At 40.9% G+C, this 57,477-nt stretch carries 53 protein-coding genes and 1 pseudogene (1 of these 54 only partly in view); 36 read left to right on the top strand and 18 right to left on the bottom strand.

Translation table 11 applies throughout. From position 1 onward, the window contains the following. Positions 1-404 precede the first annotated feature (404 nt). Positions 405-566 (top strand): annotated as a pseudogene (locus B9N65_RS06705) (cell surface protein); the annotation flags it as partial. Positions 567-601: 35 nt separating this feature from the next. Here the strand turns inward: B9N65_RS06705 and B9N65_RS06700 are convergent. The 13 genes from B9N65_RS06700 to murJ all read right to left on the bottom strand — a co-directional run bounded on the left by B9N65_RS06700 (position 602) and on the right by murJ (position 14,328). Next, positions 602-1,645, bottom strand: coding sequence for a Cj0814 family flagellar-dependent secreted protein (locus B9N65_RS06700; protein ID WP_087583298.1), 1,044 nt, complete (start codon positions 1,643-1,645; stop codon positions 602-604). A 106-nt stretch (positions 1,646-1,751) separates the two neighbouring features. Then, positions 1,752-2,294, bottom strand: coding sequence for a tetratricopeptide repeat protein (locus tag B9N65_RS06695; protein ID WP_087583297.1), 543 nt, complete (start codon positions 2,292-2,294; stop codon positions 1,752-1,754). 110 nt (positions 2,295-2,404) lie between these two features. Beyond that, positions 2,405-3,043: a YggS family pyridoxal phosphate-dependent enzyme gene (locus tag B9N65_RS06690; protein ID WP_180385132.1), complete on the bottom strand. Its 639-nt coding sequence runs from the start codon at positions 3,041-3,043 to the stop codon at positions 2,405-2,407. Further along, positions 3,040-4,149, bottom strand: coding sequence for an RIP metalloprotease RseP (rseP, locus tag B9N65_RS06685; protein WP_087583296.1), 1,110 nt, complete (start codon positions 4,147-4,149; stop codon positions 3,040-3,042). Before rseP ends, B9N65_RS06690 begins: the two co-directional genes overlap by 4 nt. A gap of 21 nt (positions 4,150-4,170) precedes the next feature. Then, positions 4,171-5,166 (bottom strand): AI-2E family transporter, encoded by a 996-nt coding sequence (locus B9N65_RS06680; protein ID WP_374220072.1) that lies wholly within the window; start codon positions 5,164-5,166, stop codon positions 4,171-4,173. Positions 5,167-5,189: 23 nt separating this feature from the next. After that, complete coding sequence (pgsA, locus tag B9N65_RS06675) at positions 5,190-5,735, bottom strand: CDP-diacylglycerol--glycerol-3-phosphate 3-phosphatidyltransferase (protein WP_087583294.1); 546 nt, start codon at positions 5,733-5,735, stop codon at positions 5,190-5,192. A 31-nt stretch (positions 5,736-5,766) separates the two neighbouring features. Then, on the bottom strand, positions 5,767-6,555 hold the full coding sequence (locus B9N65_RS06670; RefSeq protein ID WP_002942175.1) for an enoyl-ACP reductase: 789 nt from the start codon (positions 6,553-6,555) through the stop codon (positions 5,767-5,769). Further along, the gene (gene dapA, locus B9N65_RS06665; RefSeq protein WP_051267829.1) at positions 6,555-7,424 is read right to left on the bottom strand and encodes a 4-hydroxy-tetrahydrodipicolinate synthase; all 870 of its coding nucleotides are present in this window, start codon (positions 7,422-7,424) and stop codon (positions 6,555-6,557) included. Before dapA ends, B9N65_RS06670 begins: the two co-directional genes overlap by 1 nt. Before the next feature lie 26 nt (positions 7,425-7,450). Then, on the bottom strand, positions 7,451-8,692 hold the full coding sequence (locus B9N65_RS06660) for a M16 family metallopeptidase (protein ID WP_087583293.1): 1,242 nt from the start codon (positions 8,690-8,692) through the stop codon (positions 7,451-7,453). 11 nt (positions 8,693-8,703) lie between these two features. Continuing rightward, positions 8,704-9,777: a quinone-dependent dihydroorotate dehydrogenase gene (locus B9N65_RS06655; RefSeq protein ID WP_087583292.1), complete on the bottom strand. Its 1,074-nt coding sequence runs from the start codon at positions 9,775-9,777 to the stop codon at positions 8,704-8,706. Positions 9,778-9,829: 52 nt separating this feature from the next. Further along, a complete protein-coding gene (locus B9N65_RS06650) occupies positions 9,830-11,554 on the bottom strand; it encodes an ABC transporter ATP-binding protein (RefSeq protein ID WP_087583291.1) in 1,725 nt (574 codons plus the stop codon). Next, the gene (cysS, locus tag B9N65_RS06645; protein WP_087583290.1) at positions 11,547-12,941 is read right to left on the bottom strand and encodes a cysteine--tRNA ligase; all 1,395 of its coding nucleotides are present in this window, start codon (positions 12,939-12,941) and stop codon (positions 11,547-11,549) included. The genes B9N65_RS06650 and cysS overlap by 8 nt, the downstream gene beginning before the upstream one ends. Next, entirely contained in the window at positions 12,928-14,328 is a 1,401-nt protein-coding gene (murJ, locus tag B9N65_RS06640; RefSeq protein WP_087583289.1) for a murein biosynthesis integral membrane protein MurJ, read from the bottom strand. Before murJ ends, cysS begins: the two co-directional genes overlap by 14 nt. Positions 14,329-14,449: 121 nt before the next feature. Between murJ and B9N65_RS06635 the strand changes: the two genes are divergently transcribed. The 7 genes from B9N65_RS06635 to B9N65_RS06605 all read left to right on the top strand — a co-directional run bounded on the left by B9N65_RS06635 (position 14,450) and on the right by B9N65_RS06605 (position 20,924). Next, the gene (locus B9N65_RS06635) at positions 14,450-16,381 is read left to right on the top strand and encodes a flagellar assembly protein A (protein ID WP_087583288.1); all 1,932 of its coding nucleotides are present in this window, start codon (positions 14,450-14,452) and stop codon (positions 16,379-16,381) included. Beyond that, complete coding sequence (ruvA, locus tag B9N65_RS06630; RefSeq protein ID WP_087583287.1) at positions 16,381-16,935, top strand: Holliday junction branch migration protein RuvA; 555 nt, start codon at positions 16,381-16,383, stop codon at positions 16,933-16,935. The genes B9N65_RS06635 and ruvA overlap by 1 nt, the downstream gene beginning before the upstream one ends. An 11-nt stretch (positions 16,936-16,946) precedes the next feature. Further along, positions 16,947-17,987: a D-alanine--D-alanine ligase gene (locus tag B9N65_RS06625; RefSeq protein WP_087583286.1), complete on the top strand. Its 1,041-nt coding sequence runs from the start codon at positions 16,947-16,949 to the stop codon at positions 17,985-17,987. 64 nt (positions 17,988-18,051) lie between these two features. Next, a complete protein-coding gene (locus tag B9N65_RS06620; RefSeq protein ID WP_002942153.1) occupies positions 18,052-18,282 on the top strand; it encodes a type II toxin-antitoxin system Phd/YefM family antitoxin in 231 nt (76 codons plus the stop codon). After that, positions 18,272-19,057 (top strand): alpha/beta fold hydrolase, encoded by a 786-nt coding sequence (locus B9N65_RS06615; RefSeq protein WP_087583285.1) that lies wholly within the window; start codon positions 18,272-18,274, stop codon positions 19,055-19,057. Before B9N65_RS06620 ends, B9N65_RS06615 begins: the two co-directional genes overlap by 11 nt. Beyond that, entirely contained in the window at positions 19,054-20,478 is a 1,425-nt protein-coding gene (locus B9N65_RS06610; RefSeq protein WP_087583284.1) for a UDP-N-acetylmuramoyl-tripeptide--D-alanyl-D-alanine ligase, read from the top strand. Before B9N65_RS06615 ends, B9N65_RS06610 begins: the two co-directional genes overlap by 4 nt. After that, on the top strand, positions 20,475-20,924 hold the full coding sequence (locus tag B9N65_RS06605) for a hypothetical protein (protein ID WP_087583283.1): 450 nt from the start codon (positions 20,475-20,477) through the stop codon (positions 20,922-20,924). Before B9N65_RS06610 ends, B9N65_RS06605 begins: the two co-directional genes overlap by 4 nt. 207 nt (positions 20,925-21,131) lie before the next feature. On the opposite strand, the gene B9N65_RS06600 is transcribed toward B9N65_RS06605, so the two are convergent. Then, on the bottom strand, positions 21,132-21,362 hold the full coding sequence (locus B9N65_RS06600) for a hypothetical protein (RefSeq protein WP_087583282.1): 231 nt from the start codon (positions 21,360-21,362) through the stop codon (positions 21,132-21,134). Between the two features lie 91 nt (positions 21,363-21,453). Here B9N65_RS06600 and B9N65_RS06595 point away from each other — a divergent pair, with 91 nt between their 5' ends. Then, entirely contained in the window at positions 21,454-21,648 is a 195-nt protein-coding gene (locus B9N65_RS06595) for a hypothetical protein (protein WP_087583281.1), read from the top strand. 7 nt (positions 21,649-21,655) lie between these two features. Here B9N65_RS06595 and B9N65_RS06590 read toward each other — a convergent pair whose 3' ends face one another. Genes B9N65_RS06590 through pta form a run of 3 tightly spaced genes read right to left on the bottom strand, consistent with a single transcriptional unit; the run spans position 21,656 to position 25,285 of the window. Further along, positions 21,656-22,720, bottom strand: coding sequence for a tyrosine-type recombinase/integrase (locus tag B9N65_RS06590; RefSeq protein ID WP_087583280.1), 1,065 nt, complete (start codon positions 22,718-22,720; stop codon positions 21,656-21,658). 2 nt (positions 22,721-22,722) lie between these two features. Further along, positions 22,723-23,916 (bottom strand): acetate kinase, encoded by a 1,194-nt coding sequence (locus B9N65_RS06585; RefSeq protein WP_087583279.1) that lies wholly within the window; start codon positions 23,914-23,916, stop codon positions 22,723-22,725. A gap of 1 nt (position 23,917) precedes the next feature. Next, on the bottom strand, positions 23,918-25,285 hold the full coding sequence (gene pta, locus B9N65_RS06580; protein ID WP_087583278.1) for a phosphate acetyltransferase: 1,368 nt from the start codon (positions 25,283-25,285) through the stop codon (positions 23,918-23,920). Positions 25,286-25,352: 67 nt separating this feature from the next. Between pta and flgH the strand changes: the two genes are divergently transcribed. The 15 genes from flgH (at position 25,353) to hypA (ending at position 40,514) form a co-directional block, all read left to right on the top strand. Then, a complete protein-coding gene (gene flgH / locus B9N65_RS06575) occupies positions 25,353-26,060 on the top strand; it encodes a flagellar basal body L-ring protein FlgH (protein WP_002940928.1) in 708 nt (235 codons plus the stop codon). 345 nt (positions 26,061-26,405) lie between these two features. Next, on the top strand, positions 26,406-27,551 hold the full coding sequence (locus B9N65_RS06570) for a hydrogenase small subunit (RefSeq protein ID WP_087583277.1): 1,146 nt from the start codon (positions 26,406-26,408) through the stop codon (positions 27,549-27,551). Between the two features lie 9 nt (positions 27,552-27,560). Next, positions 27,561-29,279, top strand: a complete 1,719-nt coding sequence (locus B9N65_RS06565; RefSeq protein WP_087583276.1) for a nickel-dependent hydrogenase large subunit — start codon at positions 27,561-27,563, stop codon at positions 29,277-29,279. 9 nt (positions 29,280-29,288) lie between these two features. Then, positions 29,289-29,969: a Ni/Fe-hydrogenase, b-type cytochrome subunit gene (gene cybH, locus B9N65_RS06560; RefSeq protein WP_021085073.1), complete on the top strand. Its 681-nt coding sequence runs from the start codon at positions 29,289-29,291 to the stop codon at positions 29,967-29,969. After that, on the top strand, positions 29,969-30,511 hold the full coding sequence (locus tag B9N65_RS06555; protein WP_087583275.1) for a HyaD/HybD family hydrogenase maturation endopeptidase: 543 nt from the start codon (positions 29,969-29,971) through the stop codon (positions 30,509-30,511). Before cybH ends, B9N65_RS06555 begins: the two co-directional genes overlap by 1 nt. Beyond that, positions 30,508-31,980, top strand: a complete 1,473-nt coding sequence (locus B9N65_RS06550) for a hypothetical protein (RefSeq protein ID WP_087583274.1) — start codon at positions 30,508-30,510, stop codon at positions 31,978-31,980. Before B9N65_RS06555 ends, B9N65_RS06550 begins: the two co-directional genes overlap by 4 nt. Next, a complete protein-coding gene (gene hypF, locus B9N65_RS06545) occupies positions 31,964-34,189 on the top strand; it encodes a carbamoyltransferase HypF (RefSeq protein WP_087583273.1) in 2,226 nt (741 codons plus the stop codon). Before B9N65_RS06550 ends, hypF begins: the two co-directional genes overlap by 17 nt. A 45-nt stretch (positions 34,190-34,234) precedes the next feature. Then, positions 34,235-34,648 (top strand): nickel-responsive transcriptional regulator NikR, encoded by a 414-nt coding sequence (gene nikR, locus B9N65_RS06540; RefSeq protein ID WP_087583272.1) that lies wholly within the window; start codon positions 34,235-34,237, stop codon positions 34,646-34,648. A 369-nt stretch (positions 34,649-35,017) separates the two neighbouring features. Beyond that, positions 35,018-36,280, top strand: coding sequence for a DUF2157 domain-containing protein (locus tag B9N65_RS06530; protein ID WP_087583270.1), 1,263 nt, complete (start codon positions 35,018-35,020; stop codon positions 36,278-36,280). Further along, positions 36,277-36,909, top strand: coding sequence for a GDYXXLXY domain-containing protein (locus B9N65_RS06525; RefSeq protein WP_087583269.1), 633 nt, complete (start codon positions 36,277-36,279; stop codon positions 36,907-36,909). The genes B9N65_RS06530 and B9N65_RS06525 overlap by 4 nt, the downstream gene beginning before the upstream one ends. Positions 36,910-37,032: 123 nt before the next feature. Next, entirely contained in the window at positions 37,033-37,845 is an 813-nt protein-coding gene (gene hypB / locus B9N65_RS06520) for a hydrogenase nickel incorporation protein HypB (RefSeq protein ID WP_087583268.1), read from the top strand. Continuing rightward, complete coding sequence (locus B9N65_RS06515) at positions 37,845-38,084, top strand: HypC/HybG/HupF family hydrogenase formation chaperone (protein ID WP_087583267.1); 240 nt, start codon at positions 37,845-37,847, stop codon at positions 38,082-38,084. The genes hypB and B9N65_RS06515 overlap by 1 nt, the downstream gene beginning before the upstream one ends. Beyond that, the gene (gene hypD / locus B9N65_RS06510) at positions 38,084-39,172 is read left to right on the top strand and encodes a hydrogenase formation protein HypD (RefSeq protein ID WP_087583266.1); all 1,089 of its coding nucleotides are present in this window, start codon (positions 38,084-38,086) and stop codon (positions 39,170-39,172) included. The genes B9N65_RS06515 and hypD overlap by 1 nt, the downstream gene beginning before the upstream one ends. Positions 39,173-39,180: 8 nt before the next feature. Beyond that, a complete protein-coding gene (hypE, locus tag B9N65_RS06505; RefSeq protein ID WP_087583265.1) occupies positions 39,181-40,173 on the top strand; it encodes a hydrogenase expression/formation protein HypE in 993 nt (330 codons plus the stop codon). After that, the gene (gene hypA / locus B9N65_RS06500) at positions 40,173-40,514 is read left to right on the top strand and encodes a hydrogenase maturation nickel metallochaperone HypA (protein ID WP_021085088.1); all 342 of its coding nucleotides are present in this window, start codon (positions 40,173-40,175) and stop codon (positions 40,512-40,514) included. Before hypE ends, hypA begins: the two co-directional genes overlap by 1 nt. A 677-nt stretch (positions 40,515-41,191) precedes the next feature. On the opposite strand, the gene B9N65_RS06490 is transcribed toward hypA, so the two are convergent. Further along, a complete protein-coding gene (locus tag B9N65_RS06490; protein ID WP_087583305.1) occupies positions 41,192-43,657 on the bottom strand; it encodes a YhdP family protein in 2,466 nt (821 codons plus the stop codon). A gap of 73 nt (positions 43,658-43,730) precedes the next feature. Here B9N65_RS06490 and mltG point away from each other — a divergent pair, with 73 nt between their 5' ends. From mltG to B9N65_RS06430, 12 genes are all read left to right on the top strand, one after another. After that, the gene (gene mltG, locus B9N65_RS06485) at positions 43,731-44,675 is read left to right on the top strand and encodes an endolytic transglycosylase MltG (protein WP_087583264.1); all 945 of its coding nucleotides are present in this window, start codon (positions 43,731-43,733) and stop codon (positions 44,673-44,675) included. 63 nt (positions 44,676-44,738) lie between these two features. Beyond that, entirely contained in the window at positions 44,739-46,913 is a 2,175-nt protein-coding gene (locus B9N65_RS06480) for an NADP-dependent isocitrate dehydrogenase (RefSeq protein WP_087583263.1), read from the top strand. Positions 46,914-46,916: 3 nt separating this feature from the next. After that, the gene (locus B9N65_RS06475; RefSeq protein WP_087583262.1) at positions 46,917-47,810 is read left to right on the top strand and encodes a lactate/malate family dehydrogenase; all 894 of its coding nucleotides are present in this window, start codon (positions 46,917-46,919) and stop codon (positions 47,808-47,810) included. 8 nt (positions 47,811-47,818) lie between these two features. After that, positions 47,819-48,130 carry a 4Fe-4S dicluster domain-containing protein gene (locus B9N65_RS06470; protein ID WP_009293870.1) on the top strand — a complete coding sequence of 104 codons (312 nt, stop codon included), beginning with the start codon at positions 47,819-47,821 and terminating at the stop codon, positions 48,128-48,130. Continuing rightward, a complete protein-coding gene (locus B9N65_RS06465; protein ID WP_087583261.1) occupies positions 48,127-49,257 on the top strand; it encodes a 2-oxoglutarate synthase subunit alpha in 1,131 nt (376 codons plus the stop codon). The genes B9N65_RS06470 and B9N65_RS06465 overlap by 4 nt, the downstream gene beginning before the upstream one ends. Next, positions 49,247-50,092: a 2-oxoglutarate ferredoxin oxidoreductase subunit beta gene (locus B9N65_RS06460; protein WP_087580112.1), complete on the top strand. Its 846-nt coding sequence runs from the start codon at positions 49,247-49,249 to the stop codon at positions 50,090-50,092. Before B9N65_RS06465 ends, B9N65_RS06460 begins: the two co-directional genes overlap by 11 nt. Then, positions 50,089-50,640, top strand: a complete 552-nt coding sequence (locus tag B9N65_RS06455) for a 2-oxoacid:acceptor oxidoreductase family protein (RefSeq protein ID WP_087583260.1) — start codon at positions 50,089-50,091, stop codon at positions 50,638-50,640. The genes B9N65_RS06460 and B9N65_RS06455 overlap by 4 nt, the downstream gene beginning before the upstream one ends. A gap of 40 nt (positions 50,641-50,680) precedes the next feature. Continuing rightward, complete coding sequence (locus tag B9N65_RS06450) at positions 50,681-51,103, top strand: heat-shock protein (RefSeq protein ID WP_087583304.1); 423 nt, start codon at positions 50,681-50,683, stop codon at positions 51,101-51,103. A gap of 433 nt (positions 51,104-51,536) precedes the next feature. Next, complete coding sequence (sdhA, locus tag B9N65_RS06445; protein WP_087583259.1) at positions 51,537-53,375, top strand: 8-methylmenaquinol:fumarate reductase flavoprotein subunit; 1,839 nt, start codon at positions 51,537-51,539, stop codon at positions 53,373-53,375. Positions 53,376-53,384: 9 nt separating this feature from the next. Further along, the gene (gene sdhB / locus B9N65_RS06440; RefSeq protein ID WP_087583258.1) at positions 53,385-54,350 is read left to right on the top strand and encodes an 8-methylmenaquinol:fumarate reductase iron-sulfur subunit; all 966 of its coding nucleotides are present in this window, start codon (positions 53,385-53,387) and stop codon (positions 54,348-54,350) included. 2 nt (positions 54,351-54,352) lie between these two features. After that, positions 54,353-55,210: an 8-methylmenaquinol:fumarate reductase membrane anchor subunit gene (sdhE, locus tag B9N65_RS06435; protein WP_021087619.1), complete on the top strand. Its 858-nt coding sequence runs from the start codon at positions 54,353-54,355 to the stop codon at positions 55,208-55,210. A gap of 350 nt (positions 55,211-55,560) precedes the next feature. Then, positions 55,561-57,477: the 5' portion of a hypothetical protein gene (locus tag B9N65_RS06430; RefSeq protein WP_087583257.1), read on the top strand. It continues 2,784 nt past the right edge of the window; only the first 1,917 of its 4,701 coding nucleotides appear in the window; the start codon lies at positions 55,561-55,563; the stop codon falls past the right edge of the window.

The raw sequence follows: 57,477 nt of genomic DNA, 5'->3' as shown, positions 1-57,477 counted from the left end.
ACTCTCCCTTACTGGGATGTTGGAAAAGTAGGTCGTTGCGGGCTTTGTTGTTTATCTGCTTTAATTCTTATATTATTTGATTCTAGTTTTTATTAGTGTTTATTTCTATTTAAGTATAAAATAGTAGTTTTTATTTTTTTAATTCTTTTTAATTGGATTTTATTGATTAATTGTAGTAGGGCTTTTAAGTTTGTTTTTATATTATTGGGTTTATTTGTCTTTTTAATTTATTATCTTGCTGTTTTTAAGAGTTTTATTTAAAAATGATGTAAGTCAATGTATTAGCAAATTATGAATTTGTTGTATTTATATCTTTTGTTAGTTGATAGTTTTTTCAAAAATAATTAATGTTTTAAAAGTGCTTTGCTAAAGTGTAAGTTAAAAACAAACAGAGAAAAAAATAACCTATGCAGGTTAAGAAGAAGTATGAGACCTATGATATAAATAAGGATCAGAAATTTCTCTATGCAAGAGAGCTTTTAAATTTCAAAGAAAAAAGAGGCATAGATGTCTTAGAGCTTATGCAAAAGATAGATAAGAAGCAAATTTTAAATAAGATGGCTTAACTGGTTAAAGATAGCCACCTTTTAAATTTATCTATTTAAACTTTTGTCTCATTTTGAAGCTTTGTGGCATGAGCTAGCACACTATCTACTATCTCGCTCGCATTTTTGCCATCTTTTGAAGTGAGTAAATTTCTCTTTAGCAGCTCTTCTAAGATAAATTTGATCATCTTCTCATTTTTCAAAAGCCTTGAGAGAGGCACTATATCATCAGCTAAGCTTTGCTTGTTCATTAGCTTTGAGTAAGAGCTTGCCTCCGCACTAAGCTTCGTCTCGCCACTATCACTAGCGATAGGACTAAAACTCTTTAAAAATCCCACAAATACACCAGCATTGCTATAAGTATCATCTACTTGATATACCGACATATCAGGGTTAAATGTATATTCATCACTGGCTCTTGTGTCAAGATGCTCTTTGCTAAAATTTAGCTCATAGACCTCGTGGCTTACTCCAAAGCCTCTAAGCTCATCTCTAACGCTCTTTGCATCGTTAAATTGATCAAATGTTTTATATACATTTGTAACAGATATTAGGCTCACATCTTTTAAGAAATTTGCATTTTTACCAAAGGTTTTTTGGTTAGTATCCAAGCTAAAGCCTTTTGGTAAATTTACTAGATCAGCCTCGCTATATCTATCTTTTTCATCGCCCACAATGCTTTTAAAAAGGTTATAGTAGTGCTTTGTGGTATCAGCTACATCTATCTTTTCAAATGCAGCCTTGCTTCTATCTTGTGTGAAGAGATATGTTTTATTGTTGTATCTAACTATCTCATCAAGTGTGCTTTTGTGAATTTTAAAGTCATGTGGCAAGCCTGCTGCTTTGTTAAAATCAGCTCCCATAAAGCCAGCTTTATCCACTGTGTAGCCATAAGCTTGAAGATCATTAAAATTTAAAGAGACGAGGCTGTTTTGCGAAGAAGTAGTATAAGTAAATTTAGCAGGCTCTTGGCTTGGCTCACTACTCTTTTCTTTGACATTTTGTTTTATGAGATCACTAAAATTTAAAGATCTATTTTGTTTGTGTTGTTGCTTAGTGTATAAATTTACATTTGTGCTTAAGATGCTAATATCATTCATGGTTTGCCTCCTAGCTTCTTTTATAGTTTAAAGCAAAAGGTGTTCCAGCAAAATTTGATATTAAAAGAGTGCGGGGGAGATATGTCCTCCCCATAAAAAATGTTATTTATTTTTTATCTTCGGCTATTTCTTCGCAAGCTACTTTATAGCGGTATTTGCACGCTAGCTCTAGGTAGCTTTTTTGAGATGCCGCATCGTTTTTCTCGCCGTAAAAGTCGGCTAGTTTATAGCAAGCAAGACCAAATCTTTGCTCGCATGATTTTGCAAACAGCTCATTTGCTTTGCCTTGCATTTTTGGGTCATCTTCATAGTATTCGCCAAGCTCAAAGCAAGCTTTTGGCGTGCCAAGATCGCATGATTTAGTTAGTGATTTTACGATCGTTTCATTGTCTTTTTTTGAGTTGATTGATTTTGAGTTTAGTAAAACCGCAAGTCTATAGCAACCCCTTTTATCGCCTAGATCGCAAGCTTTTTGATAGTACATTGTACCCTTATTTACATCTCGTCTGCTGTAAATTTTGCCTAATTTCAAACAATATGCAACTTCATTATTTGCGCATTTTTGCTCGATCCTAGCTATCTTTTCAGCTCTACCGCAACCCGAGATAAATAAGATCGCAACAGCAGTTAGAATAAAATTTTTAAACACATTTACTCCTTTATCGTTAAAAATTTATTTAATCGCATTATAAAATCATATAACTTAGATTAAAATTTAAAAAGGAGTAGAAATGTAAATTTGCCCCAAGAGGGACAAATTTATAGATATAGCATCGTCCCAAGGCGGATCATATTTGAGCCACATTTTATCGCTAGCTCGAAGTCGCTACTCATGCCCATCGAGCAGATAGTTGCGCCTTTTGGCTTTAGGCTCTCATAAATTTTATATGTTAGCTCAAAGCTCTTTTGCACCTCTTTTGGCTCGTCCACATGCGCTCCGATGCTCATCACGCCTCTTAAATTTATATTTTTGCACTCGCTTTGGATGCGCTCATAAATTTCAGCCGCATTTGCGACGCTGACACCTTGTTTTGTATCTTCATCGGCCGAGTTTATCTGAAGTAGGGTGTCTAGCTTGTAGCTGAGCCTTTTATCGACCTCTAGGGCTCTTTCGAAGCTATCGCAGCTTTGCCAAAGCACTGGTTTTAGGCTTATCATTTGATTGATTTTATTGTTTTGCAGGCGGCCGATCATGTGCCATTTGATGTCAGTGAAATTTTGTAGTTCAAGCTCTTTTTTAGCTAGCTCCTGGACTCTATTTTCACCAAAATTTCTTTGCCCCTGTGCGTAAAGCTCCCTCACTTCAGTGCATGTCACATTTTTGCTAACGGCTATTAGCGTCACATCTTTGCTTAAAATTTCTATCTTTTCAAGTAGATCTTTTAAAACTATCATCATAAACCTCCGCTTAATCTCATAATGTCATTAAAGGTCGCGAGCACCATGATGCCAAGCAGTAGCGCCCAGCCGCAGTAGGTAAGCGTAACAAGCACTCGCTCATTTATCTCGCGTCTAAAAATTAGTTCATAAATGTTAAATAAAATGTGCCCGCCATCAAGCGCTGGGATCGGAAAGAGGTTTAGCACGCCTAAATTTACAGAGATGAGCGCCACGATGGTTAGAAGCACGCTAAGGCTGACCTTAGCGGCCTTTGAAGTGACATCGGCTATCTGCACGATGCCGCCGACCTCTTTTAGTGGCACAGCTCCAACGACTAGCTTTTCAAAGCTTTTAAAGATGAGCTTTGAAGCCTCGACTGTCTCACCAAAGGCAAATTTTAAGCTCTCTAAACCTGTGTGATAAATTTTCACCACTTCGCCATTTGACTGGATGCCGATCAATGGGCGCTGCACTTTTTCATTAAACAAATTTATCGTTTCACCTATCTTTGGTGTTAAATTTATAGTCATTTGCGAGCCGTTGCGATCTATTAAAATGGCGCTAGGTTCAAGCTTTACGTTCTTGCTGATCTCGTCCCACTCGTTTATTTTTACGCCATTTATCGCTAAAATTTTATCGTTTATTGCTATGCCAGCGCTTGCAGCTGCCGAGCCTTCAGCTATGTGACCGACACTTGGCGCAAGCCTCTCAACACCGATAAATCCAAGCAAAATGTATATGAAAAATGCCAAGATAAAGTTAAAAAATGGCCCTGCAAAGAGGATGTAAATGCGCTTTATCGGACTTAGCACGTTGTAGCTGTCAGCGTCGTAGTTTTTGGCCTTTGGGTCGGTGTCGTCTTGTCCTTTTAGCTGCACGTATCCGCCAAGTGGGATAGCGCTTAGGCAGTAGTCGGTGCCGCCAACATTTTTGGTGTAAATTTTCTCGCCAAAGCCGATGCTAAAGGTATTTACTTTGACACCGAGCATTCTTGCTACTAAAAAGTGGCCAAGCTCGTGAAAAAATATGAGAAAACTAATGGCTAAAACGGTCACTAAAAAATAAAACGAATATGCATAAAGACCAAGGCAAAGCAGGGCTAGCGTGAAGAGAATGCCTTTCAAAACTTACCTTTAAATTTGATTTTACCGCTCGAGTTTATTGCTGAGCAAAACGGCGATAAATTTCGTGCTCGGGTTTGCGTCAAGCGCGATCTTTAGGCTCATGGTAAGCGGTACTGCTAAAAACATACCGCCGATGCCGAACAAAAATCCCCAAAAAAGTAGGCTCAAAAGCACCACAAGCGTGCTTATACCAAGGCCTTTGCCTAGAAATTTCGGCTCGATAAAGTTGCCGATGACGATATTTACGGCTAGATATAGTGCCGCAGTCCAAGCACAAGAGGCTGCGTCGTTTAGCAAAAGCGCCATCAAAAGCGCCGGGACGGCCGCGATAATAGAGCCGATCGTCGGGATAAAATTTAGCACGAAAGCTAAAATACCCCAAAGCGGCGCGTAGGGCACGCCGATAAAATTTAGCCCGATAAATATAAAAACGCCCGTCGCAAACGACGCTGCGGACTTGATCGCGAGATAGCGCTTGAGATTTGATATAAACGTATCTACGATCTGGTTCGTTTGCGGATTTTTGCTCGCAAAATACTCGACTTTTTGAGAAAATACCTGCACTTCAAAAAGCATAAAAGTAACGAGCAAAAAGACGAAAAAGCTCTTTGAAACGAGCTCGGTGCCGCTCCTTAAAAATCCGCCCAGTACGGCAAAAATTTTATTTATATCAAAGTCTGCGGGCGCGGCGATGCTCTCGAGATCGATTAGGCCGTGGCTCGCTAGCATCTGGTGGTAATGATCGGCGAGGGCTTTAAATTTGCTCTGAAGCTCGGGCATGTAGCTAACTAGCCCGTTTATCGTCTTTATCACGGTGTTTGCGATAAATCCCAGCGACAAAAACACCACCGCCGTAACTAGCGCGAAGGCTAAAACGCGCGGAAATTTGAGCTTTTCGAGCGCATTTATCACAGGCGTCGCCACGATAGCGATAAAAACCGCCATCAAAAACGGTAGCACGACGACGCTAGCAGTCTTTAGTCCCGCCGCGACCACGACGAAGCTAGCTAGATAGATTATAGCGTTTCCGGTTCTCAAATTTAACTCTTTTTCATTGCTTTTACGTAGGCAAAGATATACTCAAACCCAGAATAAAGTGTAAGCGCAACGGCTATCCATAGCAAAAGCTCGCCACCAGGCCAGCTCATCAGTAAAAATCCAACCGCAAACATCTGCGAAACGGTTTTAACCTTACCAGCCATCGAAGCTGCGACCTCGACGCCGTCACTTGCCATCACGACACGAAAGCCAGTTATAAAAAACTCTCTTATCAAGATGAGATAAACAGCCCAAGCGCTCGCTCTACCAAGCATCATAAGACCCAAAAATGCAGCAAGAATTAGCATCTTATCAGCTAGTGGGTCGAGGATAGCGCCAAGCTTGGTCTTTTGATCCCAGCACCTAGCGATGTAGCCGTCAAAAAAGTCAGTCACTGAGGCGATCACAAAGATAAGAGCTGCGAAATAGTTTATCCAGCTTATATGAATTTGCGTAAAAATTCCTTGCGCATTTACGAGCATAAAAAACATAAGCGGAGCTAGCAATATCCTAAAAAATGCCAACGCATTTGGTAAATTTAAGCTCACGAATATGCCTTTATGCCTAGAAATTTCACTCTCATTTAAAAGTCGTACCACCATCTATTATAAATGTATGTCCAGTCACCCAGCTAGCCTTAGACGAGCACAAAAATAGACATGCTCCAGCTAGATCAGCAGGCTGTCCCATGCGGTTTAGCGGGCTAAGCTTTGCCGTCATATCGCGCACCTCTTCGTAGTTGGTAAAGGCTCTTAGAGCGTCTGTCTCGATAGGACCGCCGCTTACGACATTTACGCGGATGTTTTTCTCGCCAAGCTCGGTCGCAGCGTATCTTGCCATCGCTTCGACGGCTGCTTTTGCTGTGCCATGGCCTGCGTAGTTTTCGATATAGACTAAATTTCCAGTTGAGCTTAGGCTAATAATACTGCCGCCACCCACTTTTTCCATGCGTTTTGCAGCCTCTTGTGCGCCCACGACAAAGGCATTTACAGTTGCTGTGAAGATATTATTTATACCTCTTGGTTTTAGCTTCATAAATTTAGTGTATCCACCTGCCACTGCGCGACCTGAGATGATAGCGTTTGAGATGAAAAAATCAACCCTGTCAAAGTCCTCATCTATCTTTAAAAATAGCTCCTTATAAGTCTCTGGCTCAAGGATATTTAGCGCGTAGGCTCTGGCTTTTATCTTGTAAGTAGCCTCAAGCTCTTTTGCCTGCTCTTTGGCAAGCTCCTCATTCGAGTTATAAGTAAATGCGATATTTACACCAGCTTTTGCAAATTCTTCGACTATGGCTCTGCCGATGCCTCTAGTGCCGCCGCTGATGACTAGCGTTTTACCTTTAAATTCGTTTAGTGTGTCCTTCATTAAAATCCCTTTATTTCGTAATTTTTAATAACTTCTTCGATCTTTTTAAAATTTTCTTTGCTCGGTTTGCAAAGTGGCAAGCGGTACTCCAAAGTGTCGATCAGCCCAGCTAGATACATCGCCGCTTTGATCGGTATCGGGTTGCTTTCGCAAAAGAGCGTTTTGTTTATCGTATAGAGGTTGTCATTTATCAGTTTTGCTTTTTTATACTCTTCGCTCATCGCAAGGTGGGTAAGCTGTGAAATTTGATCTGGTAAGAGGTTTGCAGTGACCGAGATGACGCCCTTTCCGCCGTATGATAGGATAGGGTAGTTTATCGCATCTTCGCCGCTAATGACTACTAGATCAGGCTCGTGAGCTAGCAGATCGACGCATCTATCGATGCTGCCTGTTGCCTCTTTGATGCCAAAAATATTTTTACAATCTTTAAAAAGTCTAAAAACGGTTGCTGGCAAGATATCTACGCCAACTCTGCCTGGGACGTTGTAAAGAAGCACTGGAATTTCTATGCTGTTTGCGATAGCCTTGTAGTGCTCGTAAAGCCCTTCTTGCGTTGGTTTGTTGTAGTAAGGAGCGACTGATAGGATACCGTGAGCGCCGTGAGCTTGGGCAAATTTAGCGATATCGATGGCCTCGTGAGTGGCGTTGCTGCCAGCACCAGCGAGCACCTTGACATTTGTGCCTTTACATGCATCTACTGCGATCTCGATGCAAATTCTATGCTCATCATGCGTTAAAGTCGCACTCTCACCAGTTGTTCCCACTGGCACAACGACGTCTATGCCGTTTTTTATCTGTCTTTTTATCAGTTTTTCAAAACTGACTTCGTCTATTTTTTGGTTTTTAAATGGCGTAACTAGTGCTGTCATCGCACCTTGAAGCGAATTTTTCACGTCTATTCCTTTTTTAAGATTATTGTCGTGCTAGTTTTTTCGTTGAAATATCTATTTGCTATCTCTTTTAAAAGCTTGGCATCTATCTTATCTATATTTTTCTCAAGCTCGTAAAGTGGCTTTATATCGCCTCTAGCAAGGTATGAGCCATATAAATTTGCCACCTTGCTCGCGCTTTCAAATGAGTAGATAAAATCAGTTTTTATCAAATTTTTAACTCTTAAAACATCCTCTTTGTCGATCGGCTTTCTTTTTAGATTATCTATGATCTTTAAAATTTCAGTCTCAACCGCGCTAGCCTCGACATCTGGGTTGCAAACTGCTAAAAATATAAATAAATTTTCATCAACGCAGCTCATATTGTAAGCGTAAATTTGATTTACAAGCATTAGCTCATCGACAAGGCGCTGTTGTAAAATGGAGCTTTTGCCAGTGGCTAGGTATTCGCTTATTGCGTTTAGCCCCACTTGATCAGCATGCCTAAAGTCTGGAATTTTATAAGCGATAGCTAGCATTTGCGTTTGGCTATCTTTGTAGATGATAGCCCTTCTTGCGCCGTCTTGCTCAGGCTCTTTGCAGTGTAGTTTTGGTATGGCTCTTTTGTTTTTTACGCCGCTAAAGTTTTTCTTAGCTAGCTTAAATGCCTCGTCTTTGCCGATGTCGCCACTTATAATCAAAATGGCGTTTTTTGGCTGATAATATGTAGCGTGAAATTCTTTTATATCAGCGATCTTCCAGTTTTCGATATCTTTTATAAATCCTATCGGCGTCCAGTGGTATGGGTGGTAGATAAATGCGTGGTTGTAGAGCCTAAAGTAGAGGTATCCCATAGGATTGTTGTCTGTTCGCCACCTGCGCTCCTCGTGCACCACCTCACGCTCAGGCTGAAATTCTTTATCTTTTAGGCTTAAATTTTTCATAAGCTCGGCAAAAAGGCCAAGCGTTTTGTCTAAATTTTCATTTGAAGCTTTTATGAAGTAGTGTGTGTAGTCAAAGCCCGTGCTTGCGTTATTTACACCGCCAAAGCCCTTTACGATCTCATCAAACTCGCCTGCGCGTAAGTTTTTGGTTGATTTGAAATTTAGATGCTCTAGCATGTGAGCGATGCCGCTTTTGCCCATCACTTCGTTTCTAGAGCCCACTTTGTAAAAAACATCGACACTTATCACTTTTGATCCAGGATTTACTGGCACGTGATAAATTTCAAGTCCGTTGTCTAGTTTAAATTTATTAAATTTTATCAATCTCTTGCCCTCTATTTTTTAACATTTGCGCCGACTGCTTCGCTGATAGAGGCAAAGCCATCTCTTTTTAAAAGCTCTAAAATTTCTAAATTTATATCTCTTGCGATCATCGGCCCTTTAAAGATAAAGCTTGTAAAAATTTGAACTAAATTTGCTCCCATTTTTATGCGCTCATAAGCCTCTGCACCGCTATCTATGCCGCCACACGCGATAAGCGTCGTCTTGCCATAAAGCTCATCAGCCACGGCTTTAAAGATATCTTTTGACTTTTTGGCGATCACCTTGCCGCTTAGTCCGCCAAAATCCTTTAAATTTGACGAGTGAGAGAGTGAATAACCAACGCTTGTATTTGAAATGAGTACGCCACTAGCGCCGTTTTCTACCGCGCAGCTACAAAGCTTGATCGCATCTTCGTGGCTCATATCAGGAGCTATCTTAAAGATGATCGGCTTTTTAGTAAGTGGCAAAATGACGCTAAAAAGCTCTTTTATGAAGCTCTCATCTTGCAATGCTCTTAAATTTGGCGTGTTTGGCGATGAGACGTTTATGACAAACGTATCGCAAATTTCACTAAATTCTCTTACTAAAATTTCATAGTCTTTTATCGCGTCTTCATTTGGCGTAACCTTGTTTTTGCCGATGTTTGCCCAGATCGGTATGGTAAAAGGATATATCTTTTTTACTCTATTTTTGATAGCCTCACAGCCTTCGTTGTTAAAGCCCATCGCATTTTGGATGCTCTCTTCGTCTATGAGTCTAAAAAGCCTTGGTTTTGCGTTGCCAGGTTGTGGTTTTGGTGTAAATGTGCCAAATTCTAAATGTCCAAATCCAAGAGCCGTTAGCGCCTCAAACATCGTGGCGTTTTTATCAAAGCCACCAGCTATGCCAACTGGGTTGTGGTAGGTACTTGAGAATAAATTTTGTTTTAGCGCGTTGTCATCGACCACGCATTTGTGCGCTAAAAAGCTTAGCGAGCCAGGGAAGATTTTATTTGCCCCGACCATCGCTACTTCAGCGATCTTGTGGGCAGTTTCAGGATCAAATTTGAAAAATATAGATTTTAAAGTATTGTAGTTTAAGCTCATTTTAACCTCTTTAAAATGCCTAAAATTTCTGCAAATCTTAGCAAAAATCGCCTTAAACTAAGGCTTTGCCCTTAAGCCTTGCATAAATTTCATTTCTCTTGCTAAGCTCCTCGTCGCTTCCACTATCAATGATCTTGCCATCACTCAAAACTGCGATCTTATCGGCATTTTCAACCGTGCTTAAGCGGTGAGCGATGACAAAGAGGATCTTTTTGCTTCTTAGATTATTTATCGCCTTTGTGATCTCTTTTTCGCTCTCGTTATCAAGCGCAGAGGTAGCCTCGTCAAAGATGAGGATTTGTGGGTTTTGATAAAGCGCTCTAGCTATGGCGATGCGCTGTCTTTGACCGCCTGAGAGGTTGGTGCCAAATTCATTTAAGATAGTGTTTATGCCATCATCAAGCTTGCTTACAAACTCATAGGCATTGGCTAGTTTTAGTGCGTTTACAACGGCATCTTCGTTAAATTCTCTGCCGTAAGCCACGTTTTTAGCAACTGTGTCGTTAAAGATATAGACGCGCTGTGTTACAAGCCCGATATTTTGGCGAAGTGAGTGAATTTTGATATCTTTTAAATTTATACCATTTATCAAAATTTCTCCGCCATTTACATCGTAAAATCTCATAAGCAAATTCATAAGCGAGCTTTTTCCGCCGCCGCTTGAGCCAACAAGGGCTATAAATTCTGACTTATTTGCCTCTAAATTTATCCCTTTTAGGACCTCTTTGTCGCCGTAGCTTAGGCGGACATCATTAAATTTGATCAAATTTATCTCTTCGTTTAGCTCTTTTTTGCCATCTTTTATCTGGCTTACTTTATCCATCAAGAAAAAGGTCCTCTCGCTCGCTGCGATGGCGTCTTGCATCTTGTTGTAGATATTTACGATGCGTTTTAGCGGGGTGTAGAGCATGAAAAGCGCTGTTAAAAACGAGAAAAATGCGCCCATATTTATATGCCCGTCGATGACGTCTTTACCGCCTATTATTATGACCGCTGCCACGCCTATTGAGCCTATGGTCTCCATTAGTGGGCTTACTAGTTGCTCGATCTTGACGCTTTTTAAATTTAGCCTAAAAAATTTATTATTTTCATCAACAAAGCGTGAATGCTCGTATTCTTGGGCGTTATTTGCTTTGATTATCTCGATATTTGTAAAAATTTCACTAAGTGCAGAGGTTATGTCAGATGTTTTTTCTTGCGACTGCTTTGAAATTTTCTTCATCCTTTTAGCAAGGCGCGAGATCGGATAGATCGCCACTGGCATGACTACAAGGGCGAAAAATGCCAGCTTTGGACTTTGATAGATGACGACGCAAAGAAGCCCTATAATGGTGACTGACTCTCTTGTTAGCTCAGGTATGATGCTTGAGACTATCGATCTTATGCGGTCGATGTCGTTTGTTGTTCTGCTGATTAGCTCGCCAGTTCTAAATTCATTGAAAAAATCCATATCTAAATTTAAAAGGTTTGCAACCATCTTTTCGCGAAATCTCCTAATGGTATCTTGCCCGATATATGCCGTAAAATAGGCCTGCATGAAGGTTCCGATGTTTTTTATAACGTAGATCGCGATGATGGCGCAAGGCAAGATGTAGAGCAGCTTTTCGTTTTTCTCAACAAAAATTTTATTTAGCACAGGCTCTACGAGATAGGCACTTACTGCCGTTCCACCACTGGCAAGCCCCATGCCGATGATGGCAAAGATGAAGTGTGGGATATAGTCTTTAAAATATGGACCAAAGCGCTTTAGCACATCTTTTAAGCCAAAATTATTCATTATTTCTCTCCCAAACTGCGCCATTTGGTGTGTCCATGATAGAGATATTCATCTTTGCTAGCTCATCTCTTATCTCATCGGCCCTTGCGAAATCTCTCTCTTTTTTAGCTACCGCGCGCTCATCAAGAAGTTTTTGGATATGCTCTTTTTGCTCGTCACTTACACCAAACTGAAAATACTCCACATAGTTTGTTATAGCAATGCCTAAAATTTCGCCTATGAGCTCTAAATTTGCCACCACTTCGGCCTTGTAAGCTTTATCTTTTGGGTTATTATCAAGTCTTTCATTTGCCGTTTTTACAAATTCATCGACACTTGCAAGCGCCTTTGAAGCGTTTAGATCATCACTTAGCGCTTCAAGTAGCTCGCTTTTAAAACTCTCATTTGCCATGCCAGCTTGCACGCCATCAACCCTTTTTTTGAGGCGGTAAATTTTATCAAGTCTCTTTTTTGAAGCTACTAGGTCTTCATCTGAATAGTTAAAATGAGCCCTATAATGGCTCGTAAGTAAGTAATATCTAAGCACTTCGCCATGAACGTTTTTTAGGGCGTCCTTTACGAAAAAACTGTTATTTAGGCTCTTACTCATCTTTTCGTTATTTACCTTTATAAAGCCGTTGTGCATCCAGTATTTGCTTAAATTTTTATGATAGGCACATCTGCACTGGCTAGCCTCGTTTTCGTGGTGCGGAAAGAGTAGGTCGATGCCACCAGCGTGGATGTCGATCTCAAATTTATCATTTTCTTTATCGCTTAAAAACTCCCTTATCATCGCCACGCACTCGGTGTGCCAGCCAGGGCGACCCTTGCCAAATGGGCTTTCATACCATTTCTCGTCAAATTTCCAAAGCACAAAGTCTTTTTCATCTCTTTTCTCGCCAAAACTAGCCACGCGCGCGATAAGATCGGTGTTATTATCCTTGCCGCTGATGCTAAAATATCCACTATCCTTGCTCGTATCAAAGTAAATTCCATCGCTGGTTTTATACGCCACACCTCTATCCATAAGCACCTTGATGTAGCTAATGATCGCCTCCAAGCACTGCGTAGCCTTTGGTTTAAAGTCTGGATCAAGCACGTTTAAAGCGCCCATATCGCTCTCGTAGTGCGCTATATATTTGTTTGTGATCTCCTCTAGGCTTTGGTCAGTTTGCGCCATTTTATTTAAAATTTTATCGTCGATGTCGGTGTAGTTTCTTGCAAATTTGACCTTGTAGCCAAGCGCTTTTAAGACCCTTCTTAAAAGATCAAAGCTAACGGCTGACTTTGCATGTCCCAAATGCGCGTCATCATAGACCGTTGGACCGCACAGATAGATGCTTACTTCACCATCTTTAATAGGGCTAAACTCAACCTTTTCTCTTTTAGAAGTATCAAAAATTCGCATTAAATATATCCTTTAAAAATGTTAAACCAAAATAGAGCAAAACCGCCAAAATAGCGATAGCGGCTATAAATTTAGGCTCGATTATAGCTAAAAATCGCTTAGCCCCAAAGGCTCTTATATATAAAATAAGCTGTAAAAATCCCCCAAGCGAGCTTGCAAATGCAAGGCCAGCAGCTCCAAATTTCTGCATCAAAATGACAGCTAGGATCAAATTTATCACAAGGCAGATGATAGAAATTTTGGCTGCCTCTTTTTGCTTCATATTTGCATAGAGCCAAAGTGAGAAAATTTTAGCCAGTCCAAATGGCGTAAGCCCCACCAAATAGGCACTTAGCACCTTGGCACATTCAATGGTGTTTGCCCTTACAAAATTCCCTCTCTCAAACAAGAGCCAGATGATAAACTCGCTTAGCACAACGCCTGCGATCGTGGCTGCTAGCAGGGCGCAAAGTAGCAGGTAAAAGCTCTTTTTTGTCCAAACTAGGGCATTTGCTTCGTCTTTTTGCTTTAAAAGTCTGGTGATCTTTGGAAAAAGCGCCTGAGAGAGCGCGATCGCAAAGATGGCAAGTGGGAGCTGGAAAATTCTATTTGCATAAAAGAGATAGCTTATCGAGCCACTAACCAAAAAGCTAGCTAGCCAAGTGTCCATAAATGCGCTTATCTGCATAGCACTTGAGCCAAGTAAGCCGTGATAAAAATTTATAAAAAAGCCTTTACTCTGCGCTCTTTTACCCTTAAAATATCCGCTTAGACCGCCCCAAAAAATTTTATTTAAGGCGTTAAATTTCATAGCGATTAGATGCACCAAAACCTGCAAAATACCGCCTGCAACTACGCCAAAGCTAAGATAAAGTGCGACCACGCTCTCGCTCTTGCCACGAGCCAAAAGTAGTGAAGCGATCATGGCTAAATTTAGCAGTGCAGTAGAAAACGCAGTCGTTGCAAAGTGCCCTTTATACTGAAGCAGCGCACCCATAAAAGTGACGATATAAACAAGGGCTAGATAATAGAAATTTATACGCACGAGCGGCACTGCGTCTGTGATATTTTGCTCGCTCAAGCCGCTTGCGATGATCTTTATAAAGTAAGGCGTAAATAAATTTACAAGAAGCGTTAATGCGCCTATAAAAAGTAGAAATTTGATGAAAATTTCAGCTTGAAAGGTCGCTTTTTTCTTGTTATTTGTAAAATTTGGCAAAAATGCCTGCGTAAAAGCCCCTTCGCCAAAGATGCGGCGAAATAAATTTGGTATCTTAAATGCTATAAAAAAGAGGTCGCTAAATATGCCAGCACCAAGGATAGAAGCCGTAAGAAGGTCTCTTATAAGCCCTAAAATCCTTGAAGTCATGATGCCAACTGAGTTTGAAAAAAAGCCTTTTATAAACATCGCCCACCTAGTAAATTTAAAACGCAATAGTAACAAAAGATGCTTTAAAGCTTACATAACCCAAATTTAATAAAGTTTTAGAGATAATAAGAGCCAAAATTTTATGTGAAATGGATCAAATTTGAGCGAAAACGTGCAAGAAAACGAGAGATTTTTACCGCCAACGCAAATTCAAACTTCAACGCCTTATATATCGCTTAAAGAGCTAAGCAAACAATACAGCGTGCCAGTGGAATTTGTGGATTTTAGGCTTTCAAACATCCTCACATACTATAAAAATGAAGATAACGTCGAGCCAGTTTATGTTCCTGAAGAAAATTTAAGCTTTTTTGATGACAACACATTTTATCTTGACGAGACGCTAGAGATCGAGCAGGTTTATGACGTTGAGTTTTTTGACGTTAGGCTAAATGCCACGCCAAAGCTGCCAAAGATCGACATCGGCGTAAACTCAACCATCACAAAGGTCATCGCAAAGGTTAGAGCGAGCAAAGAGTGCGAATACGAGCAGCACTACGAAGATAAGCTTTATGAGTACATCGCAAAGCAGCTTATGAAGGCTCAAATTTTAATAGGCATAAGGATCGGCAAGCTAAAAGAGGAGCTAAAACAAATCGCCTCAATAATTCACGTAAAAGGCGAGCTTGACAAGGACTATACGCTAAATTTAACCCAGGGCATAAACCCTAAAAAGGCGATCGACGCAAAGATCATATACTATTATAAAGATAAGCTTGATGGGTTAAAAGACGAAGATAAGGTTGATTACGCCGATAGGGGCTTTGTCTTTGGCGTGGCAAAAGACGAGCTTATCATGGAGGAGAAAAAGTCTCACGAAGGGGCAAATGGACGCGACGTAAGAGGCAAACTTATAGAGGTGCCAAAGCCAAAAGAGGATACTGAAAAAGAGATAAGCATAAGCGAAAATATCGAGCGCGTAGAAAATGACGAGAGTGTAAAATATTTCGCTAAAAAATCAGGCTACGTAGTCGAGAAAAACGGCTCTTTTGACATAGAAGAGCGCATTGAGATAAATGAAGCAAATTTTAAAACCACTGGCTCTATCCAAGCAGGCACCGACACAAACGTCACATTAGTAGTTCGTGAGACTGACACGATAAAAGACGCTATCGGCACTGGCATCATCGTAGAGGCTGATGAGATCGAAGTAAAGGGAAACGTTGGCGCAAATGCGATGGTCAAGGCAAACGAGGTAAACATAGGCGGTCAAACGCACCAAAAGGCCAAAATTTACGCCAAACACGCCAAAATTTCTATCCATATCGGCAAGGTTGAGGCTGAAAGTGTCGAGATAGATAGACTAGAAGGTGGCACTGTTATAGCAAAAAGAGTAAAAATTAATAGCGTAGTTGGTGGCTCTATAACGGCTCAAAATATCCAGATAGACACGCTTGGCTCAAACTGCACCATCACAGCCTCACACCTAATCGACGTTAGATATCTAAGAGGCACTGATAATAAATTTATCATCGACGCTAGCAAGATGCCTGAGAGTGCGGACGCTACGCAAGATCAGCTAAGCAAGATAGAGAGCACCAAGTCTGAGCTAGCTACGCTTCTAAAAAACATAGAGAGCAAGAAAAATGTCATCAACGAGAACAAAGACTCGATCTACACGATAAAAGCTAAGATCGAAGAGCTCTCAAAAGCCAAAGTGATACCGCCAGTTACATTTATGAAAAAGCTAAAAGAGTATCAAGGGCTAGTTAATGAGTATAATACCTTGCTTAGGATATTTAAAGAGAAAAAAGAGCTTTTGGCTGATCTAAAAGATGAGCTTGAGATCATGCAAAATGGCATATTTTCAGCCAAAGTGATAAACAGAGGCACGTGGATCGAGCTAAATGAGATAAGATTTGTCATCGTCGATCCTCCGCAAAATGTCACCTACGTCTCAAAACAAAACGAGACCGCCCACGTCATCACGCTAGATAAATTTGATAACGGCGGCGAGGTCGAGTACAAGATCAAAAAGTCAAACAAACTCGAAGACTACGCGGATATAAATTTCATGGAACAAAAGGTTAAATGATGATAAAAGCAATCGAAGGCGTCGTTACAAAAAAAGACCCTGCATTTGTGATACTTAAGACAAATAGCGGCGTTAGTTATGGGGTTTTCATCTCGCTTGTTTGCTCAGCAAAACTTAGTAAAGGCGAAAAAGTCGAGCTTGCTATAACGCAGATCATAAGAGAGGATGCAAATTTACTCTACGGCTTTTTAGACGCAAATGAGCAAAAGATGTTTGAGATGCTTATCAAGCTAAATGGCATCGGAGCTAGCACAGCGATGGCGGTTTGCTCTAGCCTTAGCTCACAGGCATTTACAAACGCCATAATAAGCGGCGACGCAGACACTTTTAAAAGTGTGCCAGGCATCGGACCAAAGACAGCTAGGCGAATAATAGCTGAGCTAAGCGATGCTAAACTTATAAGTGACGAGAGCGTGCCAAGCTACCAAAATGAGGCGCTTTTGGCACTTGAGGCACTTGGCTTTAAGCGTGAAAAGATAGTGAAAATTTTGCCTGATTGTAAGAGTGAAAACACGAGTGATCTTATAAAAGAGGCACTTAAAAAACTAGGATAAGGATAAAAAAGATGAATTTAGGCGTGATATTTGGAGCAAAGAGTTTTGAGCATGAGATAAGCATAGTAAGCGCGATAGTTTTAAAAAATGTCCTAAAACAGGAGCTAAAATTTATATTTTGCGATGCAAATAGGGACTTTTACCTGATTGAGCAAAAAGATATGAGAGCAAATTTCTTTAGCTCTGGCAAATACAAAAACTCAAAGAAGCTATCTTTGGCAAAGGGCGGCTTTTACGCGCACTCGCTTTTTGGCGCAAACAAAGTTGAATGTGACGTCATTATAAATTTGATCCACGGTATGGACGGCGAAGATGGCAAGATAGCGGCACTTTTTGACTTTTACGGGGTCAAATACATAGGTCCAAGGCTTGAAGCAAGCGCACTTAGCTACAACAAAGAGCTTACTAAATTTCTAGCACAAAAGGCTGGTGTAAAGGCGCTTGATTACGAGATGCTAACTTGTCAAAGTGAGCCAAAATTTCACTATCCTATTATATTAAAGCCAGCAAGGCTAGGCAGCAGCATCGGCGTGAGCGTCGTGCATGATGATAGTGAGCTTGCCTACGCAAAAGACGTGGCGTTTGAATTTGACAAAGATGTTTTGGTAGAGCCCTTTATAAAAGGCGTCAAAGAGTACAACCTTGCAGGTTGCAAGATCGATGGAAAGATCAAATTTTCTATCGTCGAAGAGCCAAAAAAGAAAGAATTTCTTGACTACGAGCAAAAATATCTAAGTTTTTCAAATGAAAATAAGGTAAAAGAGGCGGAAATTTCTGAAGAGCTAAAACAAAAGCTTAAATTTAACTTTTCTAAAATTTATGATTGCGGATTTGACGGAGCGATCATTAGATGCGACTTTTTCGTGATAGATGGCGAAGTCTATCTAAACGAGGTCAATCCAAACCCAGGCAGCCTTGCAAACTATCTATTTGAAGACTTTGAGAGCACGCTAAACGCCCTTGCAAACTCACTTCCAAAAGAGCGTGAGATAAAGATTGATTATAAATTTATAAACTCGATCACTTCGGTAAAAGGTAGCGGCAAGCTCTAGGCTATTTAGCGATATATAAAGTAGTTTGTGATATTTTACGTAAAATTTTACATAAAGAGCGACAATGGTAACTTTTACAAAAGATGAAATTTATACGGCAACCGAGGTGGTTAGAAATTTTAGCTCTGTCCTTTCTCGCGTAGGAGCTAGCGAGCTAAAGCGCGCTGTCATCGTTAAAAACAATAAATTTGAAGCAGTCCTTTTAAATATGGAGGAGTATGAGCGCCTTTGCGAGGCAGTAAGCGTGCTTGAGAGCATTTACGCTGCTAAAAAGAGAGAAAACGATGGCGAGTAGGGCAGTCAAATACGGCTCAGACGAGTACGAGATCAGCTACGAAGTAGTAAATCCAAAATGCAAAAAGGTAGTGCTCTTCTTGCATGGCTGGGGCGCAAACAAAGAGATAATGAAAAAGGCTTTTGGCTCATATCTAAGCGAGTTTTGTCACGTCTATATCGACATGCCAGGCTTTGGTAAAAGCTCCATTTTTAAGCCCTTAAAAACAAGCGACTACGCAAAAATCGTTGCAAATTTTTGCGCTGAGCTTGGTATAAAACCAGACATCATCGCAGGACATAGCTTTGGTGGCAAGGTCGCAACGCTTCTAAAACCACCATATCTAGTGCTTTTAAGCTCAGCTGGCATAGTCGTCAAAAAGCCATTTATCGTGCGAGCAAAGATAGCGATATTTAAAATTTTAAAGATATTTGGCTTTGGTAAATTTTACAAACTCTTTGCCACAAAAGATGTGAGTGGCATGAGCAGAGTGATGTATGAAACCCTAAAAAACGTAGTTGATGAGGATTTTACAAAGCATTTTGCCGATTTTGGGGGCAGGGCTTTTATATTTTGGGGAGAAAATGACAAGGCAACGCCTGTAACAAGCGGCGAGAGCATAGATAGACTTATCAAAAATAGCTCATTTTTCCCGCTTAGCGGTGATCACTTTTTCTTTTTGCTTCACGCTAAATTTATAAGTGACGAGATAGAAAAAGGGATAAATTTTGAGCCAAATGAAGCAAAAAATGTCGTGCTAGATGACGATGAGAGCGGGATCGAGGAGATAAGATGAGTATATTTTTAAGCATAAGCACAGTTTTATTTATCTTTGCGCTTGCTTTTTATGTGATCACTTGCTTTCAGTGGTTTTCATATAGGCCTGAGCGCGTGCTCTTTCACTTTACAAAGCCCGCTTGGCACGTCTTTTTCTTTATCGTGCCTTTGGTGTTATTTTATACGACTGGCAAGTGGTTTTTTATCTATTTTTACTTTGCGCTTTTGCCAGCTCTTTATCTTTGGCATAAAAAACTTGATAAAAAGCTAGTCTTTACCGCTAGGATCAAGCACTTTTTTGCCATCCTTGCTTGCGCCATCATCTTAAACTACGCTTTAAATTTCATCATCCACAAGGCATTTTTGGCTCCTATGCCACTTTTTGTCTTGGTCGTGAGCCTATTTTTTAGTGAAATTTTAGAAAAGATCAAATTTCAAGGCTTTAAAAACAAGGCGCTTAAAAAACTTGGCGCAAACAAAGAGCTAAAGATCATCCTAATCACCGCAAGCTACGGCAAAACGAGCATTAAAAATTTCTTATTTGAAATTTTAAAAGATAGCTTTGTCTGCTATAAAACGCCACGCAGCGTAAATACAATGGCTGGCATCATCAAAGATATCAACGAAAATTTAAGTGAGCAAACGCAAATTTACATCGCAGAAGCAGGCGCTAGGCTAAAGGGCGACATCCTAGAGATCACTAAATTTCTAAATCCGCAAATCGTCATCGTTGGCGAGATCGGCGCGCAACACATCGAGTATTTTAAAACGCTTGATAACATCCGCGCGACAAAGCTTGAAGCACTGCAAAGTGCTCGCTTGCAAAGGGCTTTTTTACATAGCTCGACAAAGAAAGAGGCAAGCCAAAATTTAGAAATTTACGATGAGAGCCTAAAAGATATAAACGCAAATTTAGATGGAATTTCATTTACGCTTGATGGCAAAAACTATGCTTCGCCGCTTCTTGGTAAATTTAACGCTACAAATTTAGCCGTCTGCGTCAAGGTGGCAAGATACCTAAAAATGAGCGATGAAGCGATAGATAGTGCGCTATCTAAGATGAAAAACGTCGAGCACCGCCTAAGCAAGATCGAGGCTGGCGGCAAGCTGATAATTGACGATAGCTTTAATGGAAATTTCTCAGGCATGAGCGCAAGCTACGAGCTTGTAAGTACTTACGCTGGTAGAAAAGTGCTGCTAACGCCTGGTATCGTCGAGAGCGATGCAGAGCAAAATGCAAATTTAGCCAAGGTGATAAATGAAATTTTTGACCTTGTCATCATCACAAGCTCGCTAAACGCCGAAGTCTTGCTAAAACACATCGTAAAACCAAAGATCATCATCCTAAAGGACAAGAATAAAATGCAAGAAATTTTAGCCCAAAACACGCACGCTGGCGATCTTATACTATTTTCAAACGACGCACCGAGTTTTATATGAAAAAGATAGTTTTTTTAGCTCTAATCTTAAGCCTAGCATCTGGCTTTGACATCGATGACTACGACAGGGGCAACGAGGCTAGAAATGCCGGAGACTACGCAACTGCGTATGAAATTTTTTACGATGGCTGCGAGCAAAAAGATGTGCTTTCGTGCGAGGCTTTGGGTGATATGTTTGTAAATGAAGAGATAAACGAGCAGATGGATGGAGATCTTAAAAAGCACTCAAACATCGAGCTTGGCGTGAGTTATTTTATGAAAAGCTGCGACCTTGGCTATCAAAACGCCTGCGATGACGTTATGAGCCTAAAAGACGATCTAAACATCACCTTGCCATCTGGCGTATACGAAAATGCTAAGGCTAGGTATGATGAGCTTTTTGAAGAGTTTAAAGAGCAAGAGGCAAATAAAACGGTAGAAGATGAAGAGTCAAAGGCTAAAAAATAGTCAAATTTGACTTTGCAAGCAAGCTAAATTTCACATCAAATTTAAAATTTCAAATTTAAATTAAACTGCCGCCTTTTATGAAAGCGGCTAATACAAAAGAGACATAAAGACAAGCCGTATCTTGCTTTTTATAAAACTATGCACTTTTATACAAGTAAGGTTTTAAAAATTATACCGCGAGGTTTTTGGCTTGCTCATCTGCAATTTTTATGTTTTCTCTAAATTTTGCTTTCTGGTGGCATTACAAGCTCTGAAAAAAATAGTTATGATAAAGCCTAAGGTGCCAACTATAAAATTTGCTCGGACTAGTCTAATGGCATTTTGCAGATATTCGTTTGTAGTGGCATTTGTAACTGTGTTAAATGTCGTACTGGCTATGACTATAAAAAGGACGGCGTGAGCTAGAAAAATGGCTAGTTTTAGCGTCCTACAAGCCAAATTTGCCTCGTTATAAAGTTGGGAGTGTATAGGCGGTTGCCTTTGGATTGCTTGGGCTTTAAGCTAAATTTGTCCCGTCATAAAGCGGTTTATGTCAAGCGCACCAAAGATGAAGCTTCTCACCCAAAAGACAAAGATAGGCGACTTTAAATTTAAGATAGCTATCCACCAGCTTATCAAGCCTTTTATCTTCAAATTTCTAGCATTTTTAACAGAGCAAAGCTTGTCTTGCAAAGACGAAACGATAGAATTTATGTTTTTCTCGCTATTAATGCATAAAATTTGATTTAAATTTACTCATTTGCCAGATCCTCAGCCACTTTGGCGGCTAGTTTTAGTTTATCACTATCAAAGTGCGTGTAAATTCGCGAGGTATTTAGGCTTGCATGTCCAAGAGCTTCTTGCACTAGCACAAGGTCTTTTTGCTTTTTATAAAGCATCGTTGCAAAGGTGTGGCGTAGCATGTGAGCGCCATTTTTCTCTTTTCTGATGCCTGCTTTAAACAAAATTTGCTCCACGATACGGCTAACATAAGCCTGCGTGAGCCTTGTGCCTTTTTTATTTATAAAAAGATAGCCCTCTTTGTTGATGTAGTTTATGGCGATTGCGTTTAGATGAGCTTCGATTAGGTGACGCTTTATCATTACGATGCGGTATTTGTTGCCTTTACCATGAATTCTAATGATAAAAAGATCGCCATCTTCAGTGATATCTTTTCTCTTTAAATTTAGCGCCTCGCTCACACGGATGCCAGTAAAGATAATGACCTTGATGATGAGCTTGTTGCGGTTTGAGTTTTGCTTAAAGTCGCTCTCCTCGATCGCTTCAAGAAATTTCTTGACCTCCTCTTCACCCATAAACTCAGGCAGCTTTTGCCCTTTGTTGCCGCTAACGCCACCCCAGTTTTTTAAATTTATATCAAAAACGTGAGCTTTGCCGTCCTCTTCGTTTTGTTTATCAAGAAATGCAAAGAAATTTATCACTGAAATTCTGTAGTTTTTCTTGCTCGCATCACTTAGTCCGCCAGTTGTGCTAGCTAGTATTTCACTTAACAGCTCTTCATCGATCTGCTTTAGGCTGCTAAGCTCATAAAATTTCATCGTCTCATATATCTTTTTAAGCGGGTTAAAGTAGGTATTTATGCCAGTTAGACCTGCATTTCTAGCACTTTTTACCAGCCCATCAAGCTGCTCTATGTTTTTTATCTCGCGGCTTAGGGCGAAATTTACATTTGCAAGTGCTTTTGGGTCTCTTAGCTCCTTGTTTGAAAGCGAGCTAAGTTTAAATTTGACATATCTTGTGAGCCAAAATATAAATGAGCTCTCAAAACTATCTTTGCAGTCAAGTGGAAATTTCATGCTTAAAGCGTTCTCTCTTTTATCACTCTGGCTGTCTCTATGGCGATCTCAAGCTCTTCGTTGGTTGGGATAATGAGCGTTTTTATCTTAGCGCCGTCTTCATCTATGCACCTCTCACCTCGCTCGTTTGAGAAATTTAGCTCGTGGTTGATGTGGATGCCAAGATGTTTTAGGTCATCACAAATTTTTTGCCTTGTATTTGGTGCATTTTCGCCGATGCCGCCGGTAAATATGAGCGCATCAACACGCCCTAAAATGGCATAGTATGAGCCGATATACTTTTTCACTCGGTAGCAAAACATCTCAAATGCAAGCTTAGCTCGCTCGTCGTTTTGCATCTTGGCTACGACCTCTCTCATGTCGCTTGAGCCACAAATTCCAAAAAGTCCGCTCTTTTTGTTTAAAAAGTTATCGATCTCGTTCCACTTTAAAACGCCGATATTTAGCAGATAGATGACCACGGCTGGGTCCATATCGCCGCTTCTTGTGCCCATTATGAGCCCTTCAAGCGGGCTAAGACCCATTGAAGTGTCGATACTTTTGCCATTTTGCACAGCACAAGCTGAGGCGCCGTTGCCTAGATGAAGTGAGATAGCGTTAAATTTATCAAACTCTATGCCAAGCATTTTTGCTGCTTGCTTGCAAACATATCTGTGCGATGTGCCGTGAAAGCCGTATTTTCTGATGTGATGAGCCTTGCAAACATCGTAGGGTAGGGCGTAGCGGTAGGCGTACTCTGGCATGCTTTGATGAAAAACCGTATCAAAAACGACCACGTGAGGCACGTTTTTACTCTCTTTCATCGCATTTTTGATGCCAGCAAGGTGCCCTGGGTTGTGAAGTGGGGCAAGAGGGCTTATCTCCTCGATCTTTTTGATGACGCTCTCATCAACGATCATTGAGCTAAAAAAGCTCTCGCCACCATGCACTATCCTGTGTCCGATGCCGTCAAGCTCGCTTAGATCGTGCAGTGTATGTGAGGTGGTAAAGAGCTCATTCATCGCCTCAAGTCCGTCGTGGTGGTCTTTTATGAAGCGTTTTATCTCATAAACTTCGCCATTTGCCTTTAGCACCGCCCTTGAGCTAGAGCTGCCGATTTGCTCGACTAGACCGCTTGCTAGACTTGTTTTTGTCTGCATATCAAAAAGTTGAAATTTTATCGAGCTGCTACCTGAGTTTAAAACTAAAATTCTCATATCACTCTCCTGCTTGTATCGCGCTTATTAAGATGGTATTTACGACGTCTTCAACGAGGCAGCCGCGGCTTAGGTCATTTACTGGTTTTTTTAGCCCTTGAAGTATTGGGCCCACTGCTAGGGCGTTTGCGCTTCGCTGAACTGCTTTGTAGCAGATGTTTCCGCAGTTTAAATTTGGAAATATAAATACATTTGCCTGCCCAGCGACATCGGAATTTGGCATCTTTTTGCTAGCCACGCTTAGATCAACCGCCGCGTCAAACTGAATTGGCGCAGCTATTTTTAAATTTGCATCAAGCTCATGCGCCTTTTTGGCAGCCTCTTTTACAAACTCCACATCAGCCCCGCTGCCACTATCAGCAGTTGAGTAGCTTAGCATGGCGATCTTTGGGCTAAGTCCAAAGGCACTTGCTGTTTGAGCACTACTTAGCGTGATGCTGGCTAGCTCGTCCGCGCTTGGATTTGGCGTGACGGCGCAGTCTGCAAAGAGTAAAATTTCTTCTTCAAGTGCCATGAAAAATGCCCCGCTTACCACGCTTACATTTGGCTTTGTTTTTATGATCTGAAGGGCTGGGCGGATCGTATCAGCCGTGCTCATCGTAGCGCCACTCACCAAAGCATTAGCTATGCCTTCATGGATAAGCATCGTGGCAAAGTAAATTTTATCTTTTGCAAGCGCGTTTGCCTTGGCTTCGTCCACGCCTTTATGCTTTCTTAGCTCATAAATTTTCTTTGCAAACTCATCCGTTAGCTCGTTTTGCGCTGGATTTAGCACCTTTGCTTTGCTTAAATTTAGCCCCAAAGTGGCTGCCTTTTTTAAAATTTCGCTCTCAAGCCCTAGCAAGATGATATTTGCTGCACCTTTTTCTAGCACGATTTGAGCTGCTTTTAAAATTCTCTCATCATCACTTTCAGGCAAAACGACTGTTTTGTTTGCCGCTTTGGCTCTTTTTAGAAGCAAGCTTTGAAATTTAAATGGCGTGATGATCTCGGCTTGGTAGCTTAAAATTTCATCAAAATTATTAGTTATTAGAAGCTTTGAGTTTAAATTTAGCGCCCTTAGCTCGCTTGCATTTTCGTCAAAAATAGGCGCGTTTAAATTTCTAGCTAGCTTTAAATTTAGCTCGCTCTTGCCAAAGAGGCTAAAGCCCTCACAGCCAACGACTATTACAAAGTCGCTTTTAGCCTTTAGCTCTTCAAATTTATCTATAAATTTTAAAAAAAACTCCTTTTCATTTAAATTTATTAGATTTTTTTTGTCGTTTTCGTCTGGAGTTATCTTAAAGATCTCAACTTTTTTGAATTTTGTAGCTATAATTTCCTGCAAATATGCTAGATTTTTGTCTGAAAAAATGTAACAACTTTTCATTTTGTGACCTTTTTGGGAACTTAAATTGCTTAATCTTAGCACAAAGATACTTATTTTAAGGCATTTTATGAACTATAAAAAGATATGGCTCGTCACATTTGCGGGCATTTTTTACACAGGTTGCACCCCAAGTGCAGATCCTCACATCAATATGAAACCTCCAGTTTATGTCGAGCAACTCCCTTCAAAAGATAGTGGTAGCGGTCAAAGTAATGCCGGCAGTCTCTTTGGCAAGGGCGAAAATCCGCTATTTTCAGATAGAAAGGCGATGAATGTAAATGACATCGTAACCATCGTCATCTCAGAAAACGCAAGTCAAATTTCAAGTGGCAGCAAAAGCACCAACAAAGATAGCACCATTTCGCTTGGTGGCGGCGTTTTCACAGCTGGAGCTGCTCCGCTCTCAACCGTGGCTGATAATCTAAACAAATATGGCGACATCGGCTTTAAAGCAGGTGGTGGCAATAAATTTACAGGTAGTGGCACTAGCAACAGAAGCGAGAAATTTACCGCAACCATCTCAGCTAGGATCATCAAGATCCTAAATAACGGCAACTACTTCATCGAGGGCAGCCGTGAGCTACTTATAAACGGCGAAAAGCAGATCATGCAAGTAAGTGGCGTTATCAGACCTTACGACATCTCACAAAACAACGAAATCGACTCAAAATACATAGCTGATGCTAAAATTTTGTATAAAACTGAGGGAGAGCTAGACAAATCAACTAAAAAACCTTGGGGCACAAGGCTTATGGAGGCTATCTGGCCATTTTAATGCAAATTTAAAAGCCTAAATTTAACCCATTTAGGCTTTTAAAAATTTATATTTCAAAGCTCCTTCTTCTTAAATATACTAAATTATATTTTTTAAAAATTATTAAAATTTAATTGATATTTACTTTCATAAAAATAAAATTTTTGCCATATCATTTCTCAAAATAGGATAAAGTCTCACTAAAAATTATTTTTTAGCATATTTTAAGATTATTGATATCAAGGCATTTAAAATTTTATTATTAAGATTTATTTAAATATAACTACTAATATTATAAAATAATTTTACTCTTTTTAAAACAAAGATACTATACATATAAAACAAATTTCTAACGAAGGAGCTTATATGAATAATGACTTGCGTCAAAAGATAGATAGACGCTTAAGCGAACTTAGTGCATTGCCTAAGATGAAAAATGACACTAGTATTGCGCAGCTTTTAAAAGATAAGGGTTTTACTAGGCGTGATTTTATGAAGTGGGCTGGTGCGATGACAGCTTTTATGGCATTGCCAAGTGCGATGACACCGATGGTTGCTCGTGCTGCTGAGCTAAGCGATAGGCTCCCTGTGATATGGCTTCACATGGCAGAATGCACTGGCTGTAGTGAGGGCCTACTAAGAACTGACGCTCCAAGCATAGATAGCCTTATATTTGACTACATAAGCCTTGAATACCACGAAACTATTATGGCGGCTGCTGGCTGGCAGGCTGAAGAAAATTTAGAGCATGCGATAGAAAAATATAAGGGCAGATACATCCTGCTAGTTGAAGGTGGCGTCCCAACGGGAGCTACTGAGCACTTTTTAACAGTAGGACCTCACGGCACAAGCGGCAAAACTCACGCCGTAAATGCCTCTGCTAACGCTGCTGCTATCTTTGCCATTGGCACCTGTTCTAGCTTTGGCGGTGTTCAAGCTGCAAGGCCAAATCCAACAAATGCAGTCGGTCTTTCAAAGGTGACTGATAAGCCCGTCATAAATGTGCCAGGCTGCCCTCCAAGCGAGAAAAATATCGTTGGCAACGTGCTTCACTACTTGCTATTTGGCACCTTGCCTGCACTTGATGTTTATAACAGACCAAAATGGGCTTATGGCTTAAGAATTCACGATCTTTGCGAGAGACGCGGACACTTTGACGCAGGCGAATTTGTCCAAAGCTTTGGTGACGAGGGCGCAAAAAATGGCTACTGCTTATATAAAGTAGGCTGTAAAGGTCCATATACATTTAATAACTGCTCACGCGAGAGATTTAATCAGCACACATCATGGCCAGTTCAAGCAGGTCACGGCTGTATAGGCTGCTCAGAGCCAGACTTCTGGGATACGATGGGGCCATTTGAAGAGCCGATGGCTGATAGGCTATTTGACACTGTTTTGGGGCTTGGCGCTGATAATGTAAGTGATAAGATAGGCATTGGGATTTTAGCTCTAGCTGGTGTTGGCATAGCGGCTCACGCTGCACTAGCTTGCATGAGTAAAGATAAAGAATAAGGCGAAAAAATGAGTGAAAAAAGAATAGTAATAGACCCTATAACACGTATCGAAGGGCACTTAAGAATAGAAGTCGTAGTCGATGAAAACAACGTTGTCAAAGAGGCTTACTCTGGTTCAACTCTTTGGAGAGGCTTAGAGCAGATAGTAAAAAACAGAGACCCAAGAGATGCTGGCTTTTTCATGCAAAGAATTTGTGGCGTTTGCACATACTCGCACTACCGAGCAGGCATAGTCGCAGTTGAGGACGCCCTTGGTATAAAACCCCCATTAAATGCAGAGCTAACTAGAACGCTTATGAACGCAGCTTTATATCTTCACGATCACATCGTGCACTTTTATCAGCTTCACGGCATGGACTGGGCGGACGTCGTCTCTGCACTAAGTGCAGACGTGCATAAAGCTAGCGAAGAGGCGTTTAAATACACAAGCACGCCATTTGCCACGGGAGCTGACAAGCTAAAAGAGGTAAAAGAGAGGGTTGAAGCCTTTGTTAAAAAGGGCAACCTTGGACCATTTGCCAACGCATACTGGGGACATAGCACATATAAATTTACTCCAGAGCAAAACTTAATCGTCCTCTCTCACTATCTTGAGTGCCTAAGGATCCAAAGAACAGCAGCTCAAATGATGGCTATCTTTGGCGCGAAAAACCCACACCCACAAAGCCTAACAGTTGGCGGCGTGACCTGCGTGATGGACCTTATGGATCCAGCTAGAATGGGCGAATATATGAGTAAATTTGCTGAGATAAAAGAATTTGTCGATAGAGCTTACTATCCAGATATTTTGATGGCGGCTAAGGCTTATGCAAACGAGCCAAGCGTTCTAAACGACGTTGGCGTATCAAATTTATTCTGTTACGATGAGTTTTTGATCGGCAAAAATGACCATCTATTTAAAGGCGGTATCATCTTAAATGGCGATCTTAGCAAGGTTTATGATATAGACGAAGAGAAGATCACAGAAGAGGCGACAAGGGCTTGGTATAAAAATGACAAAGCACTTCACCCTTATGACGGCGAGACAGAGGCAAACTATACTGGCCTTGTTGATGGCGAGAGCATAGACGGCGAGGGCAAGCTAGCTCACAGCAAGCTTTTTGACACAAAGGGCAAATATAGCTGGATCAAAGCGCCAAGATATGATGGCATGCCTATGCAAGTAGGACCGATCGCAAGCATCGTCATAAACTATGCTAAAGGCAACGAGAGAGTTAAAAAAGTAGTCGATGAGTTTTTAGCAAAGAGTGGCTTGCCACTAAGTGCAGTCTTTTCAACTCTAGGCAGAACTGCTGCTCGTATGCTTGAAGCAAAAGTGGTCGCAGAGCACACAATGGACGCATTTAATGCCTTGATCGAAAATTTAAAGACAGATCAAGAGACCTGCACAAAATATGTCATAGATAATAGCAAAGAATATAAAGGCCACTTCAAAGGCAACGCTCCAAGAGGCGCGCTAAGCCACTGGTGTCGCATAAAAGATGGCGTCATCTCAAACTGGCAAGCGGTCGTGCCAAGCACTTGGAACGCCTCTCCAAAAGACGCCAAAGGTCAAATGGGCAGCTACGAGGCGTGCTTAGTTGGTATGAAGATCGCTGATCTTTCAAAGCCACTTGAGATAATACGAAAAATTCACTCTTACGATCCTTGCATCGCGTGTGCCGTGCATGTTATGGACACGAAGGGAAATGATTTGAGTACTTATAAGATAAATCCAAATTTGTAAGGAGAAAAGATGTCACATAAAAATCCTGACAGGATCAGCGAATATGAATTCTCCATCGGCGTTAGGCTGACACACTGGATTAGATTTGTAGCTATCACGCTTTTGGTGGTTAGTGGCTACTACATCTCTTATGTCTTTATGAGTCCGGAGATCACGAGCGAGCCTACAAATTTCATGCAAGCAAAGTGGCGTTTGGCACACCAGGTCGCTGGCTTTGTGCTAATAGCAGTATTTATCTTTAAATTTTATCTATTTGTCTTTGACAAACACAGCAAAAAAGAGTGGATGAGCGTGCTTGATTTTTTAAGTCCAAAAGTTTGGATAGCACAGATAAAATACTACATCTTTATGGGGCCACACCCGCATTTAAGGGGCGTTTATAACCCATTGCAGTTTGCCTCATACTTTTTCTTTTACGTGATCTTAGCACTCATTTGCCTAACTGGCCTAGTGCTTTACGCTCACGTTTATCACGAGGGGCTTGGCGGAGCGATCTACGAGCCAGCTAGATACTTTGAAGAGCTTATGGGTGGGCTAGCAAATGTTAGAACGATACATAGAATTTGCATGTGGATCATCATGATATTTGTGCCAATTCACGTTTATATGGCGATATTTAACGCCGTTAAAGGCAAAAATGGAGCGATGGACGCCATCGTTAGCGGCTATAAATTTGTAAAAGAACACTGATGAGAGTGCTAGTTCTTGGCATCGGCAACGTTATGTTTGCTGATGAGGGCATAGGTGTTCATTTTGTAAATTTGATGGCTAAAAACTATAAATTTACAAGCTCTAAAAACGAACTTACTCTAATGGACGGGGGCACTTTAGCCCTCGCTCTAACTCACATAATAAGCGAATTTGACTATCTTATTGTCGTTGATTGCATTAGCGCAAATGGCGCAAGCGTGGGCGATGTTTATTTTTTCGACTTTCTAAACGTACCAAATTTTATCAGCTGGGACGGCTCGGCTCACGAGATCGAGATGCTTCAAACCCTTCATCTAATGGAGCTTGCAGGTGACAGGCCGACAACCAAAATTTTAGGTATCGTGCCTAGCCGCATAGAGTCATCAAATTTTAGCCTCTCAGATGAAGTGATAAAAGCTTCTAACATCATAGAAAAAACGCTGCTTGAACACTTAAAAGAGCTTGATTTTAAGTGTGAAAAGGTGGCAAATTTTACTCTAAATGACACCATCGATGACTACGCCAAAAAAGGTTTAAAATGATACTTGCTTTTAAATTTGACTGCTTTAAAAATCCAGCCTTTTTGGCACCATTTTTACGCTCATTAGCTGGGGAGCTTAAGCACTCTATAAGCTGCAAAGATGATCAAATTTGCCTAAAAGTAATTGGCACAAATGAGGAGCTTAGTGCTCTAGCAGACAGAGCTAGCATCATCTTGCCTTATAGCCTTTTTATAAAGCATAGCGAGGTTGATACAGCAGATGAGCTTGACCAGGCAGGTGAGATTAAAAAGATAAAATTTGGCACGCTTAGCCCATCTCAAGCGGCGGCATTTTTGGCTAATGGCAAGGCTATTTTAAACGAAAGTGGTGTGCTTGCCTTGAGTAAATTTGATGGCGAGATAACGCTTGATAATTTTAATGAAAAGCTAAAAAGCTGCCTAAATTTATTAAAAAATGGTAAGAGTGTTTGCATAGGGCAAGATGAAAATTTATATGAAATTTCTCTTGGGGTAAAATTTGATGTAAATTTCTTGATGCCTGTAAATTTAAAGCAGCTACCTAAAATTTTTATAGCTGGTGATAGGGCGCAGATCGCGCTTGCTAGCTTTGAAAAGCCACTTTTGGCACTAAAGACGACAGCTATTTATAGGCAAAACCACGAAGGCGCACCGCTATTTTTTGACGTGATGGCACCAAATGACCTTTTCCTTTACGCCCTTTGCGAACAGCTAAATCAAGATGGCTTTAGCTTTTTAAGCGTTACTGTAAAGGAGCAAAAAAGCGCCCTTTCAAGGCTTGCTTTGCTTGAAAATAGCGCACTTTTAAGCCCATTTTTTTATACAAAAGATGAGAAATTTGAGCTTAACTATTTTGGCGAGGTGGCTTTGGGGCTTAAATTTAGCAAATTTATCGATGATGAAATTTGCCTGCTTTTAAAATCAAGCAAAACACAGCTTCTATTTTTACCAAAATTTAGCAGCTTTGAAGAAATTTATGAGCTCATAAGAGCTAATGAGGGCGGTGAAAGATTACTTGAAAACTTCAGTAAAGAGCGCGCCCTGCCAAGCGGTAAATTTAGCTCAAATGCTAGCTTTTTCTCGCTATTTTGCATAGCTGGACGTTTGCTTGGCTTAAGCAGTGACTTTAAAAAAGCAGGGGAGAATTTGCTTCTTATGGCAAGCGATTTTAGCGGTCAAAAGGGCGTTAGGATAGATTACAAAATGAAAGATGACTTTGGTTTAGACGGGGTTAAGTTTGTAAAAAGTATCATTTCATTTATCCTTGCTGGCGCTGGAGAGAAGAATATCAGCTTTGGTTGCACCGAGTCTTTGGCGCATTTTTTGAGCGATTTTAGCTATGAAAAACGAGATAAATTTAACATCAAAAATGTTACTTTAAGCGGGGATTTATTTTATAATAAGGTAGTTAGCAACTTGATAAAAAAGCACCTAAACCCAAATATAAAAACAAATTTTGACCCCGGATTTGGCGTTGAGATCAAGCTTTAGATATGAGATCAAAGGCTTAGTTCAAGGCGTTGGTTTTAGACCTTTTGTCTATACTTTAGCGGACAAATTTAAGCTAGTTGGCGAAATTTACAACGACGATGAGGGTGTGAAGCTAAATTTTAGCGGCGAAGAGGCTAGCTTTTTGGCTTTTGAAAAAGAGCTTTATGAGAAGCTACCAGCCCTTGCTAGGATCGATGAACTGCATAAATTTAAGATAGATCAAATTTATGAAAAGCTTGAGATCATCGCTTCAAAAAGCGCTACCAAACAAGCGCCTATCTTGCCTGATTACGCACTTTGCGATGACTGCTTGCGCGAGTTTTATGACCCTACAAATCCACGCTACAAATACCCATTTATAAACTGCACCAACTGCGGACCGAGATTTTCCATCATCAAAGCATTGCCCTACGACAGGGTAAATACGACGATGAACGAGTTTAAGATGTGCGAGTTTTGTGAGAGCGAATACAAAGACCCGCTTAACCGCCGCTACCACGCAGAGCCGATCTCTTGCCCAAACTGCGGGCCAAAGCTCTATCTAAAAGACAAATTTGGCAAAGTCTTGGCTAGTAAAAATGAAGCGGCAAAAGAGGCGGCCACGCTCATAAACGAGGGCAAAATTTTAGCCATTAAGGGGCTTGGTGGCTTTCATCTAGTTTGCGACGCGACAAATGAAGACGCAGTTTGCGAGCTAAGAGCTAGAAAACACCGCCCAAGCAAGCCCTTTGCACTGATGAGTAAAAATTTACAAAACGCTAGAGAGATAGCGCAAATTTCAGAGGCTGAGGCGAAGCTTCTTAGCTCAAATTTAAAGCCAATCGTCTTGCTTGAAGCAAAAAATGGCTCAAATATCGCAAAAAGTGTCGCTCCAAATTTAAACAAGCTTGGCGTCATGCTTGCATTTAGCGGCATACATCTTTTGCTTTTTGACCACTTAGAACACGACATCATCGCAACTAGCGCAAACATCTCAGGCGAGGTTGTGATAAAAGACGAGAGCGAGCTAAGAGAAAAACTAGGCGACGTCATAGACTTTTATCTTGATCACGACCGAGAAATTTACTCGCCAAGTGACGATAGTATCGCATTTTGCGTTGGTGATGAAGTTGTTTTTACAAGGACGAGCCGAGGGCTAAATCCAAATTTCATCCATACAAATTTCAAGCAAAAAGGGACATTTTTAGCACTTGGAGCGGAGCTAAAAAGCTCATTTTGCATCTACAAAGACGGCCTTTTGATGGTTAGTCCATATATCGGCGATCTAAAAAACGTGGCGACTTTTGATAGGTTTAAGGACATTTTCACCCTTTTTGAAACGACTTATGATCTAAAAATAGACAAAGTCATAGCCGATCTGCATCCAAATTTTTTAAATACAAAATGGGCGAAAGATCAGGGCTTTGAGCTAGTTCATCTGCAGCATCACTACGCACATTTGCTAAGTGTGATCTTTGAAAATGATTTGCCAGACAAAGAGTATCTTGGATTTTGTTTTGACGGCACTGGATACGGAGAGGATGGCAAAATTTGGGGTGGCGAGGTTTTTAGGCTGGATAAAAAGAGTTACGAGAGAGTTTATCACTTTGATGAATTTAGCTTATTTGGCGGCGAAAATAGCATAAAAAATATCTACCTCATCGCTTATTCTATTATTTTGAAGTATGAGCTTGAAGACGAGGGGCGTAAATTTCTAGTAAATTTTGATGAAAAGGTGCTTCGAAATTTCAAGATGATGGAGCAAAAGGGGCTAAATTTAGTAAAAACTAGCTCTGTTGGTAGGATATTTGACGCATTTGGTGCGATAATATGTGGCATTTCTCACTCAAGCTACGAGGGAGAGAGTGGTATGAGGCTTGAGGCGCTTTATGATAAAAATTTAGATGTGTGTTACAAATTTAGCCTAAATGACGGAGTTATCGGCTTTAAAGAGGCCTTTAAAAGTGCTTTAAAAGATGAGCCAAGAGTGGCTGCAACGGCATTTATAAATGGCATGGCTGATATTATTTTTGAAATTTCTAAAAATGAGAAAAAAGAGATTTTACTAAGTGGTGGAGTTTTTCAAAATAAGACTTTGCTTGAACTTATTTACAAAAAATTTACTAAATCAAATTTGAAATTTTATATCAATAAGAAATTCTGCAGTAACGATTCTAACGTAAATTTAGGGCAAATTTATTATTATTTATCCACATTTTCTAATAAGTGATGTATAATTATTTTAAACGGTAATCAAACGAGAAAGGAGCAAAAAATGGATAGTGTTATACGTTTTAGTGTTTCTTTGCCTAGTCAATTACTAGACGAACTAGATAGAAAAGTTAGCGAACAAGGCTACGCTTCTAGGAGTGAATTTACAAGGGATTTGATCCGTGAAAAGATCGTAAACGACAGCTGGAAGGACGCTAACGAGGAGTTGATTGGGGTTTTGACGCTCATTTATGTGCATCATCACAACGATTTGGTGAATAAAAAAATGGATATCGAGCATGACTCTGATGTGAAGATCATCTGCACAAATCACGTTCATGTCGATCACCACAACTGCTTAGAAACGATCTCTATAAGGGGCGAAGCGGAGAAGATAGAGCGCTTTGCTGACAGGATTGCTGGCTTAAAGGGTGTTAAGTTTTCTAAACTTACAAAGGCTGCTGTGCCTAAATTTTAAGCTAAAAGCTTTTTTGGCTGTTAAATTTAGGATTTTTGTAAATAGCTAGCAGTGCTCTTGGCTGCGGAGCTTGTCTTATTTTGTCTTTTTGATAGTTTTTTAGCAGTTTTTGTGATCCATTTTTGCAAATTTATAGCAGGGTTTTGCTGCATTTTTTTGCGCATGCCATGTATCTTTTTGGTAAAAATAGTTTGATGACCGTTTGTTTTTTGCTTGGGCTTTGGCTAAAGCTAAATTTGCAAAAGCCCGCCCAAGTTCTTTTTTGGCTTTTTATGTTTCTCTCTTTTTTGCTTTATTTTTGTTCTAGCATTTTTGGCGCTTGTATGCTATCATTAGCCACAAAAAAATGTCATTTAAAGAGAATGAAAGATGAATTTTTACAATAGAAATTTTCTGGCCAAAGAGCTAGATCGCTGGCAAAAAGAGGATGTGGTCGATAAGGCCACCGCTTTAAAGATAGCAAATTTATATGAAATAGATCTAAACGCTCATAGCGAAAAGACTAGCTTTATCTTAAAGTTGGTTGCTTATCTCTTTTTCGCGCTGGCATTTTTTACGCTAGTTGGAGCTTACTGGGAGGAGATACCAAGGATGGGGCGCCTTGTCATCATCTTTGGAGTGCTTGCTCTTTTAAATTTTGGTGGAGTTTATTATCTTAAAAAGGGCAAAGACAAGCTTGGCACGGCTACGCTCTTTTTGGGAAATTTCTGCTACGGCGCAGCCATAGCGCTTATCGCTCAAATTTATAATATTAGCGACGAGCCAAGTGGCGGAGTTTTGCTCTGGAGCGTTGGAGCTATGGCGCTCTCTTTTGCTAGCAAAAAGCCCTTGCTGGTGGCTCAAAGCCTCGTTTTTGCGACGATCTGGTTTGTTTTAAAGGGCATGGGCGGCGAGTTTGCTTATGAATTTATCGTCTTTATAGCCCTTGGTGCCTACACACTTTATAAGAGCGACTCAGTATTTCTTGCGATTGTGCTTTTAGCGGATATATTTTTCTACATCGTTTCGCTTTGCGCTAAGATCAGTGGGTTTAATGAATTTTATGGCTATGATCTTATGTTTAGAGCGCCAATGGCTGCTACTTTATCACTCTCATACGCGCTTTTACTTGTCGCGCTCTTTAGCACATTAGCTAGCTTTAGAGATAGGCTAGCGCACCTTGTAAAAGGCTTTGGCAAGTATCTTGGCATCGTCATCTTAATCGTTTGCCTGATAGCTTATGCAAATGGCGATATCTACGAGTTAGAAGAAGATAAATTTTGGTTTGCAAAAGCATTTTTTCATAGTAGCTTTGGCAAGGTTTTTGCCGTATTTAGCATCGCTAGCATTGCGCTATTTTTCAAAGAGAAAAACAAAAGTGGCTTGTTTCTTGGCTTGATACTCTTTGCGTTGCCATTTGTCTTTAGTCTGGGTGTGGGATATGCAAGTATCTTCTTCTCGCTAGCAAATATCATCGTTGCAGCCGTGCTTATCAAAAATGGCGAGCTAACGCTTGGACTATGCATGATATTCTTAGTTGCGGTGGTTAGATACTTTGAGCTAATAGGCGATTATTTAGGGGCTACGGCGCTATTTATCATCTTTGCCTTCGTCGTGCTCGCAGTTGCTGCTAAAAAAGGAGGCAAAAAATGAAGATAAGATCACTAATACTAGCCATAATCTTTCAAATTTTACTAATAATTGCGATGCTCGCATACGCACTCATGCCACTTTATCTTGGAAAAGAGGTAAAAGTGAGGGTAAATCTTTATGATCCAAGAGATCTCTTTCGCGGAAACTACGTGAATTTAAGCTATGATTTTTCAAATTTACAGCAGTCTAAATTTGATGAAAAAACTGGCGTTGAGATATATATATATGATAGAAATTTCTCAAAAAATGATGAAATTTACGCCATTTTAAAGCAAGATGCGAATGCCACTTACGCTTTTGATAAATTTAGCTTTACTAAGCCAAAAGATGCTCTTTTCTTAGCTGGTAAATTTGATGGATACTCATTTGTAAAATATGGCATTGAAGAGTTTTACATGCCAACTAAAAAGGCAAAGCAAACTGAGCGAGAGATGATGGATCAAGATGTGGATGCTTTTGCTGTTTTGATGGTGATGGATGATGGCAGAGCGAGGCTAAAAGATCTCATCATCACGCCAAATGGCAAAAAAAGAAATAGCGATGAAAATTTTGATGAAAATAGCTACACAGATGATAACGAGAGCCTTGAAGAGCTAGATAAAAATATTCGCTTGCAAGATCAAAGGTGAATTTAAAGGGTAAATAAAAAACGGGTTAATTTATCTTATTTGCATAAAATGCCCTTAAAATTTAATTTTATTTTTAAATTTAAACGTTAAAATCTCTGGAAATTAATAAAAAAGGATAAGAAAATGTGTAAAGACTGCGGTTGTTCAATGGGAAATCACACCCATACTCACACTCACGCTGATGGTACCACTCACTCACACCCACACACTCACGATGGGCATACAGACCACGCTCATGACACACACGAGCATAGCCACGAGGCTCACGCACACCCTGTGCTAAACGAGAGCAAAACCATAGACGTGATAGAGAAAATTCTATCTGAAAACGACAAAGAGGCCGCTCATAACAGAGCGCATCTTGATGAGAAAAAGATACTTTGTGTAAATTTGATGAGTAGTCCAGGTGCTGGCAAGACCACGCTTTTAGAGGCTACGATAAAGGCTGGTAAATTTAAAATAGGCGTTGTCGAGGGCGATTTAGAAACAAATCAAGATGCAGACCGCATAGTAAAAGCTGGCGCAAAAGCTCATCAGATAAGCACAGGTCAGACCTGCCATTTAGACGCTTTTATGGTGCATGAAGGGCTTCATCACCTGCCACTAAACGAGCTTGATCTAGTCTTTATAGAAAATGTTGGAAATTTAGTCTGCCCTGCTAGCTACGATGTTGGCTCACACTTTAACGCTGTGCTTCTTTCAGTGCCAGAGGGCGATGACAAGGTGAGTAAATATCCAGTGATGTTTAGGGCAGCTGACGTGCTTTTGATCACAAAAGCTTCGCTTGCGCCGCACTTTGACTTTGATATCGAGCGAGTGAAAAATGACGCTAGAAAGCTAAATCCAAAGGTTGATATCTTTGTGGTAGATAGCAAAACAGGCGAGGGCATCGATAAATGGATAAGTTATTTGGAATTTAAAAAAGAGCTAAGATAATGTGCCTTTCGATCCCTTCAAAAGTAATAGAAATAGATGAAAACAACGTTGCTACCGTTGAGACTTTGGGCGTTACTAGAAAGGTAAGCCTAGATCTCATCTCTGAAGAGGTGAAAGTTGGCGAATACGTGCTAATCCACGTAGGATATGCTATGCAAAAGATCGATACGCAGTTTGCGCTGGAGAGCTTGGAGGTCTATCAAAAGATCGCTGAAGATATGGACGTGGGGAAAATTTGATGGATCTTATCAATGATTTTCGCGATAAAAATTTAATCCTTGCCCTTTCAAAACTGATACAAAAAGAGAGCGTAAAACCACTAAATATCATGGAAATTTGCGGTGGCCACACGCATAGCATTATGAAATTCGCACTGCCAAGCTTAGTTGGAGAGCATATAAATTTCGTTCATGGCCCAGGCTGTCCAGTCTGTGTGATGCCAAAGAGCCGCATAGATGAGGCCTGTAAGCTTGCTAGCATGGATAATGTGATCTTTTGCACGCTAGCTGACATGCTAAGAGTGCCTGGCTCAAAGACAAGCTTGCAAAAGCTTCGTGGCGAGGGACACGATATAAGGGCACTTTATACGCCACTTGATGCGCTAAATATCGCTAAGCAAAATCCAGACAAAAAGGTTATATTTTTTGCGATCGGCTTTGAGACAACGACGCCGATGAGCGCAAATTTGGTTGAAAAAGTGGTGCAAGAGGGCATTAAAAATTTATACTTTCATATAAATCACGTAACCGTCCCAGCTCCAGTTAGAGCTATAATGAGCGATGAAAATGTAAGGATAGACGCATTTTTGGGTCCAAGTCACGTAAGCGTGATCACGGGTAGCAAAATTTATAAAGAGCTAGCGAGCGAATTTAAAAGGCCGATCGCCATTAGCGGTTTTGAGCCACTTGACATTATGGCAAGTGTGCTAAATTTAGTCCGTCAGCAAAACGCAGGCACTTATGAAGTCTATAACGAGTACGCAAGAGCGGTCAAAGAAGAGGGCAACGTCAAGGCAAAAGAGCTCATAACTAAGTACTTTGAGCCGTGCGACTTTGTCTGGAGAGGCCTTGGCGAGATAGCGCAAAGCGGCATGAAGCTAAAAGATGAGTTTGCCTATCTTGACGCTAGAGTGCAGTTTGACTGCAGCGTAGAGAGCGCTGGCGAGAGCAAGGCTTGCATTTGTGGGCAAATTTTAAGAGGGCTAGCAAAGCCGACTGATTGTAAGGTCTTTGGCAAGGTTTGCAACCCGCAAAATCCGATAGGATCGTGCATGGTCTCAAGTGAGGGTGCTTGTGCGGCATATTTTAAATACGCAAGAGTTGGTTAAGGAATTTAATGAAAAAGATAATGCTAAGCCACGGCGGCGGCGGCGAGGAGATGAACTCGCTTATAAACGAGACGATATTTAAAATTTTTGATAACGAAATTTTAAGGCAGAGCAACGACTCAGCGATACTAAATTTAGGCGGCAAGATCGCGTTTAGCTCCGATAGCTTTGTGGTTACTCCCATTTTTTTTAATGGCGGCGATATCGGCAAGATCGCAGCTTGCGGCACGATAAACGACCTAGCGATGGTTGGAGCAAGTGCAAAATACCTAAGCTGCTCGCTCATCATCGAAGAGGGGCTTAGCATAGAAGAGCTTGAAAAGGTGCTTGGCTCGCTTGCAAAAACTTGCAAAGAGAGTGGCGTGAACGTGGTTTGCGGCGATACAAAGGTCGTGCCAAAGGGCAAATGCGACAAAATTTTTATAAACACAGCAGGCATTGGCGAGATAGTTTGCGAGGGCGTGGAGCTTAAAAATTTAAAAGCAGGGGCTAAAATTTTAATCTCTGGAGATGTTGGCAGACACGGCGGTGTGGTGCTTGCAGCAAGAGAGGAATTTGAGCTTGGGCTTGATCTAAAAAGTGACTGCAAGAGCCTAAAAGAGGTTGTCTTAAAGCTACTTAGCGCTGGCATAAAACCGCATACTATGCGTGATGCGACTAGGGGCGGACTAAGTGCGGTGCTAAATGAGTGGGCTAAATTTAGCAAATTTGACATCTTGGTTTTTGAAGAAAATATCAAGGTGGCAGACGAAGTGATGGGCGTTTGTGAGCTATTTGGATTTGAGCCTTATGAGCTTGCAAATGAGGGCACTTTTGTGATGGCTGTCGATGAGAGCCAGGCTGAAGAGGCACTTAAAATTTTAAGAGAATTTGATAAAAACGCGATGATAATAGGTGAGGTTTTGCAGGCAAAAAACGAGCGTGTCATCATCGAAAATGCCTATAAATCAAGAAGATTTCTCGAGCCGCCAAAGGGCGAGCTACTACCAAGGATCTGCTAATGCACGAGCTTAGTATCGTTCAAAATTTAGTCAGCCTTTGCGAGAAAAATGCCGCCAAAGAAAACGCAAAAGAGATAAGCAAGATTGAGATAAAAGTTGGCCGCTTAAGCGGAGTGGAGCCACACTATCTAGAGAGCGCCTTTGACGTTTATAAGGCTGGCACGATCTGCGAAAACGCCGAGCTTGTCATAAATTTACAAGGCATTGTCGTAGAGTGTTTGGATTGTGGATTTGGCGGGGAGCTTAGCGAAAATGACTTTACTTGTCCAAAGTGTAAAAGCCAAAATTTAAAGGTGACTGACGGCGAGGATATGTATCTTATGCGCCTTGAGATGAAGTAAAATTTTGCGTATTATAATACGTAAAATTTTATGAATTTATTGATTTTTTATGGATAGTGTTAAATTTTTTCTCAATCAAACGTTTAAAGAGCTATAAAAACGAGCAAGAGCATAAAAGAACTTTTTGCTAGTACAGGCTGGCTTAAAAGCTTGGTATTTTAGAAATTGCCACTAGAAATTTAGCTTTTAAGGCTTTAGCGGATAATAACAAGATAGATATTCTAAGCTCTTTTGGCGGCTACTTTGAGCTAGATGATCTCTTTGTCTCAAAGCAAACTTTTGGATTTTGGGCAAAAATCATCGATGAAGCCAAAATCCACAATGATATCGTCAATCTTGATAAGCTTGATTTTAAAAAGTATTCTAAATTTAACCGCAAAAATAAACTTTTAAACTATCAAAAAGTAAAGATTTTATATGACCTTGCTGTTAAAATTCGAAACCGAGCATTTCATTTTGAAAATCTTTATAAGCTAAATGACGATCAAACGCCGAGAATTTCAACTCGTGTTGGTAAAACTTTAGTAGGCATTGATCCGCAAATGTTAGAAAATTTCATTAATGATGTACTTTCTGTTTTGATGAAATGTCAGCAAGACACATAAGCAAGTGGCGGACAGGCTCTGCCGTAAATTTTGTAAAAGTCAGACTAAACAATAATATTTTTGCGCAACACTTTACTCAAATATCAAAAACGGAGCCTGCAGGACATTTCTTATGATCTTTAGCGGCGAGAGTAGGGCATCTTGCAAGATCTGCGTCGAGTACTCGGGCTTTTCAGTCGTGCCACGTATAGCGATGACGGTTGAGAGCGAGCGGTCTTTGCCAAGGATGATTTGGTTGATAAGTGGGATCTTGTCGATGATGCCGCTTGCGTCTTTTAGTATCTTTAGCTCAAGGTCGATGTTTATCTTTTTGCTCTTTAGATCGATCGTGCCGCGTCCGCCGATATCTGCGCTCGTGCCTATCATCTCAATCGCTAAAAACTCGATCACGTCACCCTTTCTAGTTAGTAAAATTTTGCCGTTTTTAACAGTAAAACCCTTGTCGTTAAAGTCAGGCGTTTTAAAGCTAAGAAGCGATGGCACCGAGTTTAAAAAGCTTAAAAGCCTTTGATAAAAGATGTAGTCTTTTAGATACGTGCCAAAAAATCTCACCTCAGCCTTGAAATTTTTGGAGCTCTCCCCAAGCATTTTTAGGCGAAATTTACCGCCCTCAAAGCTCTTGGTGCCTAAAAGACCATTGATAAACTCGCCGCTTATATCAGTTGCGTCTAAATTTATACTTTTCTCATCGCTAAAATATCCAACTCTGCCTTGTTTTGCCAGTCCGTTTAGAGAGGTGCTTTTGCCCTTTTTCTCGGCGCTAAAGCTAGTAAATGGCAAGGTTTTGTTTAAGTCCTTTAAGATGATGTCGCCATTTTTTGCAAAGAGCTCAAGTGGCGTGCTTTGCTCTTTTGTGCTGTTGTCATCAAGCACAAGCAAATTTAGGTCGTTGCTCTTAGCCTCTATGCCTTTTTCGGCGATATTTAAAGAGAGCTTTTTGCTCGCACTTTGTACTTTTACGCCAGCTTTTGAGACCGTGATCAAAAAGTCATCACTATCATATTTTGAGCCATTTTTATCCAAAAACGGCATGTCAAATTTAAGCCCTTTTGCCAAAATTTCAAGATTAGTAAAGTCCTTGCTTTTTATGCTCACATCATCAAAACCAAGCACGCCATTTTGCTTTAAAAGTGGGGAGTTTTGCATGATGAAGTTGCTATTTTTCGTGGCTATCACGCTCTCATCGCCAAAGCTTAAATTTATCCCAAAAGGCTCGATACTAAGCGTTGTCTTATCTGGCTTGCTAAAGTCAAGAAGCGCGGTAAATGGCTCATTTTTAAAGGCTAAAATTTCATCATTTTTCTCTTTTAGATCAAAGCTTTCTATGACGCCTTTTATCTCGCCAGTGCTTTTTTGTAAATTTATATCTGCTTTTGCATTTGCTCTGAAAAAATCAAGCCCAAAGCCGCTTGCATCGATGTTTAGCACAGAAGTATTTATGAGCTTTACAAGGGCGCTTTTAGCGTTAAATTTACTCCCAGCGATATCTAAAACCGCGTCACTTATCTTAAAATCGCCATTTGCGATGACGCTTTTTTCATCAAAATTTTCTAAGCTCTTCTCATCAAGCTTTATCAAAATTTTTAGGCTAGCGTCCATTTTGCCGCTTAGCTGCCTAACTGGCACGTTGATCTTATAAGCTCTTAGTATCTCATTTATCGCCTCATCGTAAATAGAATTTGTCTTTATAAAAAGCTCTAAATTTGCACTTTTTTCATCAAAGATGTTGTTTATAGCAACATTTGAGCCATCAAGCTTTTTGCCTTTATAAACTGGAGCTGTAAGGTCAAATTTAAGCTTCGAGTTATTAAGTGTGATGTTTGCCTCAGCGACATTTACAGCTGGTAAGCCTTTATCAAATTTAACAAGTAAATTTTTGGCATTTGCAGTCGCGTTTAGCTCGTTTAAGAAAAGATCATTTTCTTTAAGGTCAGCCTTGCCGTTTATCTCATTTAGGTGATAGTCATCAGCCACGATGTAGCCATATATCCAGTTTTTAACCTCACTGTTTAGGTGTATGCGGCTATCAAGCTCAGCGATGAAGTCCTTGATGCTACCAGCATTTACGTCATAGGCTTTGTAGGTTAAAAATGTATCTTTTAAGGCAAAGCTAAGCTTGCCATTTAGCTCGTGCGAGGTGAAATTTCCATCAAATTTATAGTCATCTTTGTCAAAATTTGCACTGCCTTCGCCGCTGATGCTTACGTTAAAATCTTTAAGGCTTAAATTTTTTACTATAAAGCGATCGACGCCATTTTGCTGCTCTTTTTGAAATTTGATATCGATGTTTAGATAAGGGCTATCAACGAAAAATATATCATCTAAAAATAAAATTTTGATCTTAAAATCATCGCCGATTTGCACGCTCTCAAGCGAAATTTCTTGAAAAAAGGTCTCAAGATAATCCACGCCCTGACTAAGGTTTAAAAGTTGCTTGTCGCTAGCTTTTTGCGCCACGTCTTTTTTAAAGCTTGGTAGCTTGATCTGCTTTGCTCTTACAATTATTTTTTTATCTAACTTTATATATAATTGCTCCAATTTTACGCCGTAAAACTCGAAATCGTTAATTTTTATGCCGTATTTTAAAAGCAAAAGAAGCGAAAGAATTAAAATGATAAAAAATTTTATAAAAAAGCCATACCTAGATATTTTCTTTGATATCGTACTCATCGTCGTCCTAAGTGTATTTGTTTATTTGGCACGCCCCATAAACACGAGCAAAGTCGTCTTTGTGCCAAAGGGAAGTGTGGGCGAGATTATATCTTATTTAGCTAATCGCAACTTTAACTTAAGCGTGATCGACAAGTACGCCATGCGCTTCATCGGCTCGCCTCAGTCTGGCTGGATCGAGATAGGCAAAGATAAAATTTCAAGGATTGATTTTTTAAAAAAATTAGCCAAAGCAAAGGCTGCGATGACCGAGATCACGCTCATCCCTGGCGAAACTACTATCGTTTTTTTAAACCAGATAGCAGCCCAGCTTGGACTTGACGGAGCTAAACTAAATAGCGAGTATAACGCCCTTGCGCCAGTCGCTGATGGCTTTTTGATGCCAAATACTTATAAAATTCCAGTTGGCATCAGCGAAAGGCATCTGGCATATTACCTTGTAAATTCGTCTAAAAAGGCGCAAAGCGAGATCAGCAGAAAAATTTTTGGCGAATACAACGAGAAAAAGTGGTTTAAAATTTTAACCATCGCTTCAATCATCCAAAAAGAGGCCGCAAATGACGCTGAGATGCCACTTGTTGCCTCAGTCATCTACAACCGCCTAGATAAGGGCATGAGACTGCAGATGGATGGCACGCTAAATTATGGCATCTACTCGCACGATGTGATCACGGCTGAGCGCATAAGAAGCGATATGAGTGAGTTTAACACCTATCTAAACGACGGCATACCGCCAAGCCCAGTCTGCTGCGTCTCTATAAGTGCGATCAAAGCGGCGATAAACCCTGCAAAGAGCGATTATCTATACTTTGTGCTTGATAAAAAGGCGAAAAAACACATTTTTTCAAAAACCTTAAGCGAGCACAATCAAAATATCGCAAAATAGGGCTAAAATACAACTAGCTTTAATAAAAAACGTGATAAATTTCAAAAAATCAAAAGGGCTAAAATGAGTGATATTATCTGGACTAAAACCGACGAAGCACCGCTATTTGCAAGCTACTCTCTCTTTCCTATCGTTAAGAGCTTTTTATCCCGCGCTGGCATTAGCATAACTAGGGCTGACATAAGCCTTGCTGGGCGAATTTTATCTCTTTTTAGCAAAGAGCTTGGGCTAAACAAGGCTGACGAGCTAGAGCTTTTGGGTGAGCTAACTGCGCACAAAGAGGCAAATATCATAAAACTGCCAAACATCTCAGCCACACTCGTTCAGCTAAAAGCGGCCATTGAGGAGCTAAGAAGCAAGGGCATAAATGTGCCATTTTATCCAGACGAGATCATCACAGACTACGACGAAGAGGTCGCTAAAAAATATCAAAAAGTACTTGGTAGCGCTGTTAATCCAGTGCTAAGACAAGGAAACTCAGACAGAAGAGTCCTGCCACCGGTTAAAGAATTTGCCAAAAAGCATCCACATAGCAACGGCGACTGGGACAAGGCAAATAAAACTAAAATTTGCTACATGCAAAAGGGTGATTTTTATGAAAATGAGCGCTCAATAATCGCTAGTAAAGATGAGAAATTTTATATAAATTTTATAAGTTTAGATGGCAAAAAAGAGCTTTTAAAAGAGCTTGCCGTTCAAAGCGGCGAAATAGTTGATGCTACATATTTAAGCGTAGATGAGCTAGATAAATTTTATGAAAGCTGTTTTGAGACTGCGCTAAAAGAAAATTTAACCCTTAGCCTTCATCTAAAATGCACGATGATGAAGGTTAGCGACCCAGTCATCTTTGCACATGCAATAAAGAGCTATTTTAAAGAGGTTTTTGAGCTATTTGGTGATGAGTTTAAAGCTAGTGGCGTTGAGGCAAAAAACGGCTTAAAAGATATGTTTTCTAAAATTTCAACCCTTAAAAATAAAGATGAAATTTTGGCTAAATTTGATGAAATTTTGAGCAAAAAAGCAAAAATCTGGGCATTAAATGAAAATGCCAGCAACTTTGACGTGCCAAATGACGTTATCATCGACGCCTCCGTGCCTGCACTCATTAGAAACTCTGGCAAGGTAAAAGACAGAAGTGGCGAGCTAAATTTCTCACTTTGTATGATCCCAGATAGGACCTACGCTAGGGTTTATGAGGCCTGCGTGGCGGACTTTAAGGAGCATGGCGCGCTTGATGTGAGCAAGATCGGCAGCGTGGCAAACGTGGGGCTAATGGCTAAAAAGGCCGAGGAGTACGGCAGCCATGATAAGACCTTCATCGCAAAAGAGGATGGAGAATTTGTAGTTTTTGATGAGGCGGGCAAGAGCGTCTTTAAATTTAGCGTCAAAAGTGGCGATATTTTTAGGATGACGCAGGCTAAAGAAGATGCGATAAATGCGTGGTTTGAGCTTGCTTTAAAAAGAGGCGAAATTTCAAAAGATGAGCTTATATTTTGGCTAGATAGTAGCCGTGCTCACGATAGAAATTTGATAGCTAAATTTGACAAATTTAGAGATAAATTTGCTAGTGCTGGCGTGAAATTTGAAATTTTAAACTACGAGCAAGCAACTAAAAGATCGCTTGAAGCAATAAGAGCTGGCAAAAACGTCATAGGCGTCACTGGCAATGTTTTAAGAGACTATCTAACTGATCTTTTCCCGATATTTGAGCTAGGCGGCAGCTCAAAAATGCTCTCAGTAGTGCCACTACTTACTGGTGGAGCGATGTTTGAGACTGGTGCTGGCGGGACGGCTCCGACGCTTGTAAAAGAGCTAAAAGAGAGAAATCACCTGCTTTGGGACAGCCTGGGCGAGTTTTTAGCGCTTAGTGCTTCGCTTGAACATCTAGCGTTTTTTAGGCAAAAAAAAGAGGCAAAAGAGCTAAGTGACGCGCTAAATAGGGCTGTTGCTAGCTATTTAGACGAAAATAAAACGCCAAATGCCACTCTTGATACCAGAGAGTCGCACTTTTATCTAGCGCTATTTTGGGCGAGAGAAATGGCAAAAAGCGGTGGAATTTTAAGCAAAATTTTTAAAAATTTAGCAGACGAGCTAGAAAAAAACGAGAGCGAAATTCTAAAGCAGATCAGAGAAAAAGATGGTTCAAGCGTGGAATTTGGCGGATACTACCTGCTAGATGAAGCAAGAGCTAATGAGGTCATGAGACCAAGTGAAATTTTAAATCAAATAATAGGATAAGAGATGAAAATAAGTGTAGTTGGGGCTGGAAACGTCGGTGCTAGCATAGCATATGCGCTTTGTATGAGAGAGCTTTGCGATGAGATCGCGCTTGTAGATATATTTGGCGACGTGGCGCGCGCAAAAGCGATCGACCTAGCGCAGTCAAGTTGCGTCTTTAACGCAAAAACTAGCGTTTGTGGTGGCGATGATTTTGTGCTAATTGAAGGCAGTGACATCGTCATAGTCACAGCTGGAAGCCCAAGAAAAGAGGGTCAAACTAGAGAGGACTTGCTACTTAAAAATGCCGTTGTTGTAAAGCAAACAGCGCAAAAGATAGCTGAATTTGCCAAAAATGCAGTGATAATAGTCGTCACAAATCCGCTTGATGTGATGGTCTGGACGGCTCATAAATTTAGTGGTTTTAGCAAAAACAAAGTGATCGGCATGGCTGGCGAGCTAGACAGCGCAAGGTGCAGATATGAGCTAGCGCTTTTAAAAGATAAGGATGCCAGCAAGCTAAGAGCAAAGATTGTCGGCGCTCACAACGACGAGATGATCGTATCAGCCAGCAATATAAGCGAAAATTTAAGTGAAAATGAGCTAAAAGTGCTCAAAAAAGAGACAAGCACCGGTGGCGCAAAGATCGTTAAACTGCTTGGCACTTCAGCTTACTACGCACCAGCGGCTGCAGCTGTGAAGATGTGCGAGATGATCGTTGGCAAGAGCGATGAGATAATAAGCGCTAGCGTGCTAATAGATGATGAACTAAGTTGTGGCAGGCTAGTAAGGCTTGGACGTGATGGCTTAAAAGAAATTTTAGAGCTAAATTTAGACGAAGACGAGCAAGAGCAACTAAACAAAAGTGAAGCTGAAATTAGAAAAAATATCAAATTTTTAAAAGAAAACTTAGAGTAGGAATATATATGATCGTAAAAGAAAATGTCCCAGTTTGGGTCGATGAGAGCAGGTGTAAGGCCTGTGATGTCTGCGTGAGCTACTGCCCAGCAGGCGTGCTAGGTATGAGGCTTGAGCCAAAGGCGGTGCTTGGCAAGATGATAGAGGTGGTCTATGCTGACTCATGCATAGGATGCCGTGACTGCGAGCTTCACTGCCCTGATTTTGCCATTTATGTGGCTGATAAAGGCTTTAAATTTGCAAAGCTAACGCCTGAGAGCAAAGAGCGAGCTGCGGCTGTAAAGGCAAATAAATTTGCCAAGCTTGGAGAGAGCGCATGAGAGAGGTAGTATCAACTGGTAATGCCCTAGTAGCAAGGGCTGCGGTCGAGTGCGGCTGTAACTTCTTTGGCGGATATCCTATCACTCCAAGCAGCGAGATCGCCCACGAGCTAAGCGTGCTTTTGCCAAAACATGGCGGCACTTTTATACAGATGGAAGATGAGATAGCTGGAATTTCAGTAGCTCTTGGCGCAAGTGCGAGCGGTGCTAAAGCGATGACTGCTAGCTCTGGTCCTGGAATTTCACTAAAGGCTGAGCAAATAGGCCTTGGCTTTATCGCTGAGATACCGCTCGTCATCGTAAATGTCATGCGCGGTGGCCCTTCAACTGGCCTACCAACCCGCGTCGCACAAGGCGATATCTTGCAGGCTAAAAATCCAACTCACGGCGATGTAAATATGATAGTGCTAGCGCCTAGTAGCCTAGAGGAGTGCTATACGCAGACGGTGCGCGCCTTTAATCTTGCAGCTAGGTTTATGACGCCAGTTATGCTGCTACTTGATGAGACGATAGGTCACATGCAAGCAAGGGTGCGTCTGCCAGAAATTAGCGAGCTAGAAATTTATAAAAGAAGAGAATTTAGTGGCGAGCCAAAAGAGTATAAACCATACGATGCCGCACCAGACGCGCCAGCTACGCTAAATCCTTTCTTTAAAGGCTATCACTACCACATAACTGGGCTTCATCACGGCGCCACTGGCTTTCCAACAGAAGATGGCAAGATAGTTGAATACTCAATGAATAGGCTGTTTAACAAGATAAATTTACACACTGACGAGTGCGAGAAATATGAAGAATTTATGCTTGATGACGCGCAAATTTGCATCATCGCCTTTGGTAGCGTGGCGCTTTCAGCTAAGCAAGCGATATTAAATTTACGTGAAAAAGGGCTAAAAGTAGGGCTATTTAAACCACTCACACTTTTCCCAGCTCCAGCTAAAAAGCTAAAAGAGATATCAGATAAATTTAATAAAATTTTAGTCTGCGAGCTAAATTTAGGCCAGTATAGTGGCGAAATTTCAAAGATCATCTTAAGAGACGACTTTGTAAAACTGCTAAAAGCAAACGGCAGACCGATAAGCCCAAGCGAGATCGAGGCGAAGATAGGAGAAATTTATGGCTTTTAATTATGATAAATATTTACGAACAGATAAAATGCCTACTCTTTGGTGCTGGGGCTGCGGCGACGGCGTCATACTAAAGGCGCTCATCCGCGCTATCGACACCATGGGCTGGGATATGAACGATGTTTGCGTGGTCTCAGGCATAGGCTGCTCTGGCCGCTTTAGCGGATATCTTGACTGCAACACCATCCACACAACTCACGGTAGAGCCGTAGCATATGCTACTGGCGTAAAGATGGCAAACCCAGACAAGCACGTCATCGTAGTAACTGGCGACGGCGACGGACTGGCGATCGGAGGCAACCACACGATACACGGATGCCGCCGAAATATCGGGCTAAATCACATCTTAATCAACAACTTCATCTACGCGCTAACCAACTCGCAAACCAGCCCAACCACGCCAAAGGGCATGTGGACGGTCACAGCGCAATACGGCAACATCGATCCTAGCTTTGACGCCTGTAAGCTCGCAACTGCCGCAGGAGCTAGCTTTGTCGCGCGTGGAAGCGTCATCGAGCCAGAGAAGCTTACAAAGCTCTTTGTAGAGGGCTTTAGTCACGATGGATACAGCTTTTTTGATGTATTTTCAAACTGCCATATAAATTTAGGTCGCAAAAATAAAATGGGCGAGGCGGTGAAAAATTTAGAGTGGATAAAAGGCCGCACGACTAGCAAGGTCAAATTTGACATGCTAAGCGACGAAGAGAAAAAGGGTATTTTCCCACTTGGTGTTCTGCATAAAGATGAAGAAAAGATCGAATACACTAAGGCTTACGACATGGTAAGAAAGGCTGCCATGAGCAATGAAGCGATAAATTTTGAGGAGCTAGCATGAAGTCACAACTAAGATTTGTCGGCGTTGGCGGACAGGGCGTCATACTAGCAGGCGAGATCCTCTCAGCTGCCAAGATAAAAGCAGGCGGATACGGTGTCAAGGCCTCTACCTACACATCTCAGGTGCGTGGCGGCCCAACTAAGGTCGATATCATACTTGATGAGAAAGAAATTTTATACCCTTATGCAAACGAGGGTGAGATAGACTTTATGCTTGCTACCGCGCAGATAAGCTATGATGCCTTTAAAAGTGGCGTGAAAGAGGGCGGTGCGATCGTTGTCGAGCCAAATTTGGTAAAAGTAAGCGATGAGGATAAAAAGCGCTGGAAAATTTATGAAATTCCTATCATCTCTATCGCAAAAGACGAGGTCGGTAACGTCATCACTCAAAGCGTCGTGGCTCTTGGTGTGGCTGTGGCGATGAGTGGGAGCATGGATGAAAATTTAGTGCGTGAAGAGATGCTAGCAAGCGTGCCAGCTAAGGTCAAAGAGGCAAATGCTAAAGCTTACGAGCTAGGCCTAAAATACGCAAAAGAGCTTTTAAAATAGAAATTTGGCTAAATTTAAATTTAGCCAAAAACCTTCCAAAATGGATCAGATAAAACTAGAAAATTTCCGCAAAGAATATGGCTTTGAGATGCCGATCATTAGGAGCTTGTCAAACGATGAGTGCTTAAAGATAAGAGAGAATTTACTTCATAAATTTAGCCTAGATGATATAGATGAGTTTTTTAAGATAGATAAATTTAGCAAGCTTGATGGCTTTAATGCGGACGAAGCAAATTTTGATCTCAAGACCGCTTTTAGCGAGCTTGGCATCGCCACACCAAATGAAATTTGCATAAATTTTAATAAATTTGAGAGCATTGATATTTTGCGCTTTGATGATCTTTTTAAATTTTTTAGTGATATCTGGTATCCATCACTTGATGATATTGAGATATTTGATATAAATTTAAGCTTCATTTTCTCAGTCAGACACTACGGGGCTATCTATCATTTTACTCTCTAGCTATCAAAAATTTACAAATTTATATGATTTTTGATAATCATACGATTTTTATCCCATTTAAATTTATTAGTTTTAATTATTTATTTAATTTTAAGTAATATCCTCAAAGATACGTAAAATTGGCTATTTTATAACATTTTGTCTATTTTTATTAGTATATATTGCGTGGTAATATCATTTTTCATTTTTATCAAAATAATAAATTTATAAGTAGTAGCTACAAACACGATAAAATGGTCTTTTACTAAATGATTTTAGCTATCAAATCTCACTATATAACCTAAAATAAATCTTTATGTTTCTTTTAAGTAAATTTTATGTAAAGTTTCATTATTAATTTTTTTATTAATATAGTTGTTTTAAAAAATATTAAGAAATGAACTGGCGGTGCGTTTTTTGACGCTAATAAACTTATTAAAATAGGAAGTTATCAATGAGTGAAAAATTTACCAGAAGAGAATTTCTACAAAGCGCCTGTATAAGCGTAGGTGCGCTAGCTACAACAGCTGGTGCGACCAATGTTTTTGCTGGCGAGTTGCCAAAGGGCAATGAAAATGGCTTGCCATCTGTTGATGTGCTAATAATCGGCTCTGGCGGTGCAGGACTTCGTGCAGCAACAGCCGTTCGCAAACAAAACCCAAATTTAACAGTCGTAGTTGCCACAAAGATGATGCCATCACGCAACGCAACTTGTATGGCAGAGGGCGGTATAAACGGCGTTACTGACTTTAGCAATGGCGACAGCTTCAAGCTTCACGCCTACGACACCGTAAAAGGTGCAGCCTATCTTGCTGATCAAGATGCAGTTGTGAAATTTTGCGAGGCAGCAGGCGCAGTTATCCACGAACTAGACTACAACGGCATGCTCTTTTCTCGTAAAGATAATGGCGACGTGGCATTTCGTTTCATGGGAGGCGCTAGTAAAAAACGCTGTAACTACGCTGCCGATAAAACTGGCCACGTTTTGATGCACGCCTGTCTTGACGACGCTATCACAGCTGGGGTTAAATTTTTAATGGACCATGAGCTACTTGAGATCGGTCTTGAGGACGGCAAGGTCGAAGGTGTCGTTCTTCGCAACATCCAAGATGGTCAAATTTACCCAGTTCTTTGCAAATCTCTAGTCATCGCAACTGGCGGATACACTAGAATTTTTTATAACCGCACTTCAGTTCCATTTATAGCAACAGGCGATGGTATCGCTGCTGCGCTTAAAGTAGGTCTTGGTTTTGAAGACCCTGAGATGCTTCAGTTCCACCCAACTGGCGTTCAAAATGGCGGCACACTTATCACAGAGGCAGCTCGTGGCGAGGGTGGTTACTTGCTAAATAACAAGGGCGAGCGCTTTATGAAAAACTATCACGAAAAGATGGAGCTAGCTCCTCGTGACGTCGTCGCTCGTGCTATCGAGACAGAAATTCGCGAGGGTAGAGGCTTTGGCGAGGGTATGAGCGCTTATGTGCTTTGCGATGTTCGTCACCTTGGCAAAGATACTATCATGAAAAAGCTTCCTAAAATTCGCCACACAGCGATGCTTTTCCAAGACATCGACCTAGTCGAGCAACCAGTGCCTATCCGCCCAACAGCTCACTACTCAATGGGTGGCATAGAGGTGGCTAAATTTGATGATATGAGCACAAAAATTCCTGGAATTTATGTAGGTGGTGAGGCTTCATGTGTATCTATCCACGGCGCAAACCGCCTTGGCGGAAACAGCCTAACTGACGCAGTTGTAACTGGCGATCTAGCTGGCAAAGGTGCTGGTGCTTATGCTCAAAATGCAAAATTTGCAAGCGGCAAGAAAACTTCTGAGCTAGCAAAAATGTGGCAAGATAAATTTAAATCTATCGCAACAGGTGAGGGTGGCGTAAATGATATGTACGCACTTCGTGAAGAGCTTGGCAAAAACAACTGGGATCTAATGGGTATTTTTAGAACTGGCGCAAAACTAGATCAGCTCTCTAAAAATCTAGAAGCCATCCAAGCAAAATATGACACCATCAAAGTGCCAAATCAAAATCCAGTCATGAACACAGCATTTACCGACTACGTCGAGCTTGGCAACCTTATACTTCTGTCTCGTGCAGCATGTCTTGCAGCGCAAAATCGTCTTGAGAGCCGTGGCGCTCACACAAGAGAGGACTATCCAAAAAGAGATGATGTAAATTTCTTAAAACACAGCATAGTCACACTAAAAGACGGCAAGTTGGAGCTTGGCTACAAAGATGTTGTGACAGGCATATTTTCACTTGACGGCAAGAAGCCAGAGTAAGGAGCTAGGATGAAAATTATTATCGACCGTTTTGACGGAACTAAAAAATATGAATCAACTTATGAGCTAACAAACGAAGAGATCGCAGGTAAAACGCTCTTAACAGTGCTTTTTGATATCAAACAAAAGAAAGATGCGACGCTAAATTTCACAGCATCTTGTCGCTCAGCGATATGCGGTGCGTGCGCTGTTAGAGTAAATGGTCACTCATATCTAGCTTGCGACACAAAGATGAATGAGCTTTTGGCTGAGTATGGCAACCCAGATACTATTAGAATTTCACCACTTGGAAATTTCAAGGTTATCTCAGACCTTATGGTGGATTGGGAGCCAAGTATAGAAAATTTACGCAAGATCAGACCAAGCATCACTGCTAAGCCAGAATTTAGCGCTGCAAAAGGCTGTAAGCAAAGCCAAAAAGAGTACGATAAAGTAGCGCTTGAGTGGGACTGCATACTTTGTGGTGCGTGTGCTAGCGAGTGTAATAAGCTTGAAGCAGATGCGAGTGACTATATGCAACCGTTTGTATTTGTTCATGCTTATAGGGCTGCCTTTGACTCACGTAGCAAAGATCCTATGCCACACCTAAAACCAGCTATCGACAACGGACTTTGGATGTGTGTAAAGTGCCAAGAGTGTGCTGACCGCTGTCCAAAAGGCATAAGCGCATGCGCTGACATAACTGATCTTCGTATCATGGCTATACAAAAAGGCTTTAATGAGGGCATGGGACCAGCTCACGCTGAGGCGTTCTTAACCGATCTAGTTGATGGCTCAGGCAGACTAAATGAGGTTAGACTTGCACTTCGTTCAGAAGGCGTTATCAAAAATATGGGCAAACTAGGCATCGCTGCAAACTTAATGCTTGCTGGTAAGATGAATCCGCTTCATGTATTTGGCGAAGAAGACATAGAAGGTCATGACGATCTAGTAAAAATGATAAATGCGGCTCGCAAAGCTGCTAGTAAGGAGTAATTATGCAAAATGAATTCGCTTTTTTCCCAGGATGCGTACTCACTCAAGCAGCTAAAGAGGCTAAGATGTCGCTTGAGGCCATCGCTCCAGTACTTGGCTGGAAGCTTCACGAGATAAAGGGCTGGAGCTGCTGTGGTGCTCAACAAGCACAAGATGTCGATCCTATGGCTGCGCTTGTAGCAAATGCTAGAAACATAGCACTTGCAGAGCAGATGAATATGCCGATGCTTACGACATGCTCAACTTGTATGCTAACTCTAACAAGAGCTAAAAGCACGCTTGATAAGGGCGCAAAAGATCGTATCAATACATTTTTAGCTGAAGGCAATATGAAATATAATGGTACATCTGAGGTAACAAGCCTTCTTTGGGAGCTTTACCAAAATGTTGATACGCTAAGAGCAAAGGTTGTTAAACCACTTAGCGGACTAAAAGTAGCACTATTTTACGGCTGTCACAGCCTAAGACCTGAAAAAGATCTGCACAATAGAGAAAGCTCAGTAAATCCAAAGAGCTTTGAAACTGTTGTAAGCGCACTTGGTGCTACTATCGTGCCATTTGAGAAAAGACTTGACTGCTGCGGCTTCCACGCTAGCTATCCAGCTGGAAAATCAGTAAGAAAAATGTCAAGCCAAATCGTAAATAACGCTGATCAAAATGGCGCAGACGTAGTTGTCACTCCATGCCCACTTTGCCAAATGCAACTTGACATCTATCAAGAGAGATATCAAGATGAGAACCACTCAGATGTTAGAAAACCTATCATCCACCTCTCTCAGCTTGTAGGTCTTGCACTTGGTCTATCTGTCGAAGAGCTAGGACTTGATCTAAATATCATCGACGCTAGCAAGATAGCGTAAATTTATCCCACGTCTTTTGGCGTGGGAATTCCTTAAGAATTTATACCAAATTTCTATTTTACTTATCAAAAATATGCAAATTTTAATAACATTATCGTTTTAAAATTTACTTTGTAACGATAAAACATCTCTTTGGCAAATTTCATAAAAATTTAAAATTTTATCTTACTAAAAGCTAGCAGCGTTTTTTTGGTAAATTTATAAAAAATCAAGTAGTTTTTAAATTTAAAAACGACCCAGAAATGACAAAAATTCTTATATAGATTTTTTATTTACATTATTATTATTTTGGTTATAATCGCGTGAAAATTTTAAATGGATGTTTTAGTTTTAAATTTAAAGGATGAAAGATGCAAAGCGTTGGTGTCGTCGCAAAGATAAGTGGAAAAGTTTTTGTAAAACGAAACGGAAAGTTGATCTTGCTAAAGCAGGGCGACGAGATATTTTTGGGCGATGAGATCATCACGCAAAGCAGCAACGACACTATTGTTATAAATTTCGATCACGCTGCGCCTATCACGCTACTTGAACCACAAACTATTATCATCACAAAAGAGCTATCAAATGCAAAATTTGACGACCAAGGCAATGAAGCGCAAGTAGAAGAGGACAAGAGAAGGATTTTTGGCGAGAGCGAAGAGTCTAGTAGCAAAAGCAGCGACGAAAGCGCTCAAGGCTCTAGCCACCACTCTCATGGCTCAAGTCATGGTAGCGACGCAGCAAGCATAAATGGGTCAAATTTTGACACGCAAGGGCACATCTCAAACGTAGTTTGGTTTGATGGCGGTACGCTAGAGCTACCAGCTATCATCTCAAGCGAGCCAGCAATGCCGGTTGGTTCTATTAGCGGAGCAGCGCCAGTAGCGGCTGAGCAAAAAGAGAGCGCTCCAGCTATACCAGCGCCTAGCATCGCACTTTTAAAAGACCTTGACGGCGATGGTTATATCAATATCGCAGAAGCAGGCGGCGATCCTAATCACACAAGCATGGCTGTTGCTTTTAACAACGACTTCAAGCCAGGCGACAAAGTAACGCTAGAAGTTGTAAATAACGGCGTAAAAACCACGCTTTCTTACAAAGTAGATCCTGCAGGCACAAGCGTGATAAATGAAAACAATCCAAGCGAAATTTTGCCTATCACGCCAAATGCAACAAATCCAGATCAAAAAGAATTTATCATCCCAAGCGTTGCTATCACGCCAAATGCCCCGTTTAATGTAAGCTCTAGCATCACGTTAGCAAGTGGTGCCAGCTCAGCTCCAGCAAAGGCAGCCGCAAGCGTTGATACTGTTACGCCAGCTCTTAGCTTTACAAAGGTGGTTTTAGGCAAAGACCTAAACGGCGATGGCGTGATAGACGCTAGCGAAAATGGCTTTAATCCAGCCAGCAGTACGCCAAGCGATGATGCGAAGATCATTTTATCGCCAAATATGAAAATAGGCGATAAGATAAAGCTCACCACCACCGATCCTGACGGCACTTTACATGAAAAGACGCTCGTTAAAACATCTAGCGGCACGCTTGTAGATAAAGATAGTGGCGAGAGCTATCCACTCACAAGTGAGAGCGGTGGAAATGTCGGTTTTAACGTGGCAAGCGCTGTTAAAATTTCATCATCAACGCCAACAAATGTAAATATCCAAATGATAAGCAAATCAGGCAACCCAGGTGCGACAGATACGATAACTATCGCAAATAATAACGATCCGATCGCCGTTTTTACCCTTGATGAGAACAAAGATGGCATTATAAATGCAGCCGAACTAGCTAAAAGTGGCGGCACGGCGTCGCTTATCGATATCTATGTGCCAAATAACGCCACAGTTGGCGACAAGATCCGCATAAAGGTCGATGACCCAGCTAGCACACCAACAAGTGTTACAAAGACCTATACTATTGCACCTGACGGACTCACTGCCACGCTTGATGGAGGTAGCGAGACTATCTCTATCCAAAATGGCAAGATCACAGTTACTGACCCTACAAGCTCAACTGATCCAAGTAGGAAAAAACTAAACACGACGATCATTGACGGCACGACTGGAGCTTTAAAAGCTTCAAGTATGAGTGAAATTTCAAGCGATACGGTCGCACCTGTTAGGTCTCCGCACGTGCAGTTTGCAAAAGATAGCGATAAAGACGGCGTGCTAACTAGTAAAGAGAGTGGCTTTAGCCCTGATGGTGCGAAAACCTCTATAAAGATGAAAATTCCAAACGACGCAAGAGATGGCGATAAATTTGAGATAGATATCGCAGGAAGCGACGGC

It is taken from the genome of Campylobacter concisus (assembly GCF_002165815.1).
Taxonomy (GTDB): domain Bacteria; phylum Campylobacterota; class Campylobacteria; order Campylobacterales; family Campylobacteraceae; genus Campylobacter_A; species Campylobacter_A concisus_BH.
The sequence above is the reverse complement of the archived record's forward strand: the minus strand, read 5'-3'. Positions and strand labels throughout refer to the sequence as shown.

Excerpts from the sequence above, each read along its gene's own strand:
- B9N65_RS06700 (WP_087583298.1), bottom strand. The coding sequence starts at position 1,645 with ATGAATGATATTAGCATCTTAAGCACAAATGTAAATTTATACACTAAG.
- B9N65_RS06690 (WP_180385132.1), bottom strand. The coding sequence starts at position 3,043 with ATGATGATAGTTTTAAAAGATCTACTTGAAAAGATAGAAATTTTAAGC.
- B9N65_RS06670 (WP_002942175.1), bottom strand. The coding sequence starts at position 6,555 with ATGAAGGACACACTAAACGAATTTAAAGGTAAAACGCTAGTCATCAGC.
- dapA (WP_051267829.1), bottom strand. The coding sequence starts at position 7,424 with ATGACAGCACTAGTTACGCCATTTAAAAACCAAAAAATAGACGAAGTC.
- B9N65_RS06655 (WP_087583292.1), bottom strand. The coding sequence starts at position 9,777 with ATGAGCTTAAACTACAATACTTTAAAATCTATATTTTTCAAATTTGAT.
- B9N65_RS06650 (WP_087583291.1), bottom strand. The coding sequence starts at position 11,554 with ATGAATAATTTTGGCTTAAAAGATGTGCTAAAGCGCTTTGGTCCATAT.
- cysS (WP_087583290.1), bottom strand. The coding sequence starts at position 12,941 with ATGCGAATTTTTGATACTTCTAAAAGAGAAAAGGTTGAGTTTAGCCCT.
- murJ (WP_087583289.1), bottom strand. The coding sequence starts at position 14,328 with ATGTTTATAAAAGGCTTTTTTTCAAACTCAGTTGGCATCATGACTTCA.
- ruvA (WP_087583287.1), top strand. The coding sequence starts at position 16,381 with ATGATAAAAGCAATCGAAGGCGTCGTTACAAAAAAAGACCCTGCATTT.
- B9N65_RS06625 (WP_087583286.1), top strand. The coding sequence starts at position 16,947 with ATGAATTTAGGCGTGATATTTGGAGCAAAGAGTTTTGAGCATGAGATA.
- B9N65_RS06620 (WP_002942153.1), top strand. The coding sequence starts at position 18,052 with ATGGTAACTTTTACAAAAGATGAAATTTATACGGCAACCGAGGTGGTT.
- B9N65_RS06615 (WP_087583285.1), top strand. The coding sequence starts at position 18,272 with ATGGCGAGTAGGGCAGTCAAATACGGCTCAGACGAGTACGAGATCAGC.
- B9N65_RS06610 (WP_087583284.1), top strand. The coding sequence starts at position 19,054 with ATGAGTATATTTTTAAGCATAAGCACAGTTTTATTTATCTTTGCGCTT.
- B9N65_RS06605 (WP_087583283.1), top strand. The coding sequence starts at position 20,475 with ATGAAAAAGATAGTTTTTTTAGCTCTAATCTTAAGCCTAGCATCTGGC.
- B9N65_RS06595 (WP_087583281.1), top strand. The coding sequence starts at position 21,454 with ATGTCAAGCGCACCAAAGATGAAGCTTCTCACCCAAAAGACAAAGATA.
- B9N65_RS06590 (WP_087583280.1), bottom strand. The coding sequence starts at position 22,720 with ATGAAATTTCCACTTGACTGCAAAGATAGTTTTGAGAGCTCATTTATA.
- B9N65_RS06585 (WP_087583279.1), bottom strand. The coding sequence starts at position 23,916 with ATGAGAATTTTAGTTTTAAACTCAGGTAGCAGCTCGATAAAATTTCAA.
- pta (WP_087583278.1), bottom strand. The coding sequence starts at position 25,285 with ATGAAAAGTTGTTACATTTTTTCAGACAAAAATCTAGCATATTTGCAG.
- flgH (WP_002940928.1), top strand. The coding sequence starts at position 25,353 with ATGAACTATAAAAAGATATGGCTCGTCACATTTGCGGGCATTTTTTAC.
- B9N65_RS06570 (WP_087583277.1), top strand. The coding sequence starts at position 26,406 with ATGAATAATGACTTGCGTCAAAAGATAGATAGACGCTTAAGCGAACTT.
- B9N65_RS06565 (WP_087583276.1), top strand. The coding sequence starts at position 27,561 with ATGAGTGAAAAAAGAATAGTAATAGACCCTATAACACGTATCGAAGGG.
- cybH (WP_021085073.1), top strand. The coding sequence starts at position 29,289 with ATGTCACATAAAAATCCTGACAGGATCAGCGAATATGAATTCTCCATC.
- B9N65_RS06555 (WP_087583275.1), top strand. The coding sequence starts at position 29,969 with ATGAGAGTGCTAGTTCTTGGCATCGGCAACGTTATGTTTGCTGATGAG.
- B9N65_RS06550 (WP_087583274.1), top strand. The coding sequence starts at position 30,508 with ATGATACTTGCTTTTAAATTTGACTGCTTTAAAAATCCAGCCTTTTTG.
- nikR (WP_087583272.1), top strand. The coding sequence starts at position 34,235 with ATGGATAGTGTTATACGTTTTAGTGTTTCTTTGCCTAGTCAATTACTA.
- B9N65_RS06530 (WP_087583270.1), top strand. The coding sequence starts at position 35,018 with ATGAATTTTTACAATAGAAATTTTCTGGCCAAAGAGCTAGATCGCTGG.
- B9N65_RS06525 (WP_087583269.1), top strand. The coding sequence starts at position 36,277 with ATGAAGATAAGATCACTAATACTAGCCATAATCTTTCAAATTTTACTA.
- hypB (WP_087583268.1), top strand. The coding sequence starts at position 37,033 with ATGTGTAAAGACTGCGGTTGTTCAATGGGAAATCACACCCATACTCAC.
- B9N65_RS06515 (WP_087583267.1), top strand. The coding sequence starts at position 37,845 with ATGTGCCTTTCGATCCCTTCAAAAGTAATAGAAATAGATGAAAACAAC.
- hypD (WP_087583266.1), top strand. The coding sequence starts at position 38,084 with ATGGATCTTATCAATGATTTTCGCGATAAAAATTTAATCCTTGCCCTT.
- hypE (WP_087583265.1), top strand. The coding sequence starts at position 39,181 with ATGAAAAAGATAATGCTAAGCCACGGCGGCGGCGGCGAGGAGATGAAC.
- hypA (WP_021085088.1), top strand. The coding sequence starts at position 40,173 with ATGCACGAGCTTAGTATCGTTCAAAATTTAGTCAGCCTTTGCGAGAAA.
- mltG (WP_087583264.1), top strand. The coding sequence starts at position 43,731 with ATGATAAAAAATTTTATAAAAAAGCCATACCTAGATATTTTCTTTGAT.
- B9N65_RS06480 (WP_087583263.1), top strand. The coding sequence starts at position 44,739 with ATGAGTGATATTATCTGGACTAAAACCGACGAAGCACCGCTATTTGCA.
- B9N65_RS06475 (WP_087583262.1), top strand. The coding sequence starts at position 46,917 with ATGAAAATAAGTGTAGTTGGGGCTGGAAACGTCGGTGCTAGCATAGCA.
- B9N65_RS06470 (WP_009293870.1), top strand. The coding sequence starts at position 47,819 with ATGATCGTAAAAGAAAATGTCCCAGTTTGGGTCGATGAGAGCAGGTGT.
- B9N65_RS06465 (WP_087583261.1), top strand. The coding sequence starts at position 48,127 with ATGAGAGAGGTAGTATCAACTGGTAATGCCCTAGTAGCAAGGGCTGCG.
- B9N65_RS06460 (WP_087580112.1), top strand. The coding sequence starts at position 49,247 with ATGGCTTTTAATTATGATAAATATTTACGAACAGATAAAATGCCTACT.
- B9N65_RS06455 (WP_087583260.1), top strand. The coding sequence starts at position 50,089 with ATGAAGTCACAACTAAGATTTGTCGGCGTTGGCGGACAGGGCGTCATA.
- B9N65_RS06450 (WP_087583304.1), top strand. The coding sequence starts at position 50,681 with ATGGATCAGATAAAACTAGAAAATTTCCGCAAAGAATATGGCTTTGAG.
- sdhA (WP_087583259.1), top strand. The coding sequence starts at position 51,537 with ATGAGTGAAAAATTTACCAGAAGAGAATTTCTACAAAGCGCCTGTATA.
- sdhB (WP_087583258.1), top strand. The coding sequence starts at position 53,385 with ATGAAAATTATTATCGACCGTTTTGACGGAACTAAAAAATATGAATCA.
- sdhE (WP_021087619.1), top strand. The coding sequence starts at position 54,353 with ATGCAAAATGAATTCGCTTTTTTCCCAGGATGCGTACTCACTCAAGCA.